Here is a 57,671-nt window from a genome sequence, read left to right as displayed (position 1 = left end):
ATATAAGATATATCGTTGGTGACCATAATGACCAAATACTTAAACCAAGTACTATTTTTTTAAAGTGTTTATAAATTTTTTTTTTTAATTTACTAGATAAACTTCCCATAATAATTAAACTCCCAATATTTATACTACAAAGTACCCGTTACTCATTTGCAAAAGATAATGAATCTACTCAAACAGTGAAGTAAACACTTAAAAACCTCTCAATTATGTTATCACTTAATCAAAAAGTTTATTTACTACTCATCTAACGCATCAATAAACTTTTCAAACGTTAGTCTTAGACAATCTTACAAAATTAAAATTTTGTTCCGATACCACAGATTTTTTACCTAAAAGAAAATAAGGAACCTCTCTGAATAAAGCTACTTTCAATAGCTTTCATTACTCATCTAAATGTCTTCAGTTATTCTACTTCTTTCTCTTCATAATATGATTAAACGGTTATACCTCTCGAAAGTATTTTTATTATACAACTCCCTATTAAGATTAACAACTATAATTGACAGATATTTCAAATTGTTATGCTTTTCTAAAGCATATAGTCGCTCATAATCAAAATTTACTTTGAAAACCAACAACTATAATATGTAAAATATTATATAAATTCGATAGCAAGTTATAAACTTGACAAAATTAAGTTAATTTGCTAGAATCTACATACAAAAAGAAACTGAGTGTACGATCAGCTTCTACGTAGATCCGTTTAAAAGACGGTGGCTAGTTTTAAACGAAAATAATCCGTCTTACTTCGCCAAAAGTGGGGACGGATTATTTTTTGTCATCGTTCTTAAAGAGCTTGTAGCATAAACCAATAAGAGCAATAGTAAAACTACCAAAGCCTAGAATGGTTTGTACAACCTCAAACGCTGTCAAAACGGCTCTCCTTTCTACTAGATTTCGAATGCTTGCCCATAGGCATCACTCCTCTCTAATGAATGAAAGCCACCGTCTATCACTTTTCTACATATAAAAGTATATCAAATTCATACAATAAAAGCCATTTCCCAAAAGCCAGCTATCCTAATAATGAAGGGAGCTGGCTTTTCTAAATTATTAAGGTCATCCTCTGATATTCCATACGAAGAATCTAGTCACTAAAAAGGAATCCTCAGACTCCTTTTTAGTGTATACATAAATATGTTTATGTATGATTTCGCCTAATTTTCACTAACAGTTAGGTTACTTAGTGGAAGATAACTTGGAGAAAAAACCATTGATAACAATTGCAATCTATTCTTTAGATGGTGCTCCACCTTTTTGTGTTTTAGGATCAATCACCATACCAACTTGTGGTTGGGTATCTCCTAAAATAATTGATGCTGGACTCAAGAAATCACCGTACTGAAAGACTTTCGTTTTCCGACGTTCAAAGTGAATATGTGGCCCAGTAGCTGCACCCGTTTGTCCAACATATCCGATAAGTTGGCCTTTTTTGACCTTATCCCCTTTCTTAACAAGAGGAACATCACGCATATGTCCATAATAGATAATAGTGCCATCTGGAAGAGTGTGCATCACGTGGTTACCGTCGATATTCATCGCCTCTTCATTGACCTCTACTACTTCACCGTCTGTTACGGCATAAATTGGAGAGCCTTCTGGTGCTGCAAGGTCCATTCCTGTGTGTCCTGAACCCGCATTTGGACCACCTGCATTAGCTGCTGCACCGAAAAGTTGGGTAATGGTATAAGGAACATCAAGTGGCTGACCAGTATCAGTGCTGAGATTACTACTATCGCTGTCACCACACGTATCTGCATCTACTTCTTCCTTGTCATCATCCTTATCCTTCTTGTCTTTCGGACGATAGACATAGACTTTTCCGTAGTCCATAGTAATACGGTCTCGATATTGGCCATAATTATTCTCAGCAATCCCATCTCTTGAAGGGGAACATTGGATAATATTCTCCTTATCCTCAACTAGCATGGTCTGTCCTTTATCTCCGGAGCTACTTCCTTTCGTACCCCAGATAATGACATCTCCTTTTTCACGGTTTTGAACATCATCTTTGGACGACCACGCTCCCTCATACACCAATTCATAACCATTGTCTTTCAACCAGTCGTGTTCTGAATCGGTATCTACTGGAGATCCAGATTCTTTAGCACCTCCGTCAACAAGAGCATAGTAAAGAGCAGATGAATGGTCGTAGCTATCTGGTCCAGTACGAGCATCACGAGAATACTTGACCTTGCCTAGCTTATCCTTATACCACTTGATAGCTTTGTCAGTATCAATAGATTTTTTGTCCTTGTCACTGTCTTTTTTACTATCTTTGTTGCTAGAGTCACTTGATGAACTGCTATCGCTCTCATCGTCTTCGTTCTCGCTATCTTCTTCATCGTCGTCACCGTCATCATCATCTGAACTTTGACTACTTGACGAGGAGTTATTGGAAGAAGCACCGCTACCTCCAAAAGCTTTTTGGAACTTGGCATCATCGTACTTATACTTGCTTGCTTCAAAGACTTCCGCAAACTTCCTTGCATCCGCCTTCTTCTGCTCTGGTCTGACATAAGCCATATTGCCTCGTTCGTAGGCATTCCATGACATAGCCGTTTCATCGATATTGGTTTGTTTGGCAAACTCCTGAAATGTCCAGTTATGGCCAGATTCATCATAGGCTGGATTCCAGTCACCTTTTGAGATGGCATCGATAACAAAGGCAACCATCTTATCAGCATCTTCCCAATCAGGACTATTAAGAGGTGCATATTTAGTGTAGGGGTCAAACTGGAAAATTCCACCACCCCCAAGCGTATTTGATGTACCACCTGTCGTTGGAACAGCTCCTTTAGAAATGGAATCATTGATACCATTACCATAATGCCCTTGGGCACGTCCAATGATATCATAGCTCCCTTCAGAGTTTGCCCAACCAACTGCACCTGCAGCAGATTCCCCGGACATTCCCGAATTCACAAAAGCCATAAAGACTTTGTGGGCATTCTCATAAGCTTTTGTTCCCTTCGTAAAAGGATCAGAGTCGCCTGCAGATGATGAGTCAGTTTTAGTAGAAGTCGATTGAGGCTTAGAGCCTTCATCATCGTCTTCTTCATCATCGTCTTCATCGCCATCTTTTTGGTAGGTCACACATTGAGCGTTAGTCTTTCCAGAATTTCCTCCTGAAGTACTAATCGTGCCCATCAAACCAGTAATAATTGCAATTAAGATAACCGCAAAAGTTAAAATAGTTCCTATAATAATGGTTGTCTTCACTCCAAAAATCGTTAGAAGAACACGAGCAGCTTTATCACCTATTCGTTTCAAATATCTTAGTCACCCCCTTAATGAAGTAGTGCGGTTAGCCAATACCAACCAAATACAAGTAAAAGTCCTAGGGCAAGAAAGATACTTTGTTTAATGAATTTTCGATTTCGTTTTTGTTGTTGCTTTCGCATCCAAAATGAATCTTCATCTGAGTAATAGTCTTTGTGACGTTCCACTTGCAAATTATAATAGTCTGTCACATCCTCCTTGACACTGGATAACCTTTCTTTCCCACGCGCAATGAGACCTTGTTTTTTCTCTTGCTCACGTGAAATACTGTCCTCATCAAAACCGTCATAATAGGTATCGTAAAACGCTGAATAATCTACTTGCTCTTCGAGGTTTTCCGGATAGCCTTGGTCTTGATAATCATTAGGAGAATCTAGCTCTAGTTCACGCTGAATATACTGACCATCTCGTTTAAAACGATAAGATACCATATATCAAAACCTCCTTAAGCCAATAATAGGCATTTTTTGTGGAGCAATATAGAGTTTATCTGTTACTGTTACCTTAGAAAAAGGTACACCTTTGATTTTAAAAGTACGGTGTAACTCCTTAACAACGAGACCAGCTTTATAATCTTTTTCCGTCACTTCTTCCTTAAAGAGTTCTTCATAAGCTGATACCTGAATCAAGTCTAGGAGACGATAAGCAGATTGATAAGCATAATAGTTACTTCGATTGGCCAATCTTTTTTCAAAAAGAGGTGAATATTCCTTTGAGAAGAATGATACGACCTTAACAGCTCGTTTTCTATGGTTATATTCTAGTTTAGCCATAACCCATGCAAGCCCCCAAGTCACTAGCGTGATAAAGCCCCAGGTGTTCATCAAACAAATAGGAAGAAGACTAAACATAAGAATATGCTTTGCTTTCTTGATACGTTCACGTCTCTTACCAGTAAGTAGCTGATAAAGGGCTACAGTCAAGGCACAAAACACATATGGTGTATAGGCAATAGCCATAAAATGAACACCGTAGGCGAATAAAAGTGTCTGATAGAGCATGAGATAGCTATAGAAACCAACCAAACCAAGAACTAAACTAATAATAAAGGAGACTATCCTAAAGAAACGTAGTGTCTTAATGTCATAAGATATATTGTTAACCCATAGTGACAGTTGCATTAGTGTGGTCATTGATTAATTTTCCTCCTCTGGTACTTCTTCTGTTTCAAATATTCTCGAATCAAATCGAGCAGGTTCTTGGTAGATAATCATGGCTGAGTACTCATCCACTTGCTGACTTCCAAATAAGCCACATAAACTACTTAAAAGATGTGTTTTTCGCATCTGATAAGTAATATCAACAACACGACAGGTCTTTTTGTAAGCCAAGATCTCTAAGTAATCATTTACAATTCTTTCCAAATCATGCGGATTATCCTCTGTCAGAATTTTAGTTTGTAGTTGGAATGCCTCATCAGAATATGGTTGCTGTAGGTTCATTGTATTTCCCCTTTCACCATTTCTAAGGTAAGAATGCATAGCGAACATGTTCATCATACGGATACTTCCCATAAGACCTATTATCCGCTAGCTGATGATTAAAGACTAAGTTCTTGACAGAAGCAATATTTAGGAAGAAATCACCATCTCTTAAATATTTAAGTGACGAAAGTTCACTCTCGGTCATTTCCCCTTGTAAAGCATCTGCTAGACGAGGGATAGTCAAATCACCTAATTGAGAAAAGACACGATACGTCATCATAGAGAAAATTGCGCGTGTCGCTAAAACGTAATCCACTGCGTCCGTAGAGTTTGCATTCAAGAGGATGTTATCTAACGAACTCATTTCCATAATAAATGCAGAATAGTTACTACTTACATTCTCAATCAAATCCTTTAGAAAGTTAAGAGACTCTGAATAACGATAATTGAAGAGCTTATGTGCTCCGTTAATGGTAATAATGCTATGAGGTCGTTGGCTCTTATCTCCCCCGATAATCCCTCTACGGAAATACTCAGAGACCCTTCTTCCATTTGCTACAGCGTATGATGAAATGATAGATAACACTTGGTAAAGCTGAATATTAAGAAGTTCAGTATCTTGTATCCCAGAGAGGTCAAAGGTCACAACTTGTTCATTTGAGAAATCTTCAAACTGTGAGGTCGCATTTAAGAAGCGATAATCCCCCAATAGACCAGAGAAAGCATTAAAGAGACGGTCATAACTTGCAGCATCAATTTCATTCCCCTCTGCGATTTTGTCCTCTTTAAGCTTGTTTAAGCGTTCTACCCAATGAGATAGAGTAGGATAATCTTCTGGAATAACATTCGTAATCGTTAAGTCTTCTTGGTCCATGACTTCTGCATTACGGTTCCACAGACTACGGTCTTCATAAAAGTCGTTTAAAGCAGATGACAAATTATTGAGGTCAGAGTTCTTTAACCCTGGATCAAGAATTTGAGCTAAAGCACGTAGTTTATTACGGTGGGCATAGAAAGACTGGACCTGGTCCGTTGTTTCTCCATCTGCAGAGGAAGCCGTCGCAATAATTTGCATGAGGTTAATATGATTTCGATTATTAGTACCAGACATCTTAACATATCGACCACCTTGAAGTTCCGTAAGGTCTTTTAAGTGACCAGTAAGATCAATGTTAAAAATGGTATGTCCTTTAGCAAAATAGGTATCAATCAAATTACCTAACAACTTCATTTTTCCATTACCTGCTCCGGCAATCATCATTGTAGGAATTTTACGTTCCCTATCTTCATGCAAAAGGTCAAAGTTTACTACTCCACCGGTACGTGTTTCACCCAAGTAAACACCATAGGTATCCATTAAGTTTGTATGGTTAAAAGGATAGCCAGCACCTAAATCCCAGGCGGATGCAGCTTGCCCTTTTCGACGTAGTGGGGTATCTTCCAATCGAGAAGCTGGAATAAAAGCTGTATGATATTCGACGTCTTGCATGCCATCAGAAGAAGAAATCGAATACTGATTCAACTGTTGCTTCAGATCAGCTTCTCGTTCTACCAGTTCATTCAATGTGTTTGCCGCTAACAAAAAGCGAGTGTGGATTTTTTTAGAAGGAATATTATTATCAAGTTTTTCGCGATAGCCTAATAAAGAACCAATACGCTTCTTATCATCTGCATCTTGTGCAGCCTTTGTATTTTGCGTTGCTAACATATTCGAAATAGCTTTTGAAGCTAAGTCGGACATTTCATTATTTAAAGTATGTTCTAAGGACATAAAACTGATTACATTATCAACGAGCATTAAATCACTCATCCAAAAGTCAGGTAAACCGTGTGCTGGATATCTGTCATATGGAACATGAGCAATCTTATAATAACCATTTGCTTGTCTCCAATATCTATCATCATATTTAAAATCTGGAATATCACTTTGAATCCTACTAATAAGATTGAGGTCATAACCCTCTCGAATATATTTCTTGATTTTTCGTGAACTTAAATCCATGTAAACTCCTTCTAGTACTGGTTAGGGGAACCATTAAGTGAATCATTAAAGTTGTAATATTGAGTCAATAACTCTTCCTTCTTTTCGACAGATACAACTTTAGGGGCAAATCCGTGGCTCGAAGCAATTGTTAAGGTGGTACGAGTATTGGAATCTATTTCAGCCAGAGTGTCTCCAAACACCCAGATAAAGAACTCGATATTTTGTTGGTTGATTGCAACGACTTGTTGTACGAGATATTTTGTTTTCAAAATATCTTCTCGTTGCCTGAGTTGATAAATAAGTCTCTCTTTATTTGCAATTGTGTCAAGATCATCGCCATCATTGATAATCAATTCTGGAGCATTCTGCTCTTGCTTGACTTCATCCAGCAGACGTAGGAATTCGTTAGATTGGCTTGAAACATCTGTTGGTAATTTCGTTGTCTGAAGCATCATGTCAAAGGTAGTACCAGACAGAAAAAGAGTGAAGCCTACCTTAACAGCTGCTTGTTCTTCATTAGACATCGCTTGAATATCTTGCCCAAACACCTCAAAAATCTGCACATAACCTGAATAGCCATTAGCTAATCGTATCGGTTGATTAGGATAGCCATATAGAATAGACTTCACGTCAGCAATCGCAACAGTGTCTAAAAAATCTCTACGTTTTTTCTTATTGAGCGGGACATACACAAACTCTTCTCCGGCACGTTCACCAAGGTCTATACTTTCAAATTGTGTTTGCTTTTCCTTCTTCTTCTCTTGTTTTCTTTTCCGTGCCTCTTCTTTTTTTCGTTTCTTAATCTCTTTTTTTGACAATACTGGTTCTTCAATTAAACCCGGCATATCATTTCCTCCATAAATATTATTCTTCCCTATTCTACAAAACGGTATGGGACGTTCGTAACCCAGTGACACCCATTAGCTACTCCTACTTCTCCATGTTTTTGACAATCGCCTTCCATTTAGGGCTCTCTGTCCTTGTCTAGCTACTAAAAAACTGTTACAATCAAATAAATACAATCGCAATAATCTTTTTAGGAGGGTTTTAGGATGCTAGACTTTTTACAAGATTTTTATTTTTCACTATATATAAGCACTTGGACCTCATTAAAATGGTTACTTTTTTCAGTACTTATTGGTATCGCTTGCTTCTTGCTTACGCTTCTTTTTTCTACGATAAGTGAGGCTGCTGAAACAATTTGGTTTAAATTTTCGTTGTCTCTTACTGGAATGTTTGCTCTATTTTGTCTATTCATGACACTTCATGGCATCATCCATTCAATAGGAATCCTAGTAGGTGCTGTTTCTAGTTTCTTTTTCCCAGTATTTGGTTTAGTAATAATCTGTGGTATTATCCTATTCATCATCAGTCTCTTTAATCCTTTCTTCCTCTTATTTTTAGTTAAGAAATAAAAAACAAGCCACAAGGCTTGTTTTTTTGAGACTATTATCACAACTCACCGTCTTCTCCAGCATCAAATTTCTGGAATCGACTATCACTATCTAAGCTATTTTTCTTTGGTAAGCTTTGTGTTGGAGGAGTAATATTTGAAGTATCCCCTTTTGGAGTTATTCGTCCTGCTCCACCAGTATTATTTAAGATTTTATCTCTGACATTATCTCTAGAACTTGTGTAGCCTTCTCCGAAACTGCTTGAGAAGTCTCTCTTAATAGATTGACCAGCATTCCTGAATTCATTGCTAACAACTTCTTTACCAGATTTAATAGTGTCTTTGAATCCTTTAAACATATTGCGTCCAGTAGCACTCATTGACTGACCAACAATCTCTCTATACTTAAGACCATGAGCTCTTCTATCAGCCATTGCATTCCAAGTACCTGCTACAGTACCAGCAGTAGCACCAGCAGCAGTTAAGGCACCTCGTCTGATACCATTTGTGGTCGAACCTACCACGCTACCAGCACTCCTAAGTCCCTTAACACCAACTTTGGTTCCACTACTAACACTATTTCTGAGACGGTTAAAGCCACTTTGATTTCGTCTTCCAGTAGTTGGATTATACTTACCAACAGCAAAGTTTCTAGCACCACCACCCATTTTACTAGCAGCCATCGCACCAACAGCCATTGTAGCAACTCCAGTCTTAGTTCCACTTGAAAGGTTAGTATCAATACCTAGCCAGCGTTCCAAAATTTTTGATCCTTGAGAAACTGCAAGATAAACACCAAGGTAAACAGCAATCGTCGCAATGGCATGTTGGAATGGATCTAAGCCATCATAGAAACTTCCACCCAGAGTTTTCTTAGCAACATCAGATGCTCCAGAACCTAGATTGAGCTTCACTTCACTATAAGTAATTAAGAACCATTGTGCTATTTTTACGAATAATAGTTGGAACCAGATGGCAGCAATTCCTGTCATAACTTCTTGCCAAACCTCTAGGATACGCATACTATTTCCAACAGCCGAGTATGAAACTAGTGGTGAAATAATCACTGTTATAAGTGTTTTGAAAATCATTCGTACCGTAGTTACCAGCAATCCGATAAGCAAAAGTAAAAGAATAATTTGCTGAGTGATCAGAGCTATCCAGTCAACTTTATAGCGGGCATAAGTTGGTAAGAAAGCAGTATTATCAAAACCAAGGAAATAACCTGATTTTGAAGTGGTAACTCGTGCATAAGCAATTTTACCATCTGCATAACGAATGGTGTTAAGCGTGGATCTCATTACATCAGAGAAACCATTATAGGGTGATTTTTCTTGATTATCTTTCCACTCCGATTCCTCTTTCCAACCAGTAAAAAATATTTTACTGGTTTGAAGAAGAGCAGTTATCGGGTTAGATAAGGCTATACCATTTTTTACTTGTTGTCCCCAGTCAACCGAACCGTCTTCTCGCACTCCTACGAATTTGGCTATCGACGATACTCGTCCTTCACGTCCAGAATAGTACTGAAGCATTGCCTTATTGGTTGGACCATAGGTTTCAGTAAAATTAGTGAACCAAATGTTACCATCTGAAATAGAATTCCAGTTTTTATCACCAGCTATAAAATGAGTATCTTTATTATAGCCCAACTTATCTGCATCAAAATCCATTGCATACAGCATTTCAAGGTCAACTGTGTTACTTCGAAATGGTGTCACAGAAAGTGAAACACTCTGACCACTGCCAGTTATGTCATAATAGGCTAGTCCTACGGTATCCTTCGCTATGGCACTACCAAATTTTGAAGCAAACACTGGAAGTGAAGCAACAGAGAAAGTTACCAGAATCATATGATTGAAGAATTCTCGATACCTGAAAGGTGCTCCTGCCATTGCCATTATAAGACGAATGAGCGTTACCAGAACAAATAATGAAATCCCAACGATTTGAAGCCACTTATAAACCTGCCCAACAAAGCTATCAGACTGACTAATATAATCAAACATCCCGAACAACTTAAACATGTTGAGGTATGCTTTCTCTATCGCATAACTAAAACTATAGATACCTTTTGAAAGCATCTCGGGAATAAAGCCAAAAGCTATAAATACCCCTGTTGTTGGGTGGAGATATTGGTCCCACTGAGCATAAAAGGATGCCAATAATAGCTCTTTATCTTTGTCACCTCCCCAACCTTTAGAACCAACTTCATTAGGCCAATCTTTCGATTGAGAGATCATATCTGATAGGGATGGCCAGACCTTCCCTTGTTCAATCTCAATTGTTGCTTCTGCACCCATAGGTTATCCCTCCCTGTTTTCAGTGTTTTCAGCTGAAGTTTCAGTTGAAGGAGATGTTGGAGTTGCAAATGCTGTTGTTGTCGGTTCAGATGTAACTACCCAACCTTGAGTAGCTGATGGTTTTTTCTTAACATTGAAAGTAACACGACGAACTGTCGTTTTTTGAGCCTCATCCGTTGTACCAACAACATATGTAACCTCATAGGTATCCTTCTCATTCTTAACGAGTTCAACTTTCTCCAACATTGTGCTAGAAACAGTTGCTACCTCTGGGTTAGTAAATTTAGCGTCGTTATTATCCAAGTAAGCCTTAAGCTTATCCTTGTCTCCTGAATAATAGTATGACAAGAAATAACGAGCCATGACATCAATCTCATGTTCATAATCTTGTATCATTGTAAGACGCTCAACCTTATCTGTTGTGGCTACAAGTTCTTTCTTCACGCGCGTGAAATTACTATTATAGACCATTAGCATCAACAATAAGAATACCGACAAGGTACAAGAGCCAATAGCCAAAATCAATGGCAACTTACTTGGTGGTCCTACTTCCTCATCTTCATACACTCTGCCTGTCTTCTCCTTCCGTTTCTTGGCTCCAGCAACTGACTGTTTATGCTTATCTTTATTCGACATAAGACGATTTGGAAGTTCTCCTTCAATCGTTCCTGGTTTTGGATAAGGTGGCATATCAACTAGAGACAAGCCTAGACTTTCAGCATAACATGGAAGTAACCCCATTGGACCACTGAAAAAGTTAGAGATACCTTCATATGTTGTCTTCTCAAACCGTTTATCACGGTGTGCTTCTTCGATGAGTGGGGTAACAAGTTCCTTATAATCTTTCGTAATAACAAAAGGGGTAATCTGAGGTTGTCCTTCAATACTAGGGACTCCCGTAGTTGGCCGTGTCACACGACCATCTTGTTCCATCGGTTGACTAGCAAGAGCAATTCCCTTCAAGGTAAACTGAGAATAACGCTTTTTGATTTCTCGAAAAAGTAATTCCGCTTGTTTAAAAGTTAGGAATGGGAGACTTTGTGCGATACTTTCCTTTTTATTACTAGGAAAATATTCAGTATCTAAGTCATCAATGATATCCGCTAACTCTTCATCCTTTTTAGGATTTGCATTTCCTTTCCACTCGATATAAAGAAACAAGGCATCCGGAAACAATACCTTGCGATTCCCCTTTATGGTAAGTAATTCTTTTTCCATAAAGTATACCTCTTAAAGACTTATTTGGGTTGCCAAAGATAATCAACAAATGAAACGAGTGCTGAACCGGCACATAGTGCGATTGCAATCCACATAAGTCGGTCAAGGGCTACTGATCGTTTCTTATCACCCATCATCATCAAGATACATGCCCCTAAACCACTTAGTACTGCTATCCCCGGGAATAAGAGACGTAGCATATCTGTAAAGTTATTAATCCAGTTATTAGCTTCATTAGCTGGGTTAACAGTCCCATTTCCTCCAGTTTGCTCCGCAAAAGCAAGGGATACAGAGTTTAACGTCAATAAAGCAGTCATTCCTAATGTTGATGCCTTTGCCTTCACGTTGTTCAAAAATGTGTTTTCTTTCAAAACAGTCTCCTTAAAATTTTAATAGTTGTAGTCTACAATATTCCATCTATGAGTCACAACCTAGTGACACCCCTTAAGACGTAAGCAAATAGTTCGCATACTCCTCTGGAGGTATCCGTTTGACACTAATATGTGTCTGACGCCTATCTTGAACTGTCTTTCTACCTGAGTTCCCATACGCAAATGTTCCTGGTGCATGTCCATATAGTGAGACATCAACCATAAAGTAATCTTGTGGCTTTCGCCCAAGGAAATACAATTGCTCAAAGATTTCATCAGTTAACACTTCATCAATAGTTCTTTCTAAAGGCCTTGCTCCATCTTCTGGGCTAACACCGACACTACTGAGATATTCATAGAAGTATTTTTTGCCATCGATAGTTTGGTCACCATCCATAACATCCTCATAATTAATAAGGATATGATGCTCTTTAAACCAACTGCTCTCATGTACAGCCATTTTTGAATAGACAATCTTATCAATGGTTTGTTTCGTCAAGATATTAGTCACTTCAATTTTCCAGCGGTTGATAAATTCAGGACGTTTAAAGATCTTGATTAACTCGTCTCTCATGTCCTTCATGAACTCTTTATAGTCAGTCTTGTTCATTTCTGTAAAGGTTTGACCAGAAGTGATATATTTATCTTTGATTCGCTTATGCCCCACGTTTGATGTCGCAATGATAAACGTATTCTTAAAATTGATTTTTCGTCCACGTCCGTCAGTTAAATGCCCGTCATCAAGCATTTGCAAATATAAAGCCCAGACATCTGGATGAGCCTTTTCTAACTCGTCCAATAGTACTAACGAATAGGGATTCTTCTTAATTTTTTCAGTTAAATCACCTTTTCGCTCGTCATTTCCTATAAGACGAACAACAGCATTATCAGTCATGTATTCTGACATATCCAGCCGAATCATCGCTTCTTCACTACCAAACAGTTGTTTTGCTGCTTGTTTCGCCAATTCAGTTTTACCTGTACCTGTTGTTCCAAGTAGAAGAAGAGTTCCTAGAGGTCTTCGCTTGTTCTGCCCACCCTGGATACCTTTATACATAAGGCGTGCTATAGTTCGAATCACATGGTCTTGCCCCTTAACAACAGCACGCATCCCTTCCGCAAAATCCACTGGAGTTGAGGACGTGCGTAGGAGACTTTCCATTGGAATACCTTTTTTACGGTGAATGACATTCGCAATATCTCTTAAGGTAATCTCTGATTTCCCATCAATATTTGCAGTCGCTGAAGCTTCATCAATAATATCAATAGCTTTATCAGGAAGCATTTTATCCGTGACATAACGAATAGATAATTCTACTGCTGCCTTAATGGCATCAGTAGGAATCTCAATATCAAGTTCTCGTTTATACTTGGGACGACGTTTTTTCAAGACCAAAATAGATGCCTCTTTGTCCAGTTCATCAACGTAAACTGGTTGCAGACGTCGTTCCATCGCTGGATCTCGTTCGATAATCATAAACTCATCAGCTGTAGTGGCTGAAATAAGATAGATTTCCCCACGAGATAAGGCTGGTTTCAAGCTATTAGCGACGTCAAGAGCACTTCCCTCAACCCCAGTACCCATAATGGTATGCACTTCATCAATAAAGAGGATAAACTCATCTTTATGAGCCATAAACTCTTTAATCAATCCGTCCATTTTGGCAATGATGTTCACCTCTTTACCTGTATGGTCAAATTCTTTCCCTTGGATAGCAGATAATTCTAGTTGCTTAACCTGCTTACCTTGGAAACGTGTTGGGACGTGGGCTTTATTGTTAAGAATATCCGCACAAATTCCTTCTACAATAGCTGTTTTACCTACACCAGCTTCACCAATTAGTACAGGAGAGTTTTTTTCTAATCGATTCAGTGAGATAAAGACTTGTCTGATTTCATCTTGTCTACCCCAAGCCACAAAATCTTGACGCTTGGGTCTGATTTTCTCAGTAAGGTCTGTTGTGTATTTGTCAATATAAGGAGTCTTACTAAGATTATGGTTAGTCCTCTCCTTCATCTATTTATACTTCCTTCCTAAACGTTCTGCAGCCTTATCCATTAAGTAGCGACGGTTTTTCGAGCCATCATCTCTCAACTCTGGGTAACAGTTCTTATCAATTGGATAATAACGTTTCTTTGTCCGACGGTGAGCATGAATAAATTCCCAGAACTTATTTCCACCAGACGAAGAAGGGATCATCCAATAAATCGTTAAAGTCATTGTACAGAGTAAATTGATTAGGAACTTCAACTCCTGCCCTCTAGGGAAAAATATATCCCTGAATTGTAGCGGAAAAACAAAACTCCCTACTATAATGAAGGCTTTCATTACCGGAACACCGTAGTACTTTACCTGCGTGTAAAGACCACGAGGCAGTCCCCAGTTCCCCTCTTGTTGTTGGTTTTCTTCTTGATTCATCCAGTACCTCCTAGAAGTCAATATCCATCATTGGTTGAATATTACTTTCAAAATAAAGGAAATAACGGAATTTCTCAGTCAAAAGCTCCACTTGATCCCTCTGAATACAAATAGAACCTTTCTCTCCAAAATCAATATCCAAAAGGTCCGTACATTCAGTACGGCATTGGTTTAAGTGTGTCTTAACTACCTCAATGGATGTTTCAGAGTCATGATGTACGTTACTTGAGACAAAACTACGAAAGTTCTTCCAACCAACTTCTTTATCAATGATTTGATGTAGGCGTTCTAAACCGTCTGCCCATTTCCCTCTAAAAATTTGAAGGGGTTCATTCATAGCGTTACCTCGCTGATATTTCATCAATAGGCAGTCCTGGTTAAGTAAATAGCGTTGTTCGTCAATTGTCATAATCGTTAATAAAGTCCTTTCTTTCCTTTTTATATTTATTCCCCAATATCTTGTTTTACTGAGCGTACTGGTGAATTAAACTTGTAAGTACCATTCTTAACTGCTTTGATATTTTTTTCAATCTGTTCAATGATTGTCTGAACATAAGCAGCATTTTCACGCGCTTTCGCTCCGTCCTTCTCTTTAGAGTCCATACTTTTCTCGATTGCTTCCATATCACTCTGCTTATCGGTTAACTCGTTACCGACCAAGTATTCTGACTCACGCTTCAACTGCTCCAATGTCTTAGTATCTTCCTTGACACTGTCATCAAGTGTTTTTGCAGAAGCCAAGAGTTCTTTTCGTTGATCTTTTTGATATTTCAACTCCTCTTCAAAAATATTGAGGGCAAACTTCTCACGAGACAAATTCTTGACATATTTGTTTTTTAAGAGTTCATTTTGAGGAGTTACAAAGAAATCAACATAGTTCTTATTCCCTTCCTTATCTTTTTGTTTATTCTGCTTAGAGACTGAAGCGTCATTAGAACTAGATGATAAGTAATCATTGTATTCTTGAACGTCAATCTTGAGACTGTTTGAGTTCGGTGTCTTATTTGTCGCACGAATAACCATGAGCGTATAATCTGAAGGCACATTACGCATGACTAGATACACCTTATCTCCGGTTAACGGAATGACTTCTAAGGTCACTGCTTCAGGATTCTTAACACTACTTGGCAAGAAAACCTGCCAATCAAGATTTTCAGTATTAATCCCTTTTTTGATAGCACTCGTAGCATCTGATGTTGTCAATTCCATAACGACTAATCCATTTGACGAAGAGTAAGTCATAGAAGTTGCTGTGATACTTCCAAGGCCATTACCAAATGATTGTGTTGCCTGCAGTTGTGACTCTAAGTAAGTAACTCGGGTTGGAGAGAAATAAGCAGATGTAGCTGTCCATACCATTGTTCCCAGTAATGCATAACTAATAATCATCGTTCGTTTTAACCGATGTCGCCTCAAGTAAGAGAGAACGCTGTTGCTCTCCCAGAAGGACTTAATCCTATTTGCTGCTCTAATCGGAAAATACCGCCAACCTTCTAGCTCTTCGAGCCCTTGTGTATTTTCATAATCTTTAAATTCTACCATGAAGCCATGATAGGCTATTTTATATTGGTGTCGCAACCTAGTGACATAGGTTGACTTTCGAGCTTATTCTGGTTTCCTAGCATTGAAATAACCCTATCAATAAGCTATACTAAAAATGTGTTTAGGAGTACTACTAAACACAGTCATTGTTTTTCCCTTCGGGGAATTTTATGGAGAGGTTGCTTTTCTCCTTCTTCTCCATATCTTCTTTTTCTTGAAACGTCATTGTTTTTTGAAAATATTGTTGTTGTAACCATTGGGACTTCCTGTAGTTCCGATGGTTTTTTCTATTCAAAATAAGTTTCTGTTGACAACAAAAAAGAGGCAGCCCTTAATGGACTACCTCTCTTCCCAAGAGAAATTTCTCTGGAGAAGAAAAACAATGACTATTTTTAGTTTAACAGCGAGGGGAGAAACCTCATAACACTAAAAACAGAAAGGATAGTTATGCTTTGGGGGAGGTCCCTGATTCATAACTAATAGAACTTAATAGATTATGTTAGATGCGAGAGGAGAAATCTCGTCTAACCTTACAACAACAATGGTCGGGTTAAGGCGAGGGGAGAAACCTCATTCCTTAACCTTGATATAAGTATATCATAACAGGTCTTGTATGCGAAGCTCAGAGGACCCTTTATTTCAGTTTTTTTATTTCTTTTCAATCTCCTATAATTATCTTGATGTCAGTATGATATCATTGACACATTTTGTGTAGGATATCATCTAACCAAATAAGATGTCCAAATGTCAGAAAAACACCAAAAAAAATTCAAAGAAACTATATTTCTAACACAACGTATTTACTAGAACCGTTGTGTTAGAAATCCAAATTATTCTCTTCTCTAAATCTTTGTTTCTCTTCATCTGTGCCACCACGAATAAAAGTTGTTTCCCCTCTATGGACAGTATGTACTATTGGAGACTTTCTTACATCTGGATAGTCATGTGTCACAACCAAATTAGAATCATCGTTGTCAGTAACTTCAGAATTGGAACCATCGTTGTCAGTAACTTCGGAAATGGAAATATTTTCATCACTTTGACTGTCACTGACTTCCTCATTATTTGCGTCATGACCTAATTGTTTAGCTAGTAATAATGCTGCTGCACCTACCGTAAGGATAGCTCCTCCAACTTTTAGGAATTTTTTCCCATTATCAGTCTTTGAAAATTCAATAGTATCTTCAATTGAATCTGATACCTTCCTTTTCAAAGTACCGATTTTACTGGTGTTCTTCTTAAAGTTTGGTAACACTTCCGAAATAGGAATCCAGAGTTCCATACGATACTTCTTGTTTAATCTATCCCCAACACTATAGACTTCAAGACTAGGACTATTTTTTATTACAAAATTCTCCTTAGCAAACTCCCATGCTTTAGGAATTGTTTTTTCGACAGAGCCTATTAGTTCAATGATAGCATAATTGCCACTTGGAAGGATTACTTCTTTAAACCTATCAGAGTTTTTAGGAACATGACCAATACATGTATAATATGTAAAATCACCATGTTCATCTGGAGCCGAAATATATCCAACTGGTGCGTTATAATCAGCAGCGACATACTTATAATAGTTTTTCCAAAAAGAGGTAAAGTCACTTGATTCTGACGCATGATTTTCTATACCATAGAATTTTACCTCATTTTTCTCAACAATATTAATTCTCATATTACTACTACTTTCTATAAGTAATCACTTTATTGACACAATAATATTATCCTTTTCTCGGATAACTAGAACTAAAAATTATAGCTCAAAAACAAAGTCTGCTATTCGTTTTGCTGCTTTCTCTGTAGCTAAATCAATATCCTCTTTAGTCCAAGTATCTTTGGTATACGTTACGAGAGACTGAGCTATTGGAAACTTACTACCAATATATCCATTACCCTTAGAGATATGATTTTCCTTCTTAGTTCTAAACCAGGCATCTCCAATACCACGATTTATTTCTGCTTCAAGTAAAATCTTGTTTCCTAACTTCTCAGCATATTCACGAAATTCATCCGGATCATCGACACCTATATCATGCATGATGTGCTCTCTGTTAATCCCACTTTTTGGCATAATATGTTCGATGTCTATATTTCCGTCAAGCTTTAGATTTATAGCATGTTCGGTTGCAAATAGGTACTCATTCACATAAATAAGAGCATTTGAGACTCCACTCTCTAAAAGTGTTTGTTTAACATTTTCATATTCAAAATTCAAACGTATATGCTCTCGAACCTTATCAATCAATGACTCTGTTGAAAATATATCGACTTGACTATACAACAAATTGATTTCCTCAAGAAAGCCTTTGAATAATCCATGACTGTATGATAACTCTGATAATTCAATTAAGATACCAATTCGCATCAGGTACTCAATATATCTCTTATCATCTCGGAAAAATAGATAGCTACTCACAAATGGCCTTAAATTACCATTAAGCTGACTGACTACTCTACCAATCGAAGTTTCTGATGTAAGCAAATAAGTATGGAGTATCTTTTTCAAATCATCTGTAAAGACAACATCATCATTAAGAAGTTCCTTATTCTTATTAAAGAATGCGCGTATTCCGGGATTCCTTCTGTCTGTACCATTTTGTTGCGATAGCTTAGTGAAAATATAATGTGTCATCAACGTATTCAAATCAAGATTTGACTTGTCAGCCCATTCTACTATCTCCTGCCAATTATTTTCAAATGTTTTTCTATCTGCAGCACTAGCAGTTGTTTTGGAAACAATGACTTCAATTGGAGTCAAGGGTACACCAGTACCATTTAAAGAGTTAAAAATATTAATAGCTTGGTCAGTATTAAAACTTGTAATGGTGATGACTTGGCAATTTTTTATAAAATGATTAGCAAAATTAATGCAATTAATAACACTCAATTCTTTGCAAGTATTGTAGAAATATCGGAAATTTTTGTAGAAGTTCGTATAGCGATTATCTTTTTGGCGACGGTATATTTGATGAACATTCTGTTTTATTTCTTCAAAATTGCGTCCAAGTAGAATTGCCTGCATGTCAAAAGCGTATTTTTCTGAGATGGAATCATTAATGTACTTTATCATTTCAACAGTTGGGAATGATAGCCCATCAACAAAATCATCTAGTTCATCCTCAGACATATTAAACAGCAATGATGCAATTTGTTCTTTTAATCCGTTCAGTCTCTTAATAAGTCGTCTACCATCTGCATCGTCTTGAGGTTGGATAGCTAATTCACTCTCAATTTTAAGTAACAACGCTTTTAATAACAACATAAAGGTAGTTGTTCTTTGTTGACCATCAATTAGTGTAACATCATGATCCTCACCAGATTCTTGGGCAATCAGTACTGCTCCAAAGAAGTAATTGTCCTGTGAATCTTTATCGAAGTTTTCCATATGCTGATTGATGTCTTCAATTAACTGATCACATTGTGCCACCTGCCACGCATACGGTCTCTGGTAGCTAGGAATATAAAATTCAGATTTAGAAAAATATTGTTCTACTGTTTGTAGACTTGGCTGAATATCATTACGCATGATGAACTCTCATTTCTTATAAATTGTCTCAATATAATGAAACTACACTTTTTCCATATTATACCACGAAAACACTTCCATAATTAAAAAAAGTAGAGACACTAATTAATGTGTCACTACTTCAATCTCAATTTTGTTGACTGTTGAATTCAGGTGATATCATGTTCTCACTTCTCCTCTTTCTTTTCCAACATACTATAAAATTTGACCTCTTCCATAAAATATCACCAATTTTTGTATAGAATTATAACTAAAGATAAATCAATCTATTTCTCAAATAAAAACTCTCTCTCATCCTATTCCCTCAACTCTTCAAGTACAGTTTCTACGTCCTCTTCTGTCACCATTTCTCCAGGTTCTACTTTCTCTCCTGGCAAGACATAATCATGGATTTTCCCATTTCGTCGGACAATACTGATCTTATCGCCCTTGATAAACCCTCTTTCTATCGCTTCCATTACTTCATCATAAGTCATCATTTTATATACCTCCTATTTTCTACAATATATCTATTCGTAAAAGATACAAAAAAGTAACAAAAAAAGGCACTCAAAGTTAAAAAACTTTAAGTGCCTTTTTAATTTCTACTATTAGGAGTCACTAGCTTGGGAAAATTCCCAATTTAACTCCATATCATCTAGGAAAGCATAGGCAATTAAATCTGCAACTGCTTCCCCACACGTTAGTTGCTTAACAACTCCAGACATTTCATCTAACTCTTCTAGAGTTGTCTCTTGTGCCGATGACAGCTCTTCTTTCGAAATCTTAAGTAGCCCTTTTTTTATGATATCATATCTCAAGAGAGCCTGTTCAAAAGCCAAATCTCTGTCACTTTTAGAAATAAAACGCATCTCGAATATCCCCTTTAAAAAGAGGCTGGGACAAAATCCTAGCCTCTCAATTGTCTTTGGATTGTCGAGCAAGACGCAGTGGTTGAGTGGGCTCTACTACGCTGATTTCATCAGCTTTTACAGCCCTACTCTCATGTTCTATAATGGATAAACCTTGCGAAATTCTTCTAAAACAACCTTGCTGTTAGGTGTAAAAGTCATTCCTGCCTCTCTCAGCCACTCGGAGAAACAGGCCTCATGAACCTGACGCCAATAGGCTAGGGATTTGTCACCTTCCCCTTCCTTGAAGGCATGGTCAGCTGACACTTGATGAAAAGGCTGAACAGAAACCTTTGTTATTTCGACAATGCAGACAGCCTGATCTTGGCTATCTAAAATGATATCAAAGGTCCCTTCTTGTGGAAGGGCTGTATATCAAACTCGTCGAAGAGGTTGGTAAAGTAGCTGAGGTCTTAAATGGACATTCTGGACAAAAAGAGGGGCTTCGGGATTCAAATGAGGAAGAGGCCAAAGAACTGGCTGATATCATTCACTATACAGTTTTAATCGCTACTATTAATGATATCGACCCCACCTTGAAAAGGATCAAACAGCAGCTGTCATATACCAGTCTGCAAAGGATTTGGAGCAGTTTCTAGCAAAAAAGAGCTTTTGAGAAAATCCTCTGAACGTGATAAAATAAAACGTAAGGTTGTTAATTGAATTGTTGTATAGAAAGAGTTGTTTTGATATGAACCGATTTGAAGTAACTACAAAGATTGGTTGTTTCTCTGTTACTTATAAAAAGCGAAATAAAGTACTAGTTTGTTTAAATGGTGCTGGTTTGATACCGAGTTATGAAAATTTTCTACCAATACTTGAAAAACTTCCTTCCTCAATAGGTTACCTTACGATTGATTTTCCGAATACAGGTAGGAGTCCGATTCATAATCAAACAGGAATTAATTTGGATAATCTTGTTGAAGCGGTATACGAAATCCTGAAAGGATTGGAAATTTCCAATTATATACTTTGTGTTCATAGTTTAAGTGGTGTTTTGGCTTTAAAGTTAATGAGTAAACCAATTAAGTGTCAAGCTTTGATAGCAATTGAACCAACAACAAAAAATGTAATGTTTGCTGATTTTTCAAAAAATCCTTATCCAAAAATGGAAGAGCAAATGAGAATGATCGAAGAATGTGGTCCGGAAAATTATTTTAAGGGACTAACTCAAGCAACATTTGAACCTGAAACTGATAGACTGATTTGGGAATTGATGGAAGAAAAGGGCTTAGAATTGGAAAATCAAGTTCCTGGATTTCAGATATCTGTAAATATTACTTCTGAAGATTTTGATAGTTTGTCCTTAGCAGATAATATTCCTGTTTTCGTATTTTGTCAGGCGTACAGAGAAAAAGAGTATAGAGATTCAGAATATTGGAATTCTAATACAAAACTCATTCTAGGTGGGAGCCACCACTATCTACAGTGGTCAGAATCGAAAAAAATTGCAGCCCTTATTAGAGAATTGTAGAGATAAATTAATTAAAAGAGGAATGTATTGAGAAGCTAGGACTTTTGTCCCAGCTTCTACTTTCTACTGACTACTATCCTGCATGCCCTAAGTCGAGATAGAGAATATCTCGCTTAGTGGCATACTCTAGCGCATGTTCATCAGCCTCAAATAAATCTGAAGCTAAAAACCTTTTCGTAAAGACGGTTTCGTCTTTACGCTTAAATTTCGTAACATAGCTATGTTTAGTCATTTTTTCTCCTTCTAATATTTATATTGTCCTTTGACACCACTATAGATCCAGTAAACTGCTTTATCGTAACCTTGCTGAAGGGTACCGTTAGCATCCTCCATCAAATCTCTCAAGGAATAAAATCCTCGGTAATTGTCTAATGCCGATTCCATCAGACAGAAAAGAAATGTCGGCATATCTTTTGTTCCCCAAGCTAGAAGATCTAACTGACTTAAATCATCTCTTGCTTCCTTTCATACAAGCAAAGCTACACACTCCACGTATGGAGTTAGTCAACATCTATATTATAGAACGAAAGAGATAGAGTTGTTGTTTAAAATTAAACTTTAGATTGAAAATATTTTATAGTTACCATTTTTCCAACTTTGTAGCTGATAATTGTCACTTAATAAATTTACTTGCTAACTTGTAAACTTTTTGAATCTCTTTACTCTTAATGTCCCAACTATCAAGTTCTTCTTTAATCAAGTCTGGAAATTTTTTGCTAATATCCCTCAAAGCATTACCAACTGATTTTCTAACATATTCACTAGAATCTTCTTTTAATGTTGCGATTCGTTTAATAGCTTCATCTGGATTATCCTTGAAATATGGTCTACTCGTCCATATTCTCAAACCTTCTGTAACAGCTCTTCTGACATTTGGATTATTATTTTGTAGCCAGTCGTCAATAACCGGAAGAGATTTTTCATAACCTGTTTGCTTACAAAATTCATCAAATGCTTTTGCTAATACTTCTTGAACTCTCCAATTTTCATCTTTTGAAACCTCATCTCTCATGAAGTTCAAAATTTCTTCATACGATGACAAATGTCCAAAGAGAAATACACTATACATTCTAACTTGATATACATTGGATTTAAAGGCTAAAAATGCTAATTCTTTAGTATAGGCATTATCGTTTGATAGATAGTCAGCAAGAGCTCTCTTCTCTTCTTCTTTAAATCCATTTTCTATCAAAGAGAATTCTTTTTCTAAATTTAAAATATATTCTTTCATGTAACTTGACTCCGAAACAACATTCCAAGTTTCAAGATAATTCTCGATAGGTATTAATAAAGAATTGAATTCGTTATAATATGAGCAAATAATCTTGACATTTTTTCAAACTGATATTTCAACCTTTATATTATTCAGTCATCTTATTCAAGTACCAACTAGGAATGATTTGCTTCAAATCATCATACCATTCTAAAATTTCCTTAGCTTGATTTTGCATTACTGCTATTTCTTCGCTTCCATAAGGTAGAGCCCAGGGTAGAGCTCCAACTATATTAGTTAGAATGTAAATGGCAAGAAGTTTCCAAAATAAATCTGGAACCTTGTCATCAAAATATCCATCTATCATACCAGATGCAAAAGAGGGAGATACTTGAGCGGACCACACAATACGATTGAACTCCTCCCAAGGATCTCCAAGATCAAATCGATCAAAGTCAATGACATAAATTTTACCATCTTTTCCAATCATGAAATTTCCGATATGATAATCCCCATGTTGGAAAACCTGAGGTCTATCTTTTAACCATTCTCGATTTGCATTTAAATAATCAATAAAAATCTGACCATTTTCGTATTGAACGGGACATTCTTTGTATTTTTTGATTTTGTCATCAATTTTTCGATTATAAAAGGGTTCCCAATCTTCACGATCTTCTGTAACAGGAAGTGAATGAATTTTTCGAAGTATGTTTCCTGCTTCTACTCCGTAAGTGTATTGTTGTTCTTTCGAAACAGTTAAAATGGTTTCTCTTGCATCTTTCCCGTCTATCCATTCGTGTAAAGAATGTACTTCGTCATCGCAGAGTTCAATGCTAATTGGTTTACACATCGGAACTCCAAGAGAAGCTACTTTCTTCATCATATCAAATTCAAATTTTTTAGAATCTAACTTCTCCTTATCAGAAACACGCAAGAAATAGTTTTGCTGATTTTGATCTGTCACACAATATTTTTTATCATCTGACCAGCCTTTATTTATGGCTACCTTACTACTAAAATCCATCAAGCACTCTCCGATTCTTTTCACATCACATCTTGCAGTTTTCACTAGTAACCTATCCAGTTCGTCTACGCTAGCTTGATTATTTAATGAATAATATTTTTACTGCTTCTTATTGGCTCTCTATTTATAACTAACTATATTCTATCACAATAATGAAAAGCCTTACAATCAAGGCTTTTCATTATTGATTCATTACAAGGTTTTTACGCTTTTATAAGCAATCTTACACACTCAGCGGTTCGGAATTACCGTATTATTTCGTCGTAATCTCCTCAGTCTACGAAAGCTATAGCATTTGCTGAACATCTACTTCACTGATGAATTAGCTCGCACAAGCAAAGCTACACACTCAACGTGTTCAGGATGTTCATAGACACTGCTAGAAACTTGTTTAAAGGAGATACCTAAACGACTTGCTACATCAAGAATTGAAATTTGCTTACATTCTTCTATTTCCATGCAATATCATCATTTTGTCGTAGTATTTGGCAATGATGGAACTGATGATGAGTCTTCTAAGGTTTTGGGAGTTGCCTTATCTAAATCATCTAATCCAGATTTCCAAACCTGTACTTGATTGACCAATAACTTACCAGGTAGTTTAGAATAGGACAATTTAACCGTTCGGGTTTCTGTTTGGTTTGTCTTTGATTGGTTAGCATTCTTTAAATCAGATACATAGGTTACATTATAAGACACCATGACAATAGCTTGATTCGTAGTCTGATTGACAAAGATATCAGCTTTTTCAAAATGATAATCCAAAATATAGTCCTTATAGACTTGGTTCATGGCATCATTTTGACTTGTCAATTCTTGAGAATAAGCCGATTCAGTCATATAAGGTTGAATACGTGTATTATTTTCCCCTAGTTTTTCTTTCGTATAGTACTGTGTCAAAAATTCTTTTACAGTATCTGATGATAAAATACTTGCTTTATCTTCTACTTGTTTGTCCTCTACAAGTTTAGCTGCAGCCAACTCGATTTCTTTTCGACTTTGTTTAGCAGTAGAATGTTGACCAGCAGTATATCCCATCATGAGAATAAAGCTAGTTGAGGCTACTGCTCCAACACTAATTAAGGCTTTAGTTTTGACTTTATTTAACATCTTAGACCTTCTTTCTATAAAAACTAGGTCAAGCATAACAGATAAATCTTTAAAAAAGTATCACAATAGAAAAAGGACTCTGCATTGAAAAAGAATCCTTAATTTCTTAAAAGCCAATCAAATAATTTCTTCAAATTCCCAAAACTCACCACTGGAAATACGAGCCCTGAGTAGAATAAGAGCACGGTGTTTAGAAAATCTACCAAGAATGAAATCCGTTGAAAGCGGATAGTAAGTCGAATCATGACAAAGTAATAGCCGAGGAAAATCAGGAAAGCAATCAATACCACGAGCAGTTCCTGGAAACTGATGACCTTCAAAGAAAAGTGGGGTAGTAAATCCTGACGAATCAACAGTAGGGCAATCCAGAAAATCAAAGACAACCAAACAAAGTAAACCACTGCTCGTTGCAGGTAAGTTCTATACACTGATTGCAGAGCATACTGGGTGCCAAAAGATTGCCCCGACCGAATCTCGTACTCCAACTCCTCATTTCCCAAGGAAACCACATGAGTCAAGATGAAATAGTAATAAAAATAAGACAGCTGAAAGTCTGGATTTCCCCTCAAAAGGCTATAAAAACCAAGAATGAAAATAATGTGGTAGAGGGTGTCAAACAGGGTATCCACCCAGCGTCTCCTGCGAAAGAGATAAAATCGCTTCACTTCATTATACATGGAACAAACTTCCCTTCTTTTTGGCAAAGGTCAAACAAGTTTGAAAGCAAAAGTAGCCCAAGAGCCAGTAAAACAAACCGTATCCCAGTGATAATAAAAAAAGGAACCAACTTGGCTGACGGATAAAACTCACCAAGAGATGGAAAGGCAAACAACGAGATAAAGTAACCATCAAATGACTCGATGGTTCCTGAAAACCAACCAAAAAGAGAATCCCGTAAGCAAGGAGGCTAGTAATACTGGAAATTTTTGTAAAGACAAAGGAAAAACTGGCAAAGAGAAAGCCCAGACCATAAAGGGAGGCAATGACCACAAAGGACAGAAGAAAGGGAACAACTGTATCAATCCAGTCAGTAGGAAAGGCAATCTGCTGAACCAAGGCAACCAAGCAGAACAAAGGAATGGCCTTGACCAAGTCCAACAAAATCTGCACGATAATTTTGATAAAAAGCATGCCAAAGATGCTCCGCCGACTCTGAATCACGTTGATAATGGTGCGGTCTGCAATCTCATCCTCGATAAAATAGGTCGGATGGGTGATACTATGGCTAGAAAAATACCAAGTAAACAGCAAGATAAATAACTCAAAAGTATCTTGCTGGCTATCAAAATAAGTCAGAAAACCCGTGACAAGAAAGAAAATTCCCAGATTAGCAAAGAGAAGATTGACTCTGAACTGTTTGTATTCGCTCAGTTGGCGGCTAAACTCCCGTCCAATCGCTGCTAGCATCATTTGAGCACCTCATAAAGCAAATCTTCCAAAGAGGCTGGCTCTCGGCTAAACTGCAAGACTTCCGTTTCTTCTAGTAATCGCCGATAAAAGGCTGGATTTCTGGTCTCTATCGAAATCCCATCCTCAAGCACCTTGTAGTCCAACTCAAGAAAGCTTTGTCTCAGCACGCTTTCTGCACTCTTAGCCAGAAGCAAGTGATAGACTTCATGCTGGTGGACAGTCCCAAAAATCTCCTCGAAGGTTCCGTCACGATAGATCCGTCCCTCCTGAATCAGCACCACCCGATTACTGATCTTCTTGATAAAACTAGCGTCATGACTGGTGATGAAAACACTAGCTTGATGGTGACGAGCATAATCCTGCAAAAGAGTCATCAGCTGCTTTTTTGCCAGTAAATCTAACCCATTGGTCGGCTCATCCAAACAGAGTACTTTCGGTTTTTGCACCAAGGCTAAGATTAAGGTCAATTTCTGACGATTGCCCTGGGACAGTTCCGAAACCAGCGTGTCTTTGTAGGGTGTAAAAGCCAGCTGGTCACATAAAGCATCCACTTCTGCTTTGATATGAGACAAGGCAATCCCATTTAAGCCTATAAAATACTGGAGATTTTCCATAGCAGTTAAATAACTGTACAAACCCTGCCCGCTCTCCAAGACAAACTTGACCAGCGAATTGATTTTCTTAGAACGATTAGAAACGCCATGCACACGAACCTCTCCCTTATCCTGCAAGAAAATCCCTGCCAGAAGTTTGATGAAAGTTGACTTGCCAGCACCATTGCCACCAACAATGGAGATGATTTCACCTGAATCTGCCTGAAAATCAGGAATGTCTAACACCAACTTCTTGTGAAAACTCTTTTGAACTTGTGAAAATATTATGTTAGTCATTTAAGATAACCCCTAGATTTAAAAGATTCCCTTGCTCTAACAGCTTTTGATTTTCGATACTGTCAATAATTTTCAAGTTATACATAAAATTACTGTACAGTGACTTCAATTACTATTATACCAAATCCAATTCTACTTTAGTTATGATTTCCCTTTATTTAGTGACATAATACAACACTATCCTAATATAGAAATTAATCTAAAATTACAATAAATACGCAAAGTGTTCCTTTGGCATACATGTATGTCACTTAGAGTTTATCTCAACCGTCAACAGATGGAATAAATTTACTACTATTTTCAAAACCAAAACTAAGATTAAGAATAAAAAATACATAATTACTATATGATTGCAGCATAGCATATATTATTCTTGAAGAAAAAACAATATATGCTATCATGGAGGTACAATGAAAAAGCCAAAATTTGAGTTTTATACTCGGTTAAATGGACACACCGAGTTCCTAGAATTTTTACAAACTATACCAATTAAAGACAAATAAAAATTACTGGCAACTATCGCCACTATACAAGAGCATGGTCTTTTAGTTGCTCAACGTATGGAATGGGTGAAAAAGCTAGATGACGACATCTTTGAAATCCGCTCAAAGGTTGCTTCTAACATTCAAAGGGCACTTTATTTTCATGTTCTCAATGAACGCTACATCATCACCCATGGCTTTACCAAAAAAACAAAAAACACCCCAGAGTGAGATAAAACACGCTAAGGATTTAAAGAAGAATTTGAGGACAACAACCATGACCACAATTAAATTTGATGATTTTTTAGAAAACGAACTAGCAGACAATAATTTTAAAGAAGGCTTTTTAACTGAAAAAGCTATTTTGGAAAGTGCTATTGCAGTTTCTGACGCACGACAAACAGCAGGTCTCACCCAAAGGGAGCTAGCTTCCCTATCTCATGTCCCACAGTCTACCATTGCTCGCATTGAACGTGGACATAACACAAGCATTGAAACAATGAGCAAAATTGCACCTGCTCTGAATAAAAATCTAACTATCAAAATAAGCTAATAGTCAAATTAAGCTCTCAAAAAAGCTGATGAAATATAAATTCATCAGCTTTTTTATCACATGTAACAATCAATGGTTAAACAATGGCCCACTAAGGTGAAACTCAAAGTTTTTAACATCAACTAAACCAACAACTTCGTCACTTTGATATAATTTTATCAAAAATTGTGCCATCTCTTTGCGCATTTGTTGGAGTTCATGAAGGGATACATTTTCAGCTTTAGATTTCCCGTATAGTTGAAGCCATTTGTATATAGTTTGGTTGGCAACTCCGTACTCTTTGACTAGATCTAAAACAGGCTGTCCTGCTTCATGCAATTGAACAATTGTTTCCTTGAACTCTTTGGTATATTTTTGGCTCATTTGGACATCTCCTTTGGTTAGATACTATTCCACCAAAACGTGTCCATAAAATCATACTAACATCAGTTTCGGCATAAATAAGCTCCTTTTTGATCGTTTCGTGAAATGACTCTATACAACTATTGTCGTATGGCCATCCTTATTTGATTAAAACTCCATAACTCTACTAGAGTGTTTACACAAAATTATTGACAGTATCTCGGTTTATTACAAGGTGTCTCTTATTGTAAAAATACAGAGATACTCAAATTTTTGATTGAAATTTCCTTATTCTGACATAAACAATGGATATATTTTTAAAACATTATTCGTTTTTCTTCAAAGCTGCCACTGTTAATTTATAGAAAAGTAAACTATATAGACTATTAACAACTAGAAAAATCGTCAAATCTATTAAGGACATATCTGTTAAAGAACGACTACGTAGGGCAATCATTGGTTGAGAATAAGGGAAAAACTTTGTAAGATTCTCGTTAATAAAAATCAGCACAAAGTTTAACATGCTACCAATTGTAGCAACTCCAACAACTTTACTAAAATTACGAGTCTTTGCGGTTACGAAGGATTGAAGCGTCATTATCGGAAAAGAGGCCACCACTGACAACAGAAGCCATTTAATATGAACTGCTAAACTGAGGTCAAACGAAATCCCGTCAACTTTAGCAGCTACAACAAAAATAAGTAGTAAAAAAAGTTGGACGGAAAGAATCAGAAAGAAGCCACTTAATAGTTTTCCAAAGTACAATTTATCCATTGAAACTTGATTAGCTTTTAACATCTCAATGTTTTTTCTCTCAAATTCTGGCATCAGTAACTGTCCCACAATAATGGCTAACATAGGAGGATAGAGAAGTGTACTGTTATAAAATGTTAATTGTCCCCATAAAACAAGGGATTGTGTCTTATCAATTAAGACAGCCCTATTAGCAAAATAAACTCCTAAACCGATAAAGCTAGAAAAAACCAAAAATGCCATTCCAATCATGAACAATTGTAATTTGCGAGTCTTTTTCCACTCAGCAAAAACATAAGGTCTCATTTCAACTTCCTCTCTTTCTCAAAATAACATTAGCTAAACCGTATAACATCAAACAATAAATCATAAAGAATACTAGTTTCCAAGGTAACTGTTGATCCAAGAGGTAGGTATATGCCCCATCCCCAAGAAAGTGATACTTATAAGGTGCTAAACTGCCTGCTCCGGTCAACGGATTAAGCAAACTAGCAAAACCATAACTTCTTGGATTTAAGACGATTCCTAAAAAACCTCCTAACAATCCTAAAGCCAGTAATACGCCTTGTTTTTCTAGTACCATTGCTAACGTTAAATAGATAGAAACTAGAGCGAAAATAGATAGTAATTGTCCTAAAAATTGAACTCCTACAATGTCCATAGGAATTGAGATACCAGATTGTTTTCCAAAGCAACAGATAGCTACAATTTCTGCAAAAGACATGACAAAGAAGAAGACCATTGTAAATAAAAATTTATGTCTAAAGATCGTCATCAAACCTAAGCCATTTGTAGCTTGTAATTTAAAGGTCTGTCCTTCTCGTTCATTACTCACAATTCGACTCACAAATACAGAAACAGCAATAGGAAGCATGAGAAGGTTCACATTCTGATTACTAAATAAAGTTCCGACATTTTTTAACTCTGGATGCGAAAAAGCAGACATAAACATTGCAATACTCCACAATGTCGCTACAATCATCAAAAGAGTAACAATTGAAAAAGATTTTGTTCGTCTACTTTTTAACCATTCAATGTACACACCTCTCATCTTATACCTCCTTTGTTAGTTCCAGAAAAATATCTTCTAATGTCTCACTTTCTCTAGTGACACGAAAAATTCTAAAGCCAAGGTCGGTTATATAGGTGATAATATCCGCAAGACGATCGTTACTCATATCGTCTAATTTAACCTCACTCGCCGATGCTTCCCGTACTCTGACTGAACCGAAATCAACTAAGTGTTGAACAATATTATTTTGCGAAAAATCGCCACCAATCTCAATCCAAGTATTTGATTTGATCTCTCGAATCTCTCCTTCATAAACTAAACAACCATGATTTATAATACCAACCCGATCAGCAATTTGTTCTATCTCTGATAAGATGTGGCTGGAGATAAAGACTGTTAAGCCTTCTTCTTTTGCTAATTTAACAATCAACTCACGAATTTCATGAATCCCTGCTGGATCAAGACCATTAGTCGGTTCATCTAATAATAAAATTTGGGGCTTTTTAACTAAAGCAAAAGCTAAGGCTAAACGTTGCTTCATCCCTAGGGAATAGGCTTTCACTAATTTCTTACGATTTTTGTCCTCCGCCAATCCAACTAATTTCAAAGTTGGCCAAATATTATCCTCATCAAAACCTACCATTTTTTGAAATACTAATAAGTTTTCATATCCCGTTAAATTTGGATAATAAGATGGTTCCTCAATCATCGATCCAATTTGATTTAGGTAATCATTATTCTCTTTGATATTTTGACCATTGACTAAAATCTCTCCTAAAGTAGGCTCCACCAAAGATAAGATCATTTTCATCGTAGTTGTTTTCCCTGCGCCGTTGGGACCTAAGAAACCATAGATTTCCCCTTCTCTGACTGTCAGTTTCTTAAGATCCACTGTAGTAGTATCTTTATAGACCTTTTTAAGATTTTTCAATTCAATAATATTATTCATCTCATTAATTTCCTTGTAATCCTTTTAGCCAGGATTACTCCTTTCTTTACAATGTAATTCTACTTTATCATCTTAAAGATAACATTAAGATAGATCAAGATATTTTCTATACTTTTGAATTAATGAAGTTGAAGTAACTTTCATTGGTTTTTATTAGATTACTATGAGTATCTTTATAGACTTTACCTGTCTCATCGTCTATATAGATAATGTAATCAACATATTCAACAATATCTAGATGATGGCTAACCATCAGCATAGTCTTTTTTGAATAATTACTATTTTTTAGAATATTGGTGTAAATTTTATTTTTACTTTGTTCATCGAGGTTACTGAATGCTTCATCCCAAAAAATGATACCTTCATTTTTAAGTAACGATTTAGCTATTAATAGTTTCTGAATTTGTCCCCCCGATAAATTTTTCCCTTGTTTTAATAATTTTGAATGAACTTTATTTGGCAATTGGTTAATAACTTCATCTGCCGAGGTATCTTTTAATACTTGAAATAGGGGTGTTAAATCATCTGAATCCCACTCCAAATTTTCTAATACACTTCCCTTTCTTAAGGTCATATTCTGAAGAACAACACTCAAACATTCTTCAAAATTTTCGATACCATATTTTAATGAGCCATTATAACGTAACATACCTGCTAATAACAGTAATAACGTTGATTTCCCACTACCTGATTTCCCTACGATAGCAACTTTTTCTCCTTTACCAATTGTTAAATCAATATCATTATAAATCGGCTTCATGCCATAAGAAAAATTCAACTTTTCAGCTTTTATCAAATACTCGTCTGAACTCGAGCTTTGTACTAAAATTGGTTTACTGTCTTTTAATAAATCACTTTGTTTTTCTGCATAGACACCTAACCTTATAGCTTCAAAAGCAGCCCCCTTAACTTGCTCAATAGCTGATACTAATAACGAAATACTAGTCTGATAAACTAATAGGTCTGAAATGGAAACATGTATATAATTTTCATAGTAAACTGCTACTATGATGATTACCGAGAGACTAATATAATTAAAAATCGTACCAATCAGCTGTGTAAGATTTTCAAATTTCAAAATCTGTGAATACTTTTCAGTAACTTTTTTATTAATATCCATCCATGAACTAAAGGTCAAACCTTCCCGCCTCATAATTTTGATATAGTCAATATCGTCTAAATCCATTTGCAATTCCGAATTAAAATCAATTAGATACTGCAAATAGGTTTGATTATATTCGTTTTGTTTGCGATAAAGAAATATTGAAATAATACTATACGCTGAAATCATCGTAACTAGAATCACTGTTAATTTGACTGAAATAGTCATCAGATATATAAAAATAACAATTGCTGAAATAAAACTAACACATGACGGAATAATTTTTAAAGTAACATTATCCCTTAAGGTAGATTTGAAATTAATCTTTTCTGAAATTCCACCGCTTAAATGATTTCTAAAATATAAAAGTGGCTTTTTCAATAATTTTTCAAAAAGTATTCTGCTATAATTATTATCAAAATCTAAATTATATTCATCCAGTGCATTATTTTTAATAAAATATCCAAATAGTTGGAATAAAACTACCCCCGCTAGAAGAATGATACTGGCCCAGAATTTAAATTTTTCCGCTAACATGTATCTTAATACTACCGAAAATATTAAAACGCTGATCTGGATTAACACTAATGAAACTAAAAATAAAATAATTGTTTTTGTTTTCAAAGTTTGTATAAAATATTTCCAAAAAATTTGGTTATATTTTTGCTTTTGAAAATTCTTACTTTTACTTATCAACACTATTGTTTTAGAGTAGTGTTTTATAAATTCTTCATAACTATATTTTACTCGACCAATTGCTGGATCTACTATCATAACTTGGGTTGCAGTAATCTTTTCTAGAACAACAAAATGATCATTATTCCAGTGGAGAATCATCCTTTGTTTCTGTTCCTTATAGATTTTACATATATCCTCATATGTAGCATGGTATGCATTCAAGGTTACTCCAAACCTCTCGTTAAGAGATAGTAAGTACGATACATTCAGACCATCCGCTGGTAGGGTATCTTTATTATATACCTCATATAAAGGGACTTTGTGCCCCAGATCATTTAATAGCATTGTATAACATGCTAATAAGCAATCCTCCTCGTTATTTTGCAAAACAATCTTCATGTATAAAGTTTCCTTCCTATCGCTGATTATAGAGTAGGGATTAGAAGGTCTAGAGAATTATCTCTTTTTAGATACTTGGCTGTAGAATATAATATCCCTGACAAACCATTCATAATCCCATAAACATTATATTTAGTATTAAAACTGCACATCCACCCATTTTCTAAACCAAATGAATGCAACTTCCTATACTCAATTTCCAAAATTTTTTCCAACTCTTGTGCTTCGTGTCCTTTAAGATATGAACGATAATAGTTAAGTGCTAACAAATTTCCACTAGTTCCATGACAAATAGAAAAATTGGTCATATTGAATCCAACTTCAATTATTTGAGATACTGCATGTCTAATATCAGCTTCTAACTCTTTTCTTCTAGCACTAGGAATTAGCTGAAATTTTTTATCCAATTCTAGTTGAGCTAATCTTGCAACAAGAACTCCTGTTGAGCCATGACACCAATTAGCACTGGTTGAATTATTTCTTTTATCTATCCAACCTTGAGATATTTTTTGGCGATTATCAAAGTTATTCGCTTGAAATAACATCTCTAGGGCTTTAGAATTATCCAAAATTCCAGCAATATAGTGTAATGCCAATTCTATTCCTAGATTTCCATGTGCTAAACTAACATTATTTGATTCCAAATTATCCCAAGCAATATAATTCTCATAATTAACCTTTAAATCAATTAATTTATCTAAGGCTTGTCGAAGATTTTTAATTGACAAATCACTTCTATACAGAGCAACAATCTCATTAGGAAAACTTGAAAGAAAATCTGCACTCGAAACATTCAAATCTAAACTGTAATCCTTATTTCTATCTAAAATTGACTTTGAGATTTTTTGTCCCGTAATCAACTGTATTCTTTTCAATGCAGAAAGAATACCTAATTTTCCAACGTAGTACGATTGATTTTGCACACTATCGTAAGAGTTTGAGAGAGTTAGAAAAATTCTATGTATACAATTATAAATTTTCTCCTGTCTTTCACTATTCACTAAATCGTAGACTTCACATAATGCAATTGATAATCCAGAAATTCCCTCATAAATAGATAGATCCATAGGTTCAAGTTTAAATGCATCATAATCTGTAACTTTAAGCGTTAACCAATTTGTACTTCCATCTAATTTAGAGCATTTCTCATTATTCAAAATGGTATCAACTAGCGTATTGATACCAGCAAACAAAACCTCTTTATCTGAATTTAAATTATTAAATTTTTTGTACGACTCTTGAAGCTCGGTACTATACAAAGCATTTGGTGTTTTAATAGAAAATTCAATTAAATCGACTTGTTCCTTCATTATGCTCAAGTCAAATCTTTCCAATTTTTTTAATGCCTCGGTTAAAGCAGATTCTTTTAATTTCCATACTATAGTCTCATTATCTTTAATGTCGACATCACTAATACGAGAATAAAAATATGGAATATTCATATTAAGTAATTGTTTTTCTTCAGATTCACATAAATTCAAACTTTCAAAATTTGATAATTTATCAGACATCTTTTCAAATAAAACATTTGACTGATTACAATAAATTGGTGAAGTCAACAATTGACGGACTAAACTGTAATCTCTAGTATTTCTAAATAAAACTCTTGTTTTTAAATCACTAAAACTTAAATAAAGTTGTTTTAGAAATTCTTTATTATCAATAATAAAATGACCTAACTCTAGGTAGCCCATTTTTATGGAATCAATGTAATCTTCTGCATTTAAATAATTCCTTAATCCCGTTTGTCCTACTCGATAAGGTAAGTGAGCTTGATTTTCTGTTTTATATTTTTGTTTTTCAACATGTATATCATCTCTATTCTGGTTTATCAGCACTCTTGCTTCACCAATAAGAGTGCCCCCTAAAACTCCACTAGTATCTCCTCCAAAAATTTTATCGGCTTCAGACACAGGTAACAATCCTGTAGATAGTACTGAATTTCTGCTATCCCGAATTATCTCTAAAGTAGCATTATTATCCGCTACTGTTTCATACGGACTTACAGAAAATACTGTCTCAGCATCTACTAGGATAGGCTGAACATTATGTGAAATAAGATTTTCGAAATGCAAGTCAGAAATATTTAAAATGTAAGCATATGCTACAAGATAACCCATTCTTTTATAAAACTCTTTCGCTTCATCAATCGAACAAACTGGTTTACTGTCTATAAAAGTTTCCCAAAAGTAACCTTCCCTATCTAAAAAGTCAGGTACAAACTGAATCTCTTTTTTTAAATACTTGCTAACTTGATTATCCAATTTTTTTAAAAGATGATTTGGTTTTGACGATTTTTTCTTATAAACTAATTTTTGTCCCTCATAAGATAAAATACAAACTCCACTTCCATTATGAATATCACCTGTTACTTTAATATCAAGATTGTTTAAATTAGGATATTCATCATCTGAGCAAATAAATTTTATTTTTTTCAATATTGAAAAGTCTATTGAAAAATGTTTTTTTACGCATTTAAGCAAATCAAGGTACTGCTCTATACTGATGATGACACGTTGACTAATAGTCGGAAATCTTTCCTCTATTTCTTCTAAAATATCACCATTTTTACATAATACATTATTAAAATAATCATATCGTAGCTCAGCTGTATCGCCAATTAACTTCCCTTCAATACGTTTTTCGTTAATCAAATAAATTAATGTAGATCGATAATAGTCTGATATATTTTTCTCAACCTGTTTTAGTACCTTAACATCCTCATTAAGAACTTCAGGTATTTTCTTTTCAATAAAAACTTTAGGAAATTTATTAAACTGACTATATAATTGTTCTTGATGATTCATTGTCTTACCTTTCTAAAAATTAACAACAGGTAAAGATAGCTTGTAAGCTATTCCAACGACATTCAGCAGAAATAGTATTTACTCCATGACCAGCTCCGCCCAAAAGATTATCTATTTCTTCCATTTTTAGTTCTTGTAACGCTTCCAAAGCTTCTAGATGAATTTTATTATTTTTCATAGTCTATAACCTCATTAAATTTCATGTCGAGTCTGGCTCGAAATTATTTTTCTTTATAAATTGATTCTAAAATTGCAACATAAAGACAAGTTTAAGGCAAAGTAAAGTCAAGATAAATTTCTAATTTAATATATAGTCATAAATTATATGAACTACATGAATGAATAAATAAACAAAATTCATCATATAAAAAAAAGAGGTTTCCCTCTTCTTTATATAACAATGTAGATACTTAGTCATCAAAAATTATGAGCAACATGTAGCAAGAAATGCCCAAGTATTCAAGTGACACTCATGTGAAATGGTTTTAAACACACCGTTCCCAGCTCCAATAATTTGGTCAAGTTCTTCAAGACTTACTTCTTTAATTGATTCGATAATTGCATCTTTTTTCATAATTTTCCTCTCTCTAAATTAATAATTATTATGAGCAACATGTAGCAAGAAATGCCCAGGTATTAAGATGACACTCATGTGAGATAGTTTTAAACACACCGTTCCCAGCTCCAATAATTTGATCAAGCTCTTCAAGACTTACTTCTTTAATTGATTCGATAACTACATCTTTTTTCATATTTTTCCTCTTTCTAAGATTTAAGAATAATCTGCTAAGTTACCTCTAGCACATGACTATTCAAAGCTATTGATAATCCGTTATTATTTTGAGACTAAGTATCTTTGTTACAAGTAAATTTTACGAAGACTAGGTTAAGACAGAGTAAAGAAATCTTAAAATTATTTTTAAGAATTTAAATTTCCTATCTGCCTACAGTTTATTAAAGTAAGATGGTTTATGGTATAATTAAAATAAATTTTATGGGAGGCGCGTATATGAATTTCGAAGCGCAGCTATTAAACAAACGGATATTAATAGTAGACGATGATGTTTCACTTAGTAAATCTATTAAAGAAGTTTTGGTGAGCAGGGGATTTAAAAATATTAGTAATGCTTACAGTATTAGCGAAGGAATAGATATTTTTTCTATTTCTAAAATAGATCTCATTATCCTAGATGTAATGTTGCCGGATGGAGAAGGTTATCTACTTGCTCAGTACATCAGAAAAACTTCTGATATACCAATTTTATTTTTAACAGCCAAAAATAATCCAGATGATGAAGTTAAAGGATTAGATTCAGGTGGTGATGACTTTGTCACAAAACCATTTCTTCCAAAAACTTTAATCTATCGTATAATTGCTTTACTGAGGAGAGCATATAAAGGAGAATCAGAATTAATAACTTTAACTTCTTGTATCATTGATTTAAATAATGCTAGTGTAAAAAAAGAGGAACAGCATTTATCGCTAACTCCAACTGAAATACAGATTCTAAGAAAACTATATACCAATAAAAACTATATTGTGTCAACAGAAGCAATCTGCGATACTATTTGGGGAATAGATAGTTTCGGATATGAAAAATCCTTAATGGTACATATTCGTAATATAAGAGAGAAGATAGAATTATCCCCATCAAAACCACGTCACCTCATTACAGTCAAAGGGCTGGGTTATAAGTTAGTTATCTGAATTTACGGAGTCCTCTATGAATATTTTCAAAAAAGGTATATTAAAATTTATTCTCGCCTTTCTTACCATAATATTTATCGATTTTGTTCTATTAGTAGCTACAACCAACTTTATCCGTAGCCAACAATCTCCTATAGATATCATACAAGGTGTATCTTCGAACATCACCCCATCAAATGGAACATATAAAGTTAATCAAACTGCAAAAAAACTGATTAAAAAGCACAACTTATGGGTCATGATTCTTGATCAAAAAAGTGGAAATGAAAAGTTTAATATCAAAAAACCTAAAAATATAAAAACACAATTTGATTATGCCGATGTCATTAAGTTTTCACGTTATTATTTAGATGACTATCCAATATTCACTCAAATAAAAAAAGAACAAAAAGATATTTATATAATTGCATTTCCAAAAGAAAGTATCATTAGATACGGAAATAATTTCTTTGATCTAAAGAGAATTCAAATTTTTCCGATTTTAATTTTAGTTATCATATTTGTTAACTGCCTATTTTGCCTATTCCTATACCTTTATAGTGTTACTTTCTTAAATCGCAACATCCAGCCAATTATTAACGCAATAGGTAAATTACCTGTCGGTTTAAACAAACAGGTAAATTCTGTTCAAGAATTAGATAGATTAACTTTAGCGGTTAACTCTGCTAACAAAAAACTACGTAAAAATGAAGAATTCAAAGAGAATTGGATTTCTGGAATAGCTCATGACATCAAAACCCCACTCTCAGTTATCGTGGCTAATGCATCATTAGCTATTGAAAAAACAGACAATGATGACCTATTAAAAAATTTGAAACCTACGCTGATTGAGAGTCACTATATTCAAAATTTGCTAAACGATCTCAACATATTCGCTAGACTAACAAACGGTAATTTAAAATTAAATCAAGAAATAACAGACATTATACCCTTCTTTAAGGAAATAATCATACAAATTATTAATCAAGAGATTTGGAATGATTTTAATTTTGAGTTTATTCCTGATAATAAATTGTTGGGTAAAAAAATGTACATTGAAAAATCTTTGATGTCTAGAGTTATTCACAATCTCATTTATAATTCTGTATTGCATAACCCTTCTGGTTGTAATATTCAGATTGTCCTTAACTATATTTCCCGTAATAAATTTTCAGTTATTATACGTGATAATGGAATTGGAACTTCTACAGATAGACTTAAAAATATTAATAAAATTGAGGAATTTAATTTTGATATTTCTGGAGTTCGCAGAAGTGGTATGGGACTAAAAATTTCTAACCAAATTGTTGATTTACATGGAGGTAGTATGATAATCACAAGTGAACAAGGAGAATATTTTCAAACAGAAATTATCCTTCCTATTGAGTCACCTACCTTATAGTACGCAGTCATTCCATTTTAAATAATTGAGGCTATTTTATCACTCTTGTATCCCTTTTGCGAGACCATAAGAATCATCTTACTTAAAAGCTGCATCATTTTAGAACTCCTTCAACTCTTCAAGAACAACATCTAAGTCCTCTTTTTCCACTATTTCTCCAGGTTCTACTTTCTCTCCTGGTAAAACATAATCATGGATCTTGCCATTTCGTCGAATAATGCTGATTTTATCTCCCTTGATAAACCCTCTTTCTATCGCTTCCATTACTTCATCATAAGTCATCATTTTATATACCTCCTATTTTCTACAATATATCTATTCGTAAAAGATACCAAAAAGTAACAAAAAAAGCACTCAAATTGATATGCCCCCTGTCAAGTAGACAGGTTAAATATCTAAAAAAGTGTCTGTTTTTGAAGGTCAGTCGTACATAATAAATGTACGGCTGTTTTTTTATGCAGACCACTTAGACTTGTACTTTTCAATTTTGTTATTCTTAGCGATTGGGTATGACAAAGGATGTTCTGATGATAAGGCAGCGTTTCTTACTGCCAAAGGCGTTTTACAGTCATACCTACTTTGTGGACGCTCTTGACAGTAAAATCGGATATAGTCTTTGATGGCATATCGGAGGGAGGCCTCATCTGAAATCTCATACATCTGATACATTTCCGATTTTATAATTCCCCAAAAACCTTCTATTGGTCCGTTATCAATACAATGGCCCACTCTTGACATGGATTGAATCATATCAGTATCTTTCAGCTTTTTTTGAAAGTTCTTATTGGTATATTGAAACCCTCTATCGCTGTGAAATATAGGCTTCGCTGCGGGATTTTTTTCAATGGCTTTGTCAAATGTTTTGAAGACCAGCCGATTGTCATTTCGACCACTTATGACAAAAGCAATAGGATAGCGGTCATATAAATCAAGTATGGCACTAAGATAGAGTTTCTTATGAGAGTTAGGAATCTTAAACTCTGTAACATCTGTTACCCATTTTTTGTTCGGAGCAGTTGTATAGAAGTTTCTTGCCAACTTATTTTCTGCAGTTTCTTCAGGTTTAACAGTCTTGTATTTTTTCTTTTTCTTACGGATAAAAGCGTGGATATCGAGTACTTTCATAATTCGGTGAATTCTCTTTCTTGAGTAATTCGTATGATTGAAATGATTGATCCAATCGGTCATTCTTCGGTATCCCAAGATGTGTGAAAAACGTTCGTCATATTCTTTAATTAATTCCGCAATTTCGCTGTTTAATTGTTCTTGTTCTGGAACTATTCTATGTTTCCATTTATAAAATGCAGACCTCGTAATGCCGAGCTGATGACACATCCAGCTAATGCTCCACCCTTTGTTGGTGTTGAAGTCTTCGATCGCTAAGTATTTTGATTCGTGGCGCTGTTTGCCTAGCCTCACATCCTTCCGAATTCTTTCACTTTTTTTAAGAGTTCAACAGCCATATCCTTTTCTTCTAACTGACGTTTTAAGCGCACATTTTCTCTTCGTAAACGCTCTAATTCATCAAGCTCATCATCTATTTTGTGATGCCCCCTTTTGTCAATTAAACCTTTTTCGCCACCACTATCATACTTCTTTACCCACGAGTATACTTGGCTATAAGAAACATCATAAAGTGACGCCGTTTCCTTATAATTGCGATTGTGTTCAATACAATAGTTGACAATCTCTTTGCGTTCATCAATAGTGGTTTTACGTCTTGCTTTTGCCATATAGACCTCCCGTTTTGGATTGTAATCCTTAAGTTCTATATTGGCATTATACATCCTAATCCACTTTCTTAAAAGACCTGAAGAAATATCATACTGATGACCTAAATCAATAGATGAAGCCTCACCACTAATACATTTTTCTACAAGTTCCATTTTAAATTCTTTTGAATAGGAACGGTTTTTTGTTTTCTTTGTGAATCCTAAAATCCCATATTTTTTATAGATGGCAGCCCAATCTTGAATCGTCCTTGTGGAAATATGGAGACAATTACATATCTCAGATCTGGAACGATTACCATTAATATAATCGAGACAAGCTTGTTCTTTCTCGTATGGGGTGAATCTTTCTCTTCTAGACATAAAAATACCTCTTAAGTAGATTTTAGGTATTTACCTTGTCTACTTAAGAGGTATCATATCAAATTTTAAAAATTTTAAGTGCTTATTTGTTTTCTACTATCAGTAAGCATTAGCTTAGGTTTGGATAAATTCCCAATGTAATGCTATATCATCCAACTCTTCTGGAGTTGTCTCTTGTGCCGATGACAACTGTTCTTCCGAAAACTTAAGTAGCTCTTTTTTATGATATGGTATATCGAAAGAGCCTGTCCAAAAGCCAAATCTCTGTCAATTTTTAAATCAAGCCGCATTAATTTATCTCCTTTATAAAAAAGCCACGTATTAAATACGTAGCTTAACTTTCTACTGAACCTCAGGCCCTAAGACGAGATAGAAAATATCTCGCTTAGTATCATACTCCAAGGCGTATTCATCAACTTCAAACAAGAATTCCGACCTTTTTGTTTAGCCCTGCGGTCGTACTGCTCCTGTGCTTCTGTATAATATCGCTTACATCATTTTTTAACCCTTTTGGAAAATAAGATCCAGATCAAAAAACTCTCCAAGAAGGAGAGTGTGTTCTATAATGGATAAACCTTACGAAATTCTTCTAATACAACCTTGCTGTCAGGTGTAAAAGTCAGGCCCGCTTTCTCCAGCCACTTCGTGAAGAATTCCTCGTGAACCTGCCGCCAATAGGCAAGGGACTTATCTCCTTCCCCTTCCTTAAAGGCATGGTCGTCTGACACTTGATTGAAAGGCTGAACAGAAACCTTGGTGATTTCGACAATGCAGATAGCTTGATGTTGGCTGTCTAAAATCACATCAAAGGTTCCTTCTTGTGGAAGGGGTTCGTCCCCTACTGCATAGAGGTCGCAGGCTGAGGCAGTTGCTGTTTTTTCACCTGTAAACACCAAATCCGCTAAAAGGTCTGGTTCCACACCAAAAGCCCAGGCGTCTATCTCATCTCCAATAGAGGGGTTGATTTGCTTGTAGGCATTCCACATTTCTTGCGGTGTCATGATTGCTCCTTCTTTTCTTTTACCTTCCAATTTCTATAGCTTGTCAGTTCTAATTCTGGAAATCCTAGTAACTCTGCCTTCACCTTCAATACTATGGGTGAGGCAGTTTCTTCGGTAATCTGCTCGATCGGAAGCCAAATGGCATTTGCTGAATCATTGCTTCCATCAAGAACTTCATGAGGAAGGGATTTTTGAGAGTATTCCAAGTCAAGTACTATATCATAAAAGGCCATGATATGGTGTACGACAAAGTCTTGCCCATCTTCTTGAACCAGCACATCATAGATTCTAGGGTTTGAATAATCGCTAAGCATATAGCCCGTCTCTTCCAGAACTTCTCTCTTGAGAGTTTCTGTCAGTCCCTCACCTAGTTCTTGACTACCACCCGGTAAATCAAAACGATGCCGATAAGGTCCTCTCGTTTTCTCAATGCAGAGCAGTTCCCCGTCTTGAAGACAGACTCCGTATACACCAAAGTGATCTTTGATTTCCATATTCTTAACTTCCTAGCTTCATTTATTTTTTTACCATACCTATCATCATACATTTATCTTGGGTTGGGGGGACTCTTTATTAAAGACATTTTGTCTATTTAACTATAACAGACTTTCAAAACAAAAAACGCAAGAGTTTTCCCCCCTTGCGTTAAAACGTCATGTTGATATTCCACGACGTTCCATTATCATGGTGAGATATCCCCATGAATAACAATATTATCGTTTCTATAGCAATTTTACCAAATTTGTAAAGACTTTTCAACCAACAAGATACTGTCAATTATTTTGTGTTTACACAACTTAATTTTCACTACCAATTTCTGTTATAGATAAAGGGAGCTCAATCCATATTATATCTCTTTACGACTTGTTTCATGATTTTTTAAGTCTTGTTAACGTCAGAAATATTGATTTAAAGCCGTTCTTGATTCCAAAAACTAAACTAAAATAACCTGAAATCATTTCAATAAGTCCCAAAATAGACAATACAGTATCTTCTATGTAATCAAAAATGCTTCACTTAATCAGTGAGGCATTTTTGATTAATATTTCTCCTAATATTCACTGCAAAGGTCTATTTCTTGGTAGTGTAAAATAAGTTGGGTAAACACAAAAAGGAATAAATCCGTTATAGTAGAGTTGCGAAATATTACTAGAAAGAGATTTATTCCTATGACTCAGTTTACCACATAACTACTAACTTCCTAGCCCAAAAGCAAGATATTTACTTTCTGTTGAGAATTGATAGTACGATAGATCTTAAATAAAGAACTCTGCCTATTAGCAGAGTTTAAATATAGATTTGATAAAAACTCATTTCATCCTTAACGGAATCACAACTAGTACAATAAATTGATTTGACTGAACAGTAATGTTTAGGTGCCCCTTTAATTTCATGACTCTATCATAACTACTTTTTATTCCTATACCTTGTCTGTTAGGAGATTTAATAGACTTCATTCCATCATAATTAACATCTACATTAGAAGTTCTGATGGGATTAGCAACTTTGAAAACTAATTTATTATTTTTAAAACGCAGAGCTATTTCAATCGGTTCTTCTAAGCTATTACGTTCAATTTCTTCTATAGCATTATCAAGAAGATTCCCAAGAATGGCACATGAATCAATCGCAATAGTACTTAAGTCTAAATTATATGGAACCTGTAAATCTAAATTATGTAGAATACCATCTTTTTTCATCTTAGATATTTTTTGATTTAACACAGCATCAATAGGTATACAACCTGTAATCTTACGATTAAATACTTCCTGTCCCAGTATCTTTCGAGTTATTACTTTAATATTTTCATAATCACTATTATCAGCATAAAAATCTATTGAAGAAACAATATTTTTCAAATCATGTCTAAGAACGGCTAGCTCCTTTTCTTGCTTTATAATTTCACTAGTCATACTATTTTCATCAAAAGCTACTTTGTTTTTGATAATATTGTAGTTTTTTTCACTTAAGTAATTGTAAAGCACGATTATAACAATATTTATTAACCACAAATAACTATCAAATGCAAGAACCTTTACTAGAGGCAGCGCTACCTTATGTAACAGCAGAATAATAGAAAAAAATGGAGTAACTGAAAGAATGCCATATTCCATTTTATTCAGACCTATTAAATTATCTACTTTGAAACGCTTCAATCCCAATATGAAGAAAAGAGTCAACAACATCAATAAAAATTGAACGAAAAGAATAACAAATACTTTAGTTTCTGGCGTATGATTAAATAATAAACCTGCAATATCCTCTTGAATCAAGAACCAAAAAGTCAGAAATAAGAAATGAAATACTTTTTTCATTACCTCCCCAGATAAAAAGAAGAAAAGAATCAAGAAAGTACAAAATAAAGAAAAAATTTTTAAATCAATAAACGTGGTCTGATCCACTGTTATTGATGTTCTACCAACAAAATAAATACAAAAAATAAAACAATAAAATCTCATTTTAGGTATTCTGACAACAAAAAAATGTAGTAAATAAATCCAAATAACAAAGCTTTGAAATAAAAAAAGAGAGAGGATTCCAATTGTTTTAAACAAATCAATCATAATCCAAAACTCCTCTCAATAAAATGATTGTAAGTTGCTACTACTGTTTTCTTTCGACTTCTACTAATAGTAATACAGTCACCATTTATCATCGTTACTTCATTTCTATTAAAAGATACAACATAGTCTAGATTAATTATTGCCCCGCTATTGACTCTAATAAAATGTGTTTGAGGTAACTCTTCTTCAAGTGTTGATATTTTTCCATAAAACAACACGCTATTATCATTAACCAACTCAAGGTGGATTTTTCGACCAAATTCAGAATATAAGCACACAATATTATCTAAGATTACTTGAAAATGTTCCATACCTACTTGATAAAATAAGAATTTCTGTTTAGCAGTTAATTCTACGAGAACATCACTAAGAACGTCTCTCAATTTTTCAGTAGATACAGGTTTTATAAGATAACGAAACGGAGATACTTCAAAACTCTCTAAAGCATATTGCTCATAACTTGTAACATAGATTAAGACGAAACTCTTATCTAAATTTCTCAATAATTTTGCAGTTTCAATACCATTAATTTCCTCCATTTCAATATCTAAAAATATCAATTGATAGTTATCTGCCTGAGTGCTCATCGCCTTTACTAGACGATTTCCTTTATAATAGCCATCAATCTCATAGTGAACATTAATCTCATCAAAATACTTTGAAATTTGAGTTTCTAAATGACTAACTTGTAGACTATCATCATCACAAATTGCTATTTTATACATGTGCTTTCATGAATTCCTTTTTGAAATATTATATCACTCATAATGCTTTCTTTTCAAATCCTTTCGTAGTAGCAATCAATAATAACAGACAAATCAAGAAATAACCTAACAAGTGAACTATAGATAATTCCAATGAAAAACGATAATTCGATACAATAAAAAAGTATCCCGGAACAAATTTAGAAATAATAGCAATATATGACAAAAGTTGACATAAAAAATAAACACCTAAACTTGCAAATGCGGCTACTATTGCCGAAACATATAACGATAAGTAAAAGGCTACACTAGCCAATAAAATAATGAAACTTAAATTTACCAAACTAATTATTATTGATTGCATATTTGTAGAATGCAGTTCCCAAAAATGTACGTAACCAAACTCACTTCGAGATAAAAAACAAATATAAGTGATGAGTGATGATAAGCAGTTCAGTACATACAAAAATAAGATTGATAAGATGACAACTATATACTTAGAAATAATCAACGTTTTCTTACTAGATACTCGGTTTACTTCTAGTAAAATTTGCCCTCCTTGGATTTCTCCTCCTAAAATAAAGGAAGCAGTGTACAAAATTAATAATAGTGGAATAGTTAATATCAATAAAAACGTCCACATCGTTGTAATAAAGGTAACTAAATCCAACTTAGCACCAATTTTTACAAAATCCCAATGTAAAAAAGCGCCTAATCCGTAAATTAACGACCACAAAGATAACACTGCTAATATGATAAAATTTTTCCGTTTCAGTAATTTATATAGTTCTGCTAATATTATCGATTGCATTTTTTCACCCCCTAAATAACTCTTCTGTAGAATCATTTATTGTGATATCTTTTAATTCACTATTATACTTGTAAATAAGCTTTAATGTTGAATTCAGCAACGACATATCCTTTGGTAAAGTTATCTGACCTTCTTTCATATCAATCATATCTCTTAAGTCCTGTTCCAACTCTGGTACTAGATGTCCCAAAGTAATAACTATTTGATTTTCCCCTAGTTTAGAATGTTTTTCAATACTCTTTTCATTTATAAATAAGAAATAGTCACAAATTTCTTCAATTTCATGTAACTGATGTGATGAGATTAGTATCGTAACACCCTTTTCCCGACGTAACTTTACAATATAATCTAGAAGAACTCTAACTCCGGTGGGATCCAAACCGACAAATGGTTCGTCTAAAATCAAAAATTCAGGATCATCTAGTAATGCCAGTGCCAAACCCAATCTCTGTTTCATACCAAAAGAATAAGATTTTACTAGTTTTTTACTATTATCTAAACCAACAAACTTTAACAACCTCTCAATTCGGTCATCTAAATTTTCTTCATTAACTGTTGAAGAGTACATAGAGAATAATTTCAAATTATCATATGCAGAGAAATCTTCAAACAGCCTACAATCTAGGAGGAAACCGATTTTATTTAATGTCTTCCTTTTAGTATGATAATTCGGATCACCTTCAAATTGGATATAACCCTTGGTTTGTGATGTAAAACCCAATATCATCTTCATTAGAGTAGTCTTTCCACAGCCATTTTTTCCAATCAAGCCAACTATATCTCCTGATTGAATGTCAAAATTGATATTAGTTAACACCTCTTGTAAACCAAATGATTTACTTAAATTACACGCTCGTAGTATTGTATTCATGAATATTACCTCCACTAGGGGCAGTTTGAATTAAATATTTATAGAAGTTATCACAATTTTTTAATAATACTTCGTATTTTCCCATTGCAGTAACTTCCCCATTTTCTATAAAAATTATGGAATCAAACCTTTGTAAAAATGACTGCTCTAAATTGTGAGAAATCATTATCACCGTTTTTTCTGAACTCAAAAATTTATCAGCTATTAGTTTTGATGATTCTTCATCCAGAGCTGACTCAAATTCATCAACTAGTATTATTGGTCTATCCTCTAAAAATGCTCTAGCTATATTGACTTTTCTCAATTCTCCACCAGAAATATTGTCACCGTTTTCCGAAATCATTTGAATCTCTTTACTTTTATTGTTTAAATTAACGTCTCTAATTACCTCATCAATAATTTTATCATCGTAGCGTTCAAACAATGTAATATTATCTTTCAAAGTACCTTTAAAAGCAATACTATTTTGCGGTACATATGAAATCAATTTGGCGACATCTTCTAAATTACTAGCTTCTCTATCTATAAATACTCGTTCTTCAACATCATTTAACAAATTTAACATTAATCGTCCAAATGTAGTTTTTCCGCTACCATTTGGACCAATAATACAATATTTTTTACCATATTCAAGAGATATATTAACACCACCCAAGAGCTTTTTATTATCTTTTGTGACACTACAAGTAGAAATCCTTATATTATCAAAACCTTTTTGATATACTTTTTTATCTAAAACGATTGATTGTTTTAAAAAAATATCTGACATTTCTTTCGTTATATCCTTACTAGCCAAAATATCAATAACTGAAGAACCAATCTGTTGAATTGGACCAACTATCAAATTTGAAATTTGTGTAACCGCAATCATCTTTCCTAATGTCAAGCCTTGATTCAACACTAAAAATCCACCAAAGCATAAACAAGAAATAATGATTACATACTGAAAAAAACCACTGATTTGATTATACTCACCATTTTTTACATTTAACAATTGAGCATTCTGTTCAAATTTAAATAACTTCTCTTCAAATTTCTCAAAAAATGTCCGCTCCTTCTGAAAGGTCTTGACCGCCAGTATTCCTTGAAACATCTCTTTTATAAAATGTAGATACTCTCCGCTTAGAACTACATTTTCAGAAACTAAATCATTTAATTTTTTACCAAGTAACAAGGGAACCAGCATAGATACAATCCCTAAAGCAAATACAATTATGCAAATCAACGGGCTAATTTGATATAAATAAACACTCGCAATAATCAACATCAAAGTTGATTGTATCATTGAAAAAATGCTATCTAAAAAATACTGTTCAATTAGCGATATTTTATAATCAAAGCAATTCATCTTTTCACCCGTAGTTGTTTCAGAAAAATCACAATAACCAAGCGATAAAAAATATTTAGCTAAATTTGATTTTAAATACAGATGAATATTCTTAGTAAGCACTGATTGAATCCATATTACAAAAAGATTCAAGATATAGTTTACTACAAGAAAAACTGTAAAGGAAAAAATTGCTAATTTAAACTTTGTAATATCTGATGACTCTAGGGAATCAATGAATTTTTGAATTATTGTAGCAAACGATACTTCAACTAATCCCAATATAAACGTAGAGATAATAAATACTACTATTTTATTTCGTTCTTCCCTTAAGACCCTTTTCATAGACATTCTCCCTAATCAGAAATAATTTCCGCCGCAACTTTATTATAGTATGCTTTAAATAATCGACAATATGGATCTACTTTATCTACTACGTCAAATTTCAATTTTGAACGAGCTCTGCAGCCTCCTCCACATAGATATCGGAATTGACATTGTGAACAACCCTCTATTTTATCTACATTCAATGATTTGAATAACCTTGCATTAGCAGATTTCTCTCGCATCTTGTTTATTGAATCGTACTTTATATTTCCTATACAGTACTCATCATACATCAACATGTGGCACGGATAGACATTACCTTGAGTGCCTATGGCAATCATTGAGGTCCCAGCTCCACAGTAATTCCTAGCTACTAAAGTTTTATCCTCTAGGGCACTATCATTGATTGGTGCATCAGATTCAATCATAAACTTACTAATATTTATTAAATCAGTGTTATCGGGAAGATATGACATTAACTCGCCTTCAAAACATGCACTGAGAATACTGAAACTAATCGTTGTTCCTATTTCCTTTGCAAGTTTTACATACTCAAGGAGATTACTTGAATTCAAGTGATGAATTGTTGGAATAATATTGACATTATTTCCCGATTCTTTTAACCAAGAAATTGACCGCATAATCTTGTCAAATATTCCTTTATCTCTGAGATATGGTTCACTATCCGAACAGTATGTATCTAATGAAACAGAAACAGTATCCACAAATTTTGATAGTTCTGAAAGTATATTTTTATTAAAAATAGTTCCATTAGTTATTAATATTACATTTGGAATTTTAGCAACTATTTTAGCATATTCCACTATTTGAAGAATGTTTTTTCTTAATGGCTCTGTCACAACAAATGGTTGATTTTGACGAGAAATAGCGTATAATAATAGTAAGAAACAGTACCACCGAAGGAGGTAATTGGATATGCCTACTATCAAAGACGCATTAGATATTATCGGTAAGTTGACTGTCGCAGAGCAGGAAAGCCTTAAAACAATGCTTTTAAGTCCTGCCTTTGTAAAGTCTTTGAATATTGAAGATTTCGTAGCAAAGGAACGCTTTGCAAATGGTCGTGTATGCCCTCTTTGTGGCTGTATCCATGTGGTTCGCAATGGTCATCGTAAAGATGGCACACAGCGATATGTATGTAAGGATTGTGGCAAGTCCTTCGTGATTGCTACGAACTCCATTGTGTCTGGTACAAGAAAAGACTTGTCCGTGTGGGAGCAGTACATTGATTGTATGATGAATGGCTTATCCATTCGTAAGACTGCTGTTGCTTGTGGGATTCACAGAAACACCGCATTCCTTTGGAGACACAAGATTTTGGATGCACTTCAGAATATGGCAGACGATGTTACCCTTGACGGCATTATTGAGGCTGACGAAACTTTTTTCGCCATCTCGTACAAGGGCAATCATAGCAAGAGTAAGACATTTGCTATGCCACGCAAGGCTCATAAGCGTGGTCATTCTACACATATCAGAGGCTTGTCCCAAGAAAAGGTATGTGTTCCTTGTGCGGTTAATAGGAATGGCTTGTCTATCTCCAAGATTACGAATACTGGTAGAGTTTCTACAAGAGATTTACATCATATTTATGATGGTAGGATTAAGACCAATTCCACTCTTGTTACGGACAAGATGAACTCCTATGTGAGATTTACAAATGCCAATGGCATTGACCTTGTGCAGTTAAAGACTGGCAAAGCCAAGAAAGGCATTTATAATATCCAACATATCAATAGCTACCATAGCCAGCTAAAGAGGTTTATGCGTGGCTTTAACGGTGTTTCTACCAAGTATCTGAACAACTATCTTGTGTGGAATAACCTTGTAAATTACGCCAAAGAAAGCGACATGGAGAAAAGGAACATCTTCTTAACTTTCGTTTTGGCAACATTGAAAACTGCTAAATGCAGAGATTTATCAAACAGACCAGCAGTTCCTCTGGTCGCCTAATTAGAATTTGTGGAGATGATAAGATGGTCAATATAACAGATGTAAAACAGATTCTTCAATTTGCAATAGATGCGGAGATTAAAGTCTTTCTTGATGGTGGCTGGGGTGTAGATGCTCTTCTTGGATATCAGTCAAGAGCCCATAATGATATTGACATTTTTGTAGAAAAGAACGATTATCAGAACTTTATAGAAATAATGAAAGCTAATGGCTTTTATGAGATTAAGATGGAATATACAACATTGAACCATACTGTATGGGAAGATTTGAAAAACAGAATTATTGATTTGCATTGTTTTGAATATACGGACGAAGGTGAAATTCTTTATGATGGGGATTGTTTTCCGGTAGAAACTTTTTCGGGTAAAGGAAGAATTGAGGAAATAGAGGTTTCCTGTATTGAACCATATAGTCAAGTAATGTTCCATCTGGGATACGAGTTTGATGAAAATGATGCACATGATGTGAAGTTATTGTGTGAGACACTTCATATCGAAATTCCAAATGAGTATAGATAACTGCAAATAACAGTTTGTAGGGGAGTTCTGATACTCCCCTATAAAAATGGCTATTTATCAACTGTTTGTTGTGACATAGCCTTCTTAATAAAGGTTCTCCTCCAGAGAATACTAGGTTTTGAATTCCAACATCAGAAAGTTGGTCAATTGCATTTAATATCTCTTCTGTTGATAGATCTTCACATCTATTTCTTCGCTCATCGAAAGAATAACAACCTACACAATGCAAATTACATTTATTAGTTAAATGTAGATAGGCAGTTATTGGGGTTTGCTCATTCTTAAATTCTACATCAGAAATGAAATCATTTTCTACAAGATAGGCAAAAAATTCTTTTTCTTCATCTGTTAAATCGTTACAATTTAACTGATAATTTTTTACTCGTTTTAGAAATTCAATTGCTTGACTATCTACCCCAGCAACTATCCCGTTGCTAAAATTGAATAGTAGGTACATTTCGTCTGTTTTCATTACTGAAATATTATCATTTAGAAACATATTTCTCCTCAACTTTTCTTATAAAATAATTTTCAATAAGCATTAACAAAAATACAAATAGACTAATAACAAAAAATGACGATATACTCAAGTCTAATGAAATATTGTTACCTACATTAGGATTAATTTTCATTGTATTTTCGACAAGGCTATTAAACACTTCCTTTGTCAACAATCGGTGAATTATCATCCAATTCAATAAAAAATGTAAAATGGTTGATAAAAAGTAATATCTTGTTGTCCCTTTATGGAAGTGTCTTAAGAGAATCACACAACAATTTGAATACAAAATTGAAGGAAGAAGCATCAACAATATATAAAACGTAAACAAATTATAAGTTGAAATAAAATTATAATTGATGAATGTCAAAATAAGTAAGCAAAATAAAAATATTGAACCCAATTTAATTTTCATAAAAAACCTCTTCTAAAAAGTTACTAAAACATTATATAAAGTATGAATAATCGTTGGAATTCCAATATTATTAAACTTTATTCTTATAAATGCTAAAAATATTCCCAAAGGAAATCTTACCATTAGATTATCTAAAATAGGTTCCGATATATGACCTAAAAAGGCAAAGATAAGCGCAGTAATCACTATCGATTCTAAGATATTATAAGAAGACTTCATCCTATCTAAGATAATCATTCTATATAATATTTCTTCAGAAAAGCCTATCAAAATAAAATGTAAAATCAATATAGTTTTTTCAGGTATGTTAACAAGGGAACAAAACAAAATAATTATTAAGGCCGATATAACAACAATAATATGTTGGGAATAATTGACTTTACTTTTAAACAAAATTTTTTCTAAACATATTGGCTGCACTACCAAAGCGACCATTGTAGGGGCACTTAATGATAACAGTATGCTCTGAGTTTTTAAAAAAACTGAACAAAATAAGACATATAATATCAAGCAAATATTCGAAATCATTACTTGAAATAAACACTGTACTAATATCTGGAGTTTTCTATTTTCTTTCATAGCAACTTTAAATAAAAAGTAGGCTAATTTTACAATTGCCTACCTAAACGATTGATTGTACATAGAAATTTTTGTAACAAGAAATAATTAAGCATAATACTTCAACAATGATGATTTTTAACAATTTCCATCACTACAAACATTTCTCTGTACTTCTCCGATACTCAAAAAGTAAGCTATACCGTACTCTTAACTTCTTTAATGTAGTGACCAATTGAAACTGAAACTAGTGCACCTACACTCACACAGCCTGCCTTTTTGGTTTTCTTTGTAGAAAATTTAAGCATGATAGCTTCCTCCTTTGAATTATTTCAACATCTCTGTTGATGGTTATAGTATACCTTAAATTGTTAAGATAAAATTTCATTTGTATTATTATGTTGTTTTGAGTGTAGTAAATAGTAAAATATTTTGTTTGATAAAATTTTTATTTTATAAGGGATTGGGAAACACTCACCAAAATATAAAATAATCATCAGCTCAAAAGTGTCGATCTAACTTTTGCTGATGATTATTTTTTCGATAGTGTGTATATACTGTCTGAGCTCGCAAAGACCTAAAATCATATTTTTAGATCAATTTTTAATTTTCCGCACCAAACACAGTGACTGATATTCTAAGACAGCTGATTTTTTAGAAGAACTCAAAAACAGCTTATTCATCAAGATAAGCAATTTCACCATACAAAAACCTTGCATTACCACTCTCCTCATTAATCTTCAGGAATGACTTTCAAAATAACAGTCAATTCTCTGGACTATAATACCTATTATTATAAGTATTCATTTAGTAACAACTTATCTAAATCGGAAAACTGCTTTTCCTCCACAAAATTACTTATTTGATTTTCCATTTCTGCTTTAAACTTGAGGAACTCAATATCAAACTTATCATAAAAAGAGCCTTTTTTACAATGTATATCCCAATCTTCATATAGATTAGCAAGTATGAATGATTTAAAATGCCTAGACGAATCTTTAACTAATTTATCAGCGATATTCTCCAAATACTTAATGAGTAAACTTTCATCTCCATTATTAACTTCGACATAATCAAATTCCTCATCAAGTCGTTCTTTTATTTTATTAAAACTATCTTCTATCTTAATTATTTTAGCCATTAGACGTGATTCTTTGTAATTAGTTATTTTTCCTCCAAACTCACCATGAAAAAGTTCAACTAAAAATTGTAGCGATTCACTAACTCGTTTATGCTCACCGACTTCTATTTCTTTCAAGGTCTTAGAAATGGAGAGGGGAAGGACTATATTTTCTTCACACTTATGAAACGTCTTGGACACAGCTCTATCAACACAACAATAAATGTATACTCACATTTATTCCCAACTCAACAAAAAGAGGTAGCTTCTGCCTTTGATAATTTTTAAAGAATAAGGCATCAAAAAGTAACAAACAAGGGCTAACCCCTTGATATGAAAGGAATCTAAAAAATATTATGATGAACATGCAATATATAATCCTTTATATGTTCTTCCATCAGACATGTTCTATTAATTATCATGTTTTCTAATCTCTCAATCATCTCTAACAGTTCACTTAATTTGAGATTCTTGATCTGACATGTTTTATTTTTATATTTTTTTACTTCTTCTTCACAAATAGCCTTACCTGTCAAGATGTTAAGTGGCATTCCATTTTCAATAAAATTATTAAACATAAAATAATCAACAAATTTCTCAAATGTCTCAAAATGGTCCAACCATGTTCGTATACCATCTGTGTTATTAATATAAAGAGTATATAGAATATCATCTTTATGTTGAGATTTATGATATTCCCCATCTAGTGCATGTTTAATCTCTAAAAGAGTTAAATCTACTCGATCTTCTATATAAGAACCTACACCACGACTCATATTATATTTGCTATTTCGAAAACCTTCACTTTTCTTAGGCGTAGGCCAGATAAAAGATCCACCAAGCGTTCTTGTATTTTTCACATAATTAATTAGTTTATTTAAAATCCTCTCTCTCTCATCAATAGATTCATTTTTAGATAAATAATTAATTCTAGCTAAAGGATACTTGAGATGACCATAGGATTGCTGATATACATATTCATCTCCCGAAAAACCAAATTGATCTGAAGTAAGTCTGAACAGCAATTCGGCATTTTGCTTCACAACAATTTTATATTTATCATTATCTTTGATCTTTTTCTCACTCTCACTAGTTAGTTTAGCAAGTTTAGGGGGAATAAAAGAATATTTATTTTTATAATTACTTTCACTCTCTCTTTTTCTTAAAAATTCCGTTAAAAAATTATAGTAGGGTGTATCAATGTCCTCTCTACAATCAGGATCAACATATTTACCACCATTTAACACACTTCTATAATAATTATCAAACTCATTACGCTGAAATATAATCGTTTCTTTTTCCACTTTAAACCACTATCCTTAATTCATTTCTAACTACTCTATATCTTAAAATCATCGGATACTATCAATAATTTTGTGTTTACACAACTTATTTTACACTACCACCAATACATAGCAACTCCTTAATGATGAAGTCATCATTGAGTGTGATAAAGACCTCTTGAAGATATAGCAAGTCTAATGGGTATAGCACCTAACTGGATACCTAATAACAACCTTCGAGCGAATGAATATGAATGTTCCTTTTACCAAAAGGATTAGAGACAAAAAACGGTTCACTACCCAATATATGGTAATGAACCGTTATATATTACATAATAGTTGTCATGAGTTCTCTAACAATCTGAACTGATTTCTCAAAAGAAATATCTTGTGCATATTTGAATTGTCTTTGATAACGTGTCCAAAGTTGCTTTTGATACTCATCAGTCTCAATACTATTTAGCTGACTTTCCCAAATATCAATAGCCTCTTTACTTCCTCGTTTTTCTACAGTATTGGCCAGGGCTTCACGCAACACATCGAAATTTATCTCATCTTTTCTGATATGATACAAGGTAAAAAGGTCATAACGATCACGAGGACGTGTTGATGCTACTCCTCGGCTAATGATCGTTTCCAATTTTTCAGCTAGGACAGTTTCCAAATTATAAGTCCAAACCTCAATGGTTTCATTTGCAAACAGAGATGGCATCGAATAAGTAATTTCTCTAGGTGTAATCTTATCACCCGTTGTAATGTCGATGAAAACAACCTCTCTTAAAGTATCAAATGTAGCATTGAGTTTTAGAGAAAATCCCCCGTATTCGTCATCTTGGCGAATCGGCTCTAGTTTATCTACTTCAAATGAAAAGACATCATCCGAATCCGAAAGAATCTCTTCGAAGATGGCAATCAGATTTTCTTGGCTAAGTGTAGTCCCTTTAAGCGTCACATCTAAATCCATTGTCGTTCGCTTATCTAGTCCTATCAACTGTCCTATTAGATAGCCACCTTTAACAATGAAAGAGTCCTTATAGGAACTTTTAGCAATCAATTTCAATACCTGTTCAATCAGGAAGTTTTGCTGAAGCTGCTGGGCAGGAATACCTCTATCCTTAGCCATATTCTTAATCTTTGCCTTAAAGCTATTTGCATTGGAAAACATTAGGTTAATACCTCCATGTAAGATTGCAACTTGTTAGTCACCTTGAATAACTGTGCATAGTGAAACAGTTTTGAATAGTTAACTTTGTGATTTTGAAAATACATCTTAAATGCAGGAGCTATAACTTGAACATCAACATGATAAACTGGTCTTAAACACTCTGCTAAAACCCTCTCCGGCTCGTACACCTTAATCTTCTGACCCACTTGTCGCTCAAGCTCAATAATTCCTTCATCGTAATAAGAACGAAGAACTATCGGACGTATACCTTCTGATTTAACATTTTTTGTATTGGTTCCATAAGGGAAGCTCATGGTCATCTCAAAGGGAACTGTTAGTGATAATCCATGTAACCAAAGAGCTGTTTCTAAAGAAAAAATTCCTTTTGAAAAACGTTGCTGCGCCACGAACCATTCGTCCAGATAAGTATCAGGGAGGCGATATAACCCCTTTCCTTCAACCTCTACTTGTCCCTCATCAATCATTCTCAGCAACATTTTGTAAGGTAATTTCTCTTCAAGTACTTGTTGAAAGGTCAAAAATCCTTGATGTTGTTGAAAAGAAGCCATAATCATTTCAATATTATTCATAATAGCACTATCCTTTCGTAAGAAATAAAATGCTAACACTTTTATTAAATGTTAGCATTTTATTTCTTTTTTATCAACTATTTCGGGTTTAATTTCTTCAATAAGGATGCCACCAAAGCACGAGTTTTTGGCAAGCGATAAAAACCAGTAGATCGTTTAACCCTTTTAAAAAAGCCACGTATAAAATACGTAGCTTAACTTTTTACTG

At 34.4% G+C, this 57,671-nt stretch carries 61 protein-coding genes and 6 pseudogenes (2 of these 67 running past the window's edge); 10 read left to right on the top strand and 57 right to left on the bottom strand.

Going from position 1 to position 57,671, the window contains the following annotated elements; all coding sequences use genetic code 11:
- The 8 genes from BSR19_RS11380 to BSR19_RS11345 all read right to left on the bottom strand — a co-directional run.
- Positions 1 to 109, bottom strand: the beginning of a protein-coding gene (locus BSR19_RS11380) for a hypothetical protein (RefSeq protein ID WP_156247210.1). The gene continues 716 nt to the left of window position 1, outside the view; only the first 109 of its 825 coding nucleotides appear in the window; it begins with the start codon at positions 107 to 109; the stop codon falls past the left edge of the window.
- Positions 110 to 777: 668 nt separating this feature from the next.
- Entirely contained in the window at positions 778 to 912 is a 135-nt protein-coding gene (locus BSR19_RS11375; protein ID WP_080610254.1) for a putative holin-like toxin, read from the bottom strand.
- 327 nt (positions 913 to 1,239) lie between these two features.
- Entirely contained in the window at positions 1,240 to 3,282 is a 2,043-nt protein-coding gene (locus BSR19_RS11370; RefSeq protein ID WP_197092267.1) for a phage tail tip lysozyme, read from the bottom strand.
- Positions 3,283 to 3,299: 17 nt separating this feature from the next.
- Positions 3,300 to 3,722, bottom strand: a complete 423-nt coding sequence (locus BSR19_RS11365) for a hypothetical protein (RefSeq protein WP_156247209.1) — start codon at positions 3,720 to 3,722, stop codon at positions 3,300 to 3,302.
- Positions 3,723 to 3,725: 3 nt separating this feature from the next.
- Complete coding sequence (locus tag BSR19_RS11360) at positions 3,726 to 4,424, bottom strand: hypothetical protein (RefSeq protein ID WP_156247208.1); 699 nt, start codon at positions 4,422 to 4,424, stop codon at positions 3,726 to 3,728.
- A 3-nt stretch (positions 4,425 to 4,427) separates the two neighbouring features.
- The gene (locus tag BSR19_RS11355; RefSeq protein WP_156247207.1) at positions 4,428 to 4,733 is read right to left on the bottom strand and encodes a hypothetical protein; all 306 of its coding nucleotides are present in this window, start codon (positions 4,731 to 4,733) and stop codon (positions 4,428 to 4,430) included.
- A 22-nt stretch (positions 4,734 to 4,755) separates the two neighbouring features.
- Positions 4,756 to 6,717: a TraG/VirB4 family ATPase gene (locus BSR19_RS11350; protein ID WP_156247206.1), complete on the bottom strand. Its 1,962-nt coding sequence runs from the start codon at positions 6,715 to 6,717 to the stop codon at positions 4,756 to 4,758.
- Between the two features lie 11 nt (positions 6,718 to 6,728).
- Positions 6,729 to 7,544: a hypothetical protein gene (locus BSR19_RS11345; RefSeq protein ID WP_156247222.1), complete on the bottom strand. Its 816-nt coding sequence runs from the start codon at positions 7,542 to 7,544 to the stop codon at positions 6,729 to 6,731.
- 207 nt (positions 7,545 to 7,751) lie between these two features.
- Between BSR19_RS11345 and BSR19_RS11340 the strand changes: the two genes are divergently transcribed.
- On the top strand, positions 7,752 to 8,114 hold the full coding sequence (locus tag BSR19_RS11340) for a hypothetical protein (protein ID WP_156247205.1): 363 nt from the start codon (positions 7,752 to 7,754) through the stop codon (positions 8,112 to 8,114).
- A gap of 37 nt (positions 8,115 to 8,151) precedes the next feature.
- On the opposite strand, the gene BSR19_RS11335 is transcribed toward BSR19_RS11340, so the two are convergent.
- From BSR19_RS11335 to BSR19_RS11280, 12 genes and pseudogenes are all read right to left on the bottom strand, one after another.
- On the bottom strand, positions 8,152 to 10,395 hold the full coding sequence (locus BSR19_RS11335; protein WP_156247204.1) for a hypothetical protein: 2,244 nt from the start codon (positions 10,393 to 10,395) through the stop codon (positions 8,152 to 8,154).
- Positions 10,396 to 10,398: 3 nt separating this feature from the next.
- Positions 10,399 to 11,613: a hypothetical protein gene (locus BSR19_RS11330; RefSeq protein ID WP_156247203.1), complete on the bottom strand. Its 1,215-nt coding sequence runs from the start codon at positions 11,611 to 11,613 to the stop codon at positions 10,399 to 10,401.
- Positions 11,614 to 11,633: 20 nt separating this feature from the next.
- On the bottom strand, positions 11,634 to 11,984 hold the full coding sequence (locus BSR19_RS11325; protein ID WP_156247202.1) for a TrbC/VirB2 family protein: 351 nt from the start codon (positions 11,982 to 11,984) through the stop codon (positions 11,634 to 11,636).
- A 73-nt stretch (positions 11,985 to 12,057) separates the two neighbouring features.
- Entirely contained in the window at positions 12,058 to 14,001 is a 1,944-nt protein-coding gene (locus BSR19_RS11320) for an AAA family ATPase (RefSeq protein ID WP_156247201.1), read from the bottom strand.
- Positions 14,002 to 14,403, bottom strand: coding sequence for a hypothetical protein (locus BSR19_RS11315; RefSeq protein ID WP_002887310.1), 402 nt, complete (start codon positions 14,401 to 14,403; stop codon positions 14,002 to 14,004).
- A 10-nt stretch (positions 14,404 to 14,413) separates the two neighbouring features.
- Entirely contained in the window at positions 14,414 to 14,812 is a 399-nt protein-coding gene (locus tag BSR19_RS11310; RefSeq protein ID WP_156247200.1) for a hypothetical protein, read from the bottom strand.
- Positions 14,813 to 14,847: 35 nt separating this feature from the next.
- Positions 14,848 to 15,945: a hypothetical protein gene (locus BSR19_RS11305; RefSeq protein ID WP_231606021.1), complete on the bottom strand. Its 1,098-nt coding sequence runs from the start codon at positions 15,943 to 15,945 to the stop codon at positions 14,848 to 14,850.
- Positions 15,946 to 16,762: 817 nt separating this feature from the next.
- Positions 16,763 to 17,614 carry a GyrI-like domain-containing protein gene (locus tag BSR19_RS11300; protein WP_156247199.1) on the bottom strand — a complete coding sequence of 284 codons (852 nt, stop codon included), beginning with the start codon at positions 17,612 to 17,614 and terminating at the stop codon, positions 16,763 to 16,765.
- A 78-nt stretch (positions 17,615 to 17,692) separates the two neighbouring features.
- On the bottom strand, positions 17,693 to 19,465 hold the full coding sequence (locus tag BSR19_RS11295) for a DUF262 domain-containing protein (protein ID WP_156247198.1): 1,773 nt from the start codon (positions 19,463 to 19,465) through the stop codon (positions 17,693 to 17,695).
- Between the two features lie 296 nt (positions 19,466 to 19,761).
- Positions 19,762 to 19,944, bottom strand: a complete 183-nt coding sequence (locus tag BSR19_RS11290; RefSeq protein ID WP_156247197.1) for a competence regulator inhibitor paratox — start codon at positions 19,942 to 19,944, stop codon at positions 19,762 to 19,764.
- 111 nt (positions 19,945 to 20,055) lie between these two features.
- Complete coding sequence (locus tag BSR19_RS11285) at positions 20,056 to 20,316, bottom strand: hypothetical protein (RefSeq protein WP_156247196.1); 261 nt, start codon at positions 20,314 to 20,316, stop codon at positions 20,056 to 20,058.
- A 138-nt stretch (positions 20,317 to 20,454) separates the two neighbouring features.
- Positions 20,455 to 20,721, bottom strand: a pseudogene (locus tag BSR19_RS11280) (ASCH domain-containing protein); the annotation flags it as partial.
- Between BSR19_RS11280 and BSR19_RS11275 the strand changes: the two are divergent.
- Both BSR19_RS11275 and BSR19_RS11270 read left to right on the top strand, forming a co-directional pair.
- Positions 20,697 to 20,971, top strand: a pseudogene (locus BSR19_RS11275) (nucleoside triphosphate pyrophosphohydrolase family protein); the annotation flags it as partial. The pseudogenes BSR19_RS11280 and BSR19_RS11275 overlap by 25 nt on opposite strands.
- A 75-nt stretch (positions 20,972 to 21,046) precedes the next feature.
- A complete protein-coding gene (locus tag BSR19_RS11270; protein ID WP_156247195.1) occupies positions 21,047 to 21,829 on the top strand; it encodes an alpha/beta fold hydrolase in 783 nt (260 codons plus the stop codon).
- A 73-nt stretch (positions 21,830 to 21,902) separates the two neighbouring features.
- Here BSR19_RS11270 and BSR19_RS11540 read toward each other — a convergent pair whose 3' ends face one another.
- The 9 genes from BSR19_RS11540 to BSR19_RS11230 all read right to left on the bottom strand — a co-directional run bounded on the left by BSR19_RS11540 (position 21,903) and on the right by BSR19_RS11230 (position 27,476).
- On the bottom strand, positions 21,903 to 22,061 hold the full coding sequence (locus tag BSR19_RS11540) for a hypothetical protein (RefSeq protein WP_197092266.1): 159 nt from the start codon (positions 22,059 to 22,061) through the stop codon (positions 21,903 to 21,905).
- 11 nt (positions 22,062 to 22,072) lie between these two features.
- The gene (locus BSR19_RS11265; RefSeq protein WP_156247194.1) at positions 22,073 to 22,237 is read right to left on the bottom strand and encodes a hypothetical protein; all 165 of its coding nucleotides are present in this window, start codon (positions 22,235 to 22,237) and stop codon (positions 22,073 to 22,075) included.
- A 205-nt stretch (positions 22,238 to 22,442) separates the two neighbouring features.
- Positions 22,443 to 23,060 carry a DNA alkylation repair protein gene (locus BSR19_RS11260; protein WP_156247193.1) on the bottom strand — a complete coding sequence of 206 codons (618 nt, stop codon included), beginning with the start codon at positions 23,058 to 23,060 and terminating at the stop codon, positions 22,443 to 22,445.
- A gap of 130 nt (positions 23,061 to 23,190) precedes the next feature.
- A complete protein-coding gene (locus tag BSR19_RS11255; RefSeq protein ID WP_156247192.1) occupies positions 23,191 to 24,066 on the bottom strand; it encodes an aminoglycoside phosphotransferase family protein in 876 nt (291 codons plus the stop codon).
- Between the two features lie 306 nt (positions 24,067 to 24,372).
- Complete coding sequence (locus BSR19_RS11780) at positions 24,373 to 24,525, bottom strand: hypothetical protein (protein ID WP_156247191.1); 153 nt, start codon at positions 24,523 to 24,525, stop codon at positions 24,373 to 24,375.
- Between the two features lie 9 nt (positions 24,526 to 24,534).
- Positions 24,535 to 25,176, bottom strand: coding sequence for a peptidylprolyl isomerase (locus BSR19_RS11245; protein ID WP_156247190.1), 642 nt, complete (start codon positions 25,174 to 25,176; stop codon positions 24,535 to 24,537).
- Between the two features lie 98 nt (positions 25,177 to 25,274).
- Positions 25,275 to 25,805, bottom strand: coding sequence for a hypothetical protein (locus tag BSR19_RS11240; RefSeq protein ID WP_231606019.1), 531 nt, complete (start codon positions 25,803 to 25,805; stop codon positions 25,275 to 25,277).
- Between the two features lie 40 nt (positions 25,806 to 25,845).
- Positions 25,846 to 26,586, bottom strand: coding sequence for an ABC transporter (locus tag BSR19_RS11235; RefSeq protein WP_156247188.1), 741 nt, complete (start codon positions 26,584 to 26,586; stop codon positions 25,846 to 25,848).
- Positions 26,583 to 27,476: an ABC transporter ATP-binding protein gene (locus BSR19_RS11230; protein ID WP_156247187.1), complete on the bottom strand. Its 894-nt coding sequence runs from the start codon at positions 27,474 to 27,476 to the stop codon at positions 26,583 to 26,585. Before BSR19_RS11230 ends, BSR19_RS11235 begins: the two co-directional genes overlap by 4 nt.
- Positions 27,477 to 28,036: 560 nt before the next feature.
- Between BSR19_RS11230 and BSR19_RS11945 the strand changes: the two genes are divergently transcribed.
- Complete coding sequence (locus BSR19_RS11945) at positions 28,037 to 28,189, top strand: type II toxin-antitoxin system RelE/ParE family toxin (protein WP_414820575.1); 153 nt, start codon at positions 28,037 to 28,039, stop codon at positions 28,187 to 28,189.
- Between the two features lie 46 nt (positions 28,190 to 28,235).
- On the top strand, positions 28,236 to 28,511 hold the full coding sequence (locus BSR19_RS11220; RefSeq protein ID WP_156247186.1) for a helix-turn-helix domain-containing protein: 276 nt from the start codon (positions 28,236 to 28,238) through the stop codon (positions 28,509 to 28,511).
- Positions 28,512 to 28,580: 69 nt separating this feature from the next.
- Here BSR19_RS11220 and BSR19_RS11775 read toward each other — a convergent pair.
- The 10 genes and pseudogenes from BSR19_RS11775 to BSR19_RS11175 form a co-directional block, all read right to left on the bottom strand.
- Positions 28,581 to 28,691, bottom strand: a pseudogene (locus BSR19_RS11775) (SDR family NAD(P)-dependent oxidoreductase); the annotation flags it as partial.
- Positions 28,692 to 28,739: 48 nt separating this feature from the next.
- Positions 28,740 to 28,874: pseudogene (locus BSR19_RS11770) on the bottom strand (transposase); the annotation flags it as partial.
- A gap of 304 nt (positions 28,875 to 29,178) precedes the next feature.
- Positions 29,179 to 29,913 carry an ABC transporter permease gene (locus BSR19_RS11210; protein WP_070839422.1) on the bottom strand — a complete coding sequence of 245 codons (735 nt, stop codon included), beginning with the start codon at positions 29,911 to 29,913 and terminating at the stop codon, positions 29,179 to 29,181.
- A gap of 1 nt (position 29,914) precedes the next feature.
- Positions 29,915 to 30,658, bottom strand: a complete 744-nt coding sequence (locus BSR19_RS11205; RefSeq protein WP_070839425.1) for an ABC transporter permease — start codon at positions 30,656 to 30,658, stop codon at positions 29,915 to 29,917.
- Position 30,659: 1 nt separating this feature from the next.
- Positions 30,660 to 31,568, bottom strand: a complete 909-nt coding sequence (locus BSR19_RS11200; protein WP_070839430.1) for an ABC transporter ATP-binding protein — start codon at positions 31,566 to 31,568, stop codon at positions 30,660 to 30,662.
- 106 nt (positions 31,569 to 31,674) lie between these two features.
- On the bottom strand, positions 31,675 to 33,747 hold the full coding sequence (locus tag BSR19_RS11195; RefSeq protein ID WP_070839433.1) for a cysteine peptidase family C39 domain-containing protein: 2,073 nt from the start codon (positions 33,745 to 33,747) through the stop codon (positions 31,675 to 31,677).
- Positions 33,748 to 33,773: 26 nt separating this feature from the next.
- On the bottom strand, positions 33,774 to 36,554 hold the full coding sequence (locus BSR19_RS11190; RefSeq protein WP_156247184.1) for a type 2 lanthipeptide synthetase LanM family protein: 2,781 nt from the start codon (positions 36,552 to 36,554) through the stop codon (positions 33,774 to 33,776).
- A gap of 19 nt (positions 36,555 to 36,573) precedes the next feature.
- Complete coding sequence (locus tag BSR19_RS11185) at positions 36,574 to 36,732, bottom strand: lacticin 481 family lantibiotic (RefSeq protein ID WP_080702563.1); 159 nt, start codon at positions 36,730 to 36,732, stop codon at positions 36,574 to 36,576.
- A gap of 246 nt (positions 36,733 to 36,978) precedes the next feature.
- Entirely contained in the window at positions 36,979 to 37,128 is a 150-nt protein-coding gene (locus tag BSR19_RS11180) for a lacticin 481 family lantibiotic (protein ID WP_195918055.1), read from the bottom strand.
- Between the two features lie 28 nt (positions 37,129 to 37,156).
- Positions 37,157 to 37,306: a lacticin 481 family lantibiotic gene (locus BSR19_RS11175; protein WP_037601371.1), complete on the bottom strand. Its 150-nt coding sequence runs from the start codon at positions 37,304 to 37,306 to the stop codon at positions 37,157 to 37,159.
- A 257-nt stretch (positions 37,307 to 37,563) separates the two neighbouring features.
- Here BSR19_RS11175 and BSR19_RS11170 point away from each other — a divergent pair, with 257 nt between their 5' ends.
- Both BSR19_RS11170 and BSR19_RS11165 read left to right on the top strand, forming a co-directional pair.
- On the top strand, positions 37,564 to 38,262 hold the full coding sequence (locus BSR19_RS11170; RefSeq protein ID WP_070839547.1) for a response regulator transcription factor: 699 nt from the start codon (positions 37,564 to 37,566) through the stop codon (positions 38,260 to 38,262).
- Between the two features lie 16 nt (positions 38,263 to 38,278).
- A complete protein-coding gene (locus tag BSR19_RS11165) occupies positions 38,279 to 39,643 on the top strand; it encodes a sensor histidine kinase (RefSeq protein ID WP_070839439.1) in 1,365 nt (454 codons plus the stop codon).
- A 99-nt stretch (positions 39,644 to 39,742) separates the two neighbouring features.
- On the opposite strand, the gene BSR19_RS11160 is transcribed toward BSR19_RS11165, so the two are convergent.
- The 11 genes from BSR19_RS11160 to BSR19_RS11105 all read right to left on the bottom strand — a co-directional run bounded on the left by BSR19_RS11160 (position 39,743) and on the right by BSR19_RS11105 (position 50,201).
- Complete coding sequence (locus BSR19_RS11160; RefSeq protein WP_037601381.1) at positions 39,743 to 39,928, bottom strand: competence regulator inhibitor paratox; 186 nt, start codon at positions 39,926 to 39,928, stop codon at positions 39,743 to 39,745.
- A gap of 168 nt (positions 39,929 to 40,096) precedes the next feature.
- Positions 40,097 to 41,062, bottom strand: coding sequence for an IS3 family transposase (locus BSR19_RS11535; protein ID WP_197092265.1), 966 nt, complete (start codon positions 41,060 to 41,062; stop codon positions 40,097 to 40,099).
- Entirely contained in the window at positions 41,059 to 41,736 is a 678-nt protein-coding gene (locus BSR19_RS11145) for a helix-turn-helix domain-containing protein (RefSeq protein ID WP_156247183.1), read from the bottom strand. Before BSR19_RS11145 ends, BSR19_RS11535 begins: the two co-directional genes overlap by 4 nt.
- A gap of 560 nt (positions 41,737 to 42,296) precedes the next feature.
- Positions 42,297 to 42,737 (bottom strand): ASCH domain-containing protein, encoded by a 441-nt coding sequence (locus tag BSR19_RS11140; RefSeq protein WP_155213606.1) that lies wholly within the window; start codon positions 42,735 to 42,737, stop codon positions 42,297 to 42,299.
- Positions 42,734 to 43,231 (bottom strand): NUDIX hydrolase, encoded by a 498-nt coding sequence (locus BSR19_RS11135; protein ID WP_156247182.1) that lies wholly within the window; start codon positions 43,229 to 43,231, stop codon positions 42,734 to 42,736. The genes BSR19_RS11140 and BSR19_RS11135 overlap by 4 nt, the downstream gene beginning before the upstream one ends.
- A gap of 816 nt (positions 43,232 to 44,047) precedes the next feature.
- Positions 44,048 to 45,301: a GHKL domain-containing protein gene (locus BSR19_RS11130; protein WP_156247181.1), complete on the bottom strand. Its 1,254-nt coding sequence runs from the start codon at positions 45,299 to 45,301 to the stop codon at positions 44,048 to 44,050.
- A complete protein-coding gene (locus tag BSR19_RS11125; protein WP_156247180.1) occupies positions 45,298 to 46,026 on the bottom strand; it encodes a LytR/AlgR family response regulator transcription factor in 729 nt (242 codons plus the stop codon). Before BSR19_RS11125 ends, BSR19_RS11130 begins: the two co-directional genes overlap by 4 nt.
- Before the next feature lie 37 nt (positions 46,027 to 46,063).
- Positions 46,064 to 46,816, bottom strand: a complete 753-nt coding sequence (locus BSR19_RS11120) for a hypothetical protein (RefSeq protein ID WP_156247179.1) — start codon at positions 46,814 to 46,816, stop codon at positions 46,064 to 46,066.
- A gap of 4 nt (positions 46,817 to 46,820) precedes the next feature.
- Positions 46,821 to 47,687: an ABC transporter ATP-binding protein gene (locus BSR19_RS11115; protein WP_156247178.1), complete on the bottom strand. Its 867-nt coding sequence runs from the start codon at positions 47,685 to 47,687 to the stop codon at positions 46,821 to 46,823.
- Positions 47,662 to 49,359, bottom strand: coding sequence for an ABC transporter transmembrane domain-containing protein (locus tag BSR19_RS11110; protein ID WP_197092264.1), 1,698 nt, complete (start codon positions 49,357 to 49,359; stop codon positions 47,662 to 47,664). The genes BSR19_RS11115 and BSR19_RS11110 overlap by 26 nt, the downstream gene beginning before the upstream one ends.
- An 11-nt stretch (positions 49,360 to 49,370) precedes the next feature.
- The gene (locus tag BSR19_RS11105; protein WP_156247176.1) at positions 49,371 to 50,201 is read right to left on the bottom strand and encodes a radical SAM/SPASM domain-containing protein; all 831 of its coding nucleotides are present in this window, start codon (positions 50,199 to 50,201) and stop codon (positions 49,371 to 49,373) included.
- A 76-nt stretch (positions 50,202 to 50,277) separates the two neighbouring features.
- On the opposite strand from BSR19_RS11105, the gene BSR19_RS11100 reads away from it, so the two are divergent.
- Complete coding sequence (locus BSR19_RS11100) at positions 50,278 to 51,315, top strand: IS1595-like element ISSag10 family transposase (protein WP_002837184.1); 1,038 nt, start codon at positions 50,278 to 50,280, stop codon at positions 51,313 to 51,315.
- Between the two features lie 23 nt (positions 51,316 to 51,338).
- Complete coding sequence (gene lnu(C), locus BSR19_RS11095; protein WP_019543803.1) at positions 51,339 to 51,833, top strand: lincosamide nucleotidyltransferase Lnu(C); 495 nt, start codon at positions 51,339 to 51,341, stop codon at positions 51,831 to 51,833.
- Positions 51,834 to 51,960: 127 nt separating this feature from the next.
- Here the strand turns inward: lnu(C) and BSR19_RS11940 are convergent.
- The 3 genes and pseudogenes from BSR19_RS11940 to BSR19_RS11080 all read right to left on the bottom strand — a co-directional run.
- Positions 51,961 to 52,290: pseudogene (locus BSR19_RS11940) on the bottom strand (hypothetical protein); the annotation flags it as partial.
- Between the two features lie 469 nt (positions 52,291 to 52,759).
- The gene (locus tag BSR19_RS11085; protein WP_156247174.1) at positions 52,760 to 53,326 is read right to left on the bottom strand and encodes a CPBP family intramembrane glutamic endopeptidase; all 567 of its coding nucleotides are present in this window, start codon (positions 53,324 to 53,326) and stop codon (positions 52,760 to 52,762) included.
- 772 nt (positions 53,327 to 54,098) lie between these two features.
- On the bottom strand, positions 54,099 to 54,626 hold the full coding sequence (locus tag BSR19_RS11080; protein ID WP_197092269.1) for a hypothetical protein: 528 nt from the start codon (positions 54,624 to 54,626) through the stop codon (positions 54,099 to 54,101).
- Here BSR19_RS11080 and BSR19_RS11075 point away from each other — a divergent pair.
- Positions 54,549 to 54,713: pseudogene (locus BSR19_RS11075) on the top strand (site-specific integrase); the annotation flags it as partial. The gene BSR19_RS11080 and the pseudogene BSR19_RS11075 overlap by 78 nt on opposite strands.
- Before the next feature lie 56 nt (positions 54,714 to 54,769).
- Here BSR19_RS11075 and BSR19_RS11070 read toward each other — a convergent pair.
- The 4 genes from BSR19_RS11070 to BSR19_RS11530 form a co-directional block, all read right to left on the bottom strand.
- A complete protein-coding gene (locus BSR19_RS11070) occupies positions 54,770 to 55,729 on the bottom strand; it encodes a DUF6994 family protein (RefSeq protein ID WP_231606017.1) in 960 nt (319 codons plus the stop codon).
- Positions 55,730 to 56,036: 307 nt separating this feature from the next.
- A complete protein-coding gene (locus BSR19_RS11065) occupies positions 56,037 to 56,873 on the bottom strand; it encodes a nucleotidyl transferase AbiEii/AbiGii toxin family protein (protein WP_156247172.1) in 837 nt (278 codons plus the stop codon).
- Positions 56,873 to 57,463 (bottom strand): type IV toxin-antitoxin system AbiEi family antitoxin domain-containing protein, encoded by a 591-nt coding sequence (locus BSR19_RS11060; protein ID WP_156247171.1) that lies wholly within the window; start codon positions 57,461 to 57,463, stop codon positions 56,873 to 56,875. The genes BSR19_RS11065 and BSR19_RS11060 overlap by 1 nt, the downstream gene beginning before the upstream one ends.
- Positions 57,464 to 57,665: 202 nt before the next feature.
- Positions 57,666 to 57,671, bottom strand: the 3' portion of a protein-coding gene (locus BSR19_RS11530; protein ID WP_197092262.1) for a hypothetical protein. It continues 156 nt past the right edge of the window; only the last 6 of its 162 coding nucleotides appear in the window; its start codon lies beyond the right edge, outside the window; the stop codon is at positions 57,666 to 57,668.

The sequence above is a fragment of the Streptococcus salivarius genome, from assembly GCF_009738225.1.
Taxonomy (GTDB): Bacteria; Bacillota; Bacilli; order Lactobacillales; family Streptococcaceae; genus Streptococcus.
Note: the sequence above shows the minus strand (reverse complement) of the source record. Positions and strands in the feature narration are given on the sequence as shown.

Excerpts from the sequence above, each read along its gene's own strand:
- BSR19_RS11185 (WP_080702563.1), bottom strand. The coding sequence starts at position 36,732 with ATGAAAAATAATAAAATTCATCTAGAAGCTTTGGAAGCGTTACAAGAA.
- BSR19_RS11180 (WP_195918055.1), bottom strand. The coding sequence starts at position 37,128 with ATGAAAAAAGATGCAATTATCGAATCAATTAAAGAAGTAAGTCTTGAA.
- BSR19_RS11120 (WP_156247179.1), bottom strand. The coding sequence starts at position 46,816 with ATGCAATCGATAATATTAGCAGAACTATATAAATTACTGAAACGGAAA.
- BSR19_RS11350 (WP_156247206.1), bottom strand. The coding sequence starts at position 6,717 with ATGGATTTAAGTTCACGAAAAATCAAGAAATATATTCGAGAGGGTTAT.
- BSR19_RS11290 (WP_156247197.1), bottom strand. The coding sequence starts at position 19,944 with ATGATGACTTATGATGAAGTAATGGAAGCGATAGAAAGAGGGTTTATC.
- BSR19_RS11115 (WP_156247178.1), bottom strand. The coding sequence starts at position 47,687 with ATGAATACAATACTACGAGCGTGTAATTTAAGTAAATCATTTGGTTTA.
- BSR19_RS11060 (WP_156247171.1), bottom strand. The coding sequence starts at position 57,463 with ATGAATAATATTGAAATGATTATGGCTTCTTTTCAACAACATCAAGGA.
- BSR19_RS11230 (WP_156247187.1), bottom strand. The coding sequence starts at position 27,476 with ATGACTAACATAATATTTTCACAAGTTCAAAAGAGTTTTCACAAGAAG.
- BSR19_RS11220 (WP_156247186.1), top strand. The coding sequence starts at position 28,236 with ATGACCACAATTAAATTTGATGATTTTTTAGAAAACGAACTAGCAGAC.
- BSR19_RS11285 (WP_156247196.1), bottom strand. The coding sequence starts at position 20,316 with ATGCGTTTTATTTCTAAAAGTGACAGAGATTTGGCTTTTGAACAGGCT.
- BSR19_RS11205 (WP_070839425.1), bottom strand. The coding sequence starts at position 30,658 with ATGAGAGGTGTGTACATTGAATGGTTAAAAAGTAGACGAACAAAATCT.
- BSR19_RS11320 (WP_156247201.1), bottom strand. The coding sequence starts at position 14,001 with ATGAAGGAGAGGACTAACCATAATCTTAGTAAGACTCCTTATATTGAC.
- BSR19_RS11210 (WP_070839422.1), bottom strand. The coding sequence starts at position 29,913 with ATGAGACCTTATGTTTTTGCTGAGTGGAAAAAGACTCGCAAATTACAA.
- BSR19_RS11540 (WP_197092266.1), bottom strand. The coding sequence starts at position 22,061 with ATGACTAAACATAGCTATGTTACGAAATTTAAGCGTAAAGACGAAACC.
- BSR19_RS11330 (WP_156247203.1), bottom strand. The coding sequence starts at position 11,613 with ATGGAAAAAGAATTACTTACCATAAAGGGGAATCGCAAGGTATTGTTT.
- BSR19_RS11945 (WP_414820575.1), top strand. The coding sequence starts at position 28,037 with ATGGAATGGGTGAAAAAGCTAGATGACGACATCTTTGAAATCCGCTCA.
- BSR19_RS11140 (WP_155213606.1), bottom strand. The coding sequence starts at position 42,737 with ATGACACCGCAAGAAATGTGGAATGCCTACAAGCAAATCAACCCCTCT.
- BSR19_RS11130 (WP_156247181.1), bottom strand. The coding sequence starts at position 45,301 with ATGATTGATTTGTTTAAAACAATTGGAATCCTCTCTCTTTTTTTATTT.
- BSR19_RS11135 (WP_156247182.1), bottom strand. The coding sequence starts at position 43,231 with ATGGAAATCAAAGATCACTTTGGTGTATACGGAGTCTGTCTTCAAGAC.
- BSR19_RS11190 (WP_156247184.1), bottom strand. The coding sequence starts at position 36,554 with ATGAATCATCAAGAACAATTATATAGTCAGTTTAATAAATTTCCTAAA.
- BSR19_RS11355 (WP_156247207.1), bottom strand. The coding sequence starts at position 4,733 with ATGAACCTACAGCAACCATATTCTGATGAGGCATTCCAACTACAAACT.
- BSR19_RS11300 (WP_156247199.1), bottom strand. The coding sequence starts at position 17,614 with ATGAGAATTAATATTGTTGAGAAAAATGAGGTAAAATTCTATGGTATA.
- BSR19_RS11085 (WP_156247174.1), bottom strand. The coding sequence starts at position 53,326 with ATGAAAGAAAATAGAAAACTCCAGATATTAGTACAGTGTTTATTTCAA.
- BSR19_RS11110 (WP_197092264.1), bottom strand. The coding sequence starts at position 49,359 with ATGAAAAGGGTCTTAAGGGAAGAACGAAATAAAATAGTAGTATTTATT.
- BSR19_RS11780 (WP_156247191.1), bottom strand. The coding sequence starts at position 24,525 with ATGGAAATAGAAGAATGTAAGCAAATTTCAATTCTTGATGTAGCAAGT.
- BSR19_RS11100 (WP_002837184.1), top strand. The coding sequence starts at position 50,278 with ATGCCTACTATCAAAGACGCATTAGATATTATCGGTAAGTTGACTGTC.
- BSR19_RS11265 (WP_156247194.1), bottom strand. The coding sequence starts at position 22,237 with ATGCCGACATTTCTTTTCTGTCTGATGGAATCGGCATTAGACAATTAC.
- BSR19_RS11175 (WP_037601371.1), bottom strand. The coding sequence starts at position 37,306 with ATGAAAAAAGATGTAGTTATCGAATCAATTAAAGAAGTAAGTCTTGAA.
- BSR19_RS11245 (WP_156247190.1), bottom strand. The coding sequence starts at position 25,176 with ATGTTAAATAAAGTCAAAACTAAAGCCTTAATTAGTGTTGGAGCAGTA.
- BSR19_RS11065 (WP_156247172.1), bottom strand. The coding sequence starts at position 56,873 with ATGTTTTCCAATGCAAATAGCTTTAAGGCAAAGATTAAGAATATGGCT.
- BSR19_RS11305 (WP_231606021.1), bottom strand. The coding sequence starts at position 15,945 with ATGGTAGAATTTAAAGATTATGAAAATACACAAGGGCTCGAAGAGCTA.
- BSR19_RS11255 (WP_156247192.1), bottom strand. The coding sequence starts at position 24,066 with ATGGATTTTAGTAGTAAGGTAGCCATAAATAAAGGCTGGTCAGATGAT.
- BSR19_RS11160 (WP_037601381.1), bottom strand. The coding sequence starts at position 39,928 with ATGATGACTTATGATGAAGTAATGGAAGCGATAGAAAGAGGGTTTATC.
- BSR19_RS11345 (WP_156247222.1), bottom strand. The coding sequence starts at position 7,544 with ATGCCGGGTTTAATTGAAGAACCAGTATTGTCAAAAAAAGAGATTAAG.
- BSR19_RS11315 (WP_002887310.1), bottom strand. The coding sequence starts at position 14,403 with ATGAATCAAGAAGAAAACCAACAACAAGAGGGGAACTGGGGACTGCCT.
- BSR19_RS11165 (WP_070839439.1), top strand. The coding sequence starts at position 38,279 with ATGAATATTTTCAAAAAAGGTATATTAAAATTTATTCTCGCCTTTCTT.
- BSR19_RS11195 (WP_070839433.1), bottom strand. The coding sequence starts at position 33,747 with ATGAAGATTGTTTTGCAAAATAACGAGGAGGATTGCTTATTAGCATGT.
- BSR19_RS11125 (WP_156247180.1), bottom strand. The coding sequence starts at position 46,026 with ATGTATAAAATAGCAATTTGTGATGATGATAGTCTACAAGTTAGTCAT.
- BSR19_RS11200 (WP_070839430.1), bottom strand. The coding sequence starts at position 31,568 with ATGAATAATATTATTGAATTGAAAAATCTTAAAAAGGTCTATAAAGAT.
- BSR19_RS11170 (WP_070839547.1), top strand. The coding sequence starts at position 37,564 with ATGAATTTCGAAGCGCAGCTATTAAACAAACGGATATTAATAGTAGAC.
- BSR19_RS11340 (WP_156247205.1), top strand. The coding sequence starts at position 7,752 with ATGCTAGACTTTTTACAAGATTTTTATTTTTCACTATATATAAGCACT.
- BSR19_RS11260 (WP_156247193.1), bottom strand. The coding sequence starts at position 23,060 with ATGAAAGAATATATTTTAAATTTAGAAAAAGAATTCTCTTTGATAGAA.
- BSR19_RS11235 (WP_156247188.1), bottom strand. The coding sequence starts at position 26,586 with ATGATGCTAGCAGCGATTGGACGGGAGTTTAGCCGCCAACTGAGCGAA.
- BSR19_RS11270 (WP_156247195.1), top strand. The coding sequence starts at position 21,047 with ATGAACCGATTTGAAGTAACTACAAAGATTGGTTGTTTCTCTGTTACT.
- BSR19_RS11365 (WP_156247209.1), bottom strand. The coding sequence starts at position 3,722 with ATGGTATCTTATCGTTTTAAACGAGATGGTCAGTATATTCAGCGTGAA.
- BSR19_RS11360 (WP_156247208.1), bottom strand. The coding sequence starts at position 4,424 with ATGACCACACTAATGCAACTGTCACTATGGGTTAACAATATATCTTAT.
- BSR19_RS11295 (WP_156247198.1), bottom strand. The coding sequence starts at position 19,465 with ATGCGTAATGATATTCAGCCAAGTCTACAAACAGTAGAACAATATTTT.
- BSR19_RS11145 (WP_156247183.1), bottom strand. The coding sequence starts at position 41,736 with ATGTCTAGAAGAGAAAGATTCACCCCATACGAGAAAGAACAAGCTTGT.
- BSR19_RS11335 (WP_156247204.1), bottom strand. The coding sequence starts at position 10,395 with ATGGGTGCAGAAGCAACAATTGAGATTGAACAAGGGAAGGTCTGGCCA.
- BSR19_RS11310 (WP_156247200.1), bottom strand. The coding sequence starts at position 14,812 with ATGACAATTGACGAACAACGCTATTTACTTAACCAGGACTGCCTATTG.